General features: G+C 27.6%; 27 protein-coding genes, 1 tRNA gene and 2 pseudogenes. 18 read left to right on the top strand and 12 right to left on the bottom strand.

Going from position 1 to position 43,545, the window contains the following annotated elements; translation table 11 throughout:
- Window positions 1-47: 47 nt before the first annotated feature.
- Window positions 48-284, bottom strand: a complete 237-nt coding sequence (locus tag L8U98_RS05550) for an RloB domain-containing protein (RefSeq protein ID WP_263725422.1) — start codon at window positions 282-284, stop codon at window positions 48-50.
- Entirely contained in the window at window positions 277-1,419 is a 1,143-nt protein-coding gene (locus tag L8U98_RS05545; RefSeq protein ID WP_263676538.1) for an AAA family ATPase, read from the bottom strand. Before L8U98_RS05545 ends, L8U98_RS05550 begins: the two co-directional genes overlap by 8 nt.
- A 558-nt stretch (window positions 1,420-1,977) precedes the next feature.
- Here L8U98_RS05545 and L8U98_RS05540 point away from each other — a divergent pair.
- The 4 genes from L8U98_RS05540 to L8U98_RS05525 are packed head-to-tail and all read left to right on the top strand — an operon-like array spanning window position 1,978 to window position 13,424.
- The gene (locus L8U98_RS05540) at window positions 1,978-6,735 is read left to right on the top strand and encodes a type ISP restriction/modification enzyme (RefSeq protein WP_263725421.1); all 4,758 of its coding nucleotides are present in this window, start codon (window positions 1,978-1,980) and stop codon (window positions 6,733-6,735) included.
- Window positions 6,735-9,449 carry an SIR2 family protein gene (locus tag L8U98_RS05535; protein ID WP_263725420.1) on the top strand — a complete coding sequence of 905 codons (2,715 nt, stop codon included), beginning with the start codon at window positions 6,735-6,737 and terminating at the stop codon, window positions 9,447-9,449. Before L8U98_RS05540 ends, L8U98_RS05535 begins: the two co-directional genes overlap by 1 nt.
- Entirely contained in the window at window positions 9,442-11,181 is a 1,740-nt protein-coding gene (locus L8U98_RS05530) for a DUF262 domain-containing protein (RefSeq protein ID WP_263658003.1), read from the top strand. Before L8U98_RS05535 ends, L8U98_RS05530 begins: the two co-directional genes overlap by 8 nt.
- A gap of 2 nt (window positions 11,182-11,183) precedes the next feature.
- Window positions 11,184-13,424, top strand: a complete 2,241-nt coding sequence (locus L8U98_RS05525; protein WP_263725419.1) for a DUF262 domain-containing protein — start codon at window positions 11,184-11,186, stop codon at window positions 13,422-13,424.
- A 10-nt stretch (window positions 13,425-13,434) separates the two neighbouring features.
- Here L8U98_RS05525 and L8U98_RS05520 read toward each other — a convergent pair.
- The 3 genes and pseudogenes from L8U98_RS05520 to L8U98_RS05510 all read right to left on the bottom strand — a co-directional run bounded on the left by L8U98_RS05520 (window position 13,435) and on the right by L8U98_RS05510 (window position 16,595).
- A pseudogene (locus tag L8U98_RS05520) lies at window positions 13,435-14,228 on the bottom strand (protein kinase family protein).
- A gap of 523 nt (window positions 14,229-14,751) precedes the next feature.
- Entirely contained in the window at window positions 14,752-15,243 is a 492-nt protein-coding gene (locus L8U98_RS05515) for a hypothetical protein (RefSeq protein ID WP_263725418.1), read from the bottom strand.
- A gap of 1,265 nt (window positions 15,244-16,508) precedes the next feature.
- Window positions 16,509-16,595, bottom strand: a tRNA-Leu gene (locus L8U98_RS05510).
- 157 nt (window positions 16,596-16,752) lie between these two features.
- Between L8U98_RS05510 and flgL the strand changes: the two genes are divergently transcribed.
- A complete protein-coding gene (flgL, locus tag L8U98_RS05505; protein ID WP_263725087.1) occupies window positions 16,753-18,975 on the top strand; it encodes a flagellar hook-associated protein FlgL in 2,223 nt (740 codons plus the stop codon).
- A 952-nt stretch (window positions 18,976-19,927) separates the two neighbouring features.
- Window positions 19,928-21,856 (top strand): annotated as a pseudogene (locus tag L8U98_RS05500) (DNA translocase FtsK); the annotation flags it as partial.
- Here L8U98_RS05500 and mltG read toward each other — a convergent pair.
- Window positions 21,857-22,810 carry an endolytic transglycosylase MltG gene (gene mltG, locus L8U98_RS05495; protein ID WP_263725088.1) on the bottom strand — a complete coding sequence of 318 codons (954 nt, stop codon included), beginning with the start codon at window positions 22,808-22,810 and terminating at the stop codon, window positions 21,857-21,859.
- Here mltG and L8U98_RS05490 point away from each other — a divergent pair.
- From L8U98_RS05490 to L8U98_RS05445, 10 genes are all read left to right on the top strand, one after another.
- Window positions 22,797-25,298 carry an AsmA-like C-terminal domain-containing protein gene (locus L8U98_RS05490; RefSeq protein WP_263725089.1) on the top strand — a complete coding sequence of 834 codons (2,502 nt, stop codon included), beginning with the start codon at window positions 22,797-22,799 and terminating at the stop codon, window positions 25,296-25,298. The genes mltG and L8U98_RS05490 overlap by 14 nt on opposite strands.
- A gap of 18 nt (window positions 25,299-25,316) precedes the next feature.
- On the top strand, window positions 25,317-26,213 hold the full coding sequence (locus L8U98_RS05485; protein ID WP_263725090.1) for a malate dehydrogenase: 897 nt from the start codon (window positions 25,317-25,319) through the stop codon (window positions 26,211-26,213).
- Between the two features lie 171 nt (window positions 26,214-26,384).
- Window positions 26,385-26,699, top strand: a complete 315-nt coding sequence (locus L8U98_RS05480; protein ID WP_039668439.1) for a 2-oxoglutarate:acceptor oxidoreductase, delta subunit — start codon at window positions 26,385-26,387, stop codon at window positions 26,697-26,699.
- A gap of 8 nt (window positions 26,700-26,707) precedes the next feature.
- The gene (locus L8U98_RS05475) at window positions 26,708-27,832 is read left to right on the top strand and encodes a 2-oxoglutarate synthase subunit alpha (RefSeq protein ID WP_263725091.1); all 1,125 of its coding nucleotides are present in this window, start codon (window positions 26,708-26,710) and stop codon (window positions 27,830-27,832) included.
- Window position 27,833: 1 nt separating this feature from the next.
- Window positions 27,834-28,679, top strand: coding sequence for a 2-oxoglutarate ferredoxin oxidoreductase subunit beta (locus L8U98_RS05470; protein WP_087700040.1), 846 nt, complete (start codon window positions 27,834-27,836; stop codon window positions 28,677-28,679).
- Window positions 28,676-29,233, top strand: coding sequence for a 2-oxoglutarate:acceptor oxidoreductase, gamma subunit (locus L8U98_RS05465; RefSeq protein WP_039626146.1), 558 nt, complete (start codon window positions 28,676-28,678; stop codon window positions 29,231-29,233). Before L8U98_RS05470 ends, L8U98_RS05465 begins: the two co-directional genes overlap by 4 nt.
- A gap of 83 nt (window positions 29,234-29,316) precedes the next feature.
- Complete coding sequence (locus L8U98_RS05460) at window positions 29,317-31,026, top strand: acetolactate synthase large subunit (protein ID WP_263725092.1); 1,710 nt, start codon at window positions 29,317-29,319, stop codon at window positions 31,024-31,026.
- Window positions 31,023-31,490 (top strand): acetolactate synthase small subunit, encoded by a 468-nt coding sequence (gene ilvN / locus L8U98_RS05455; protein WP_263662467.1) that lies wholly within the window; start codon window positions 31,023-31,025, stop codon window positions 31,488-31,490. The genes L8U98_RS05460 and ilvN overlap by 4 nt, the downstream gene beginning before the upstream one ends.
- Complete coding sequence (lpxD, locus tag L8U98_RS05450) at window positions 31,487-32,446, top strand: UDP-3-O-(3-hydroxymyristoyl)glucosamine N-acyltransferase (protein WP_263725093.1); 960 nt, start codon at window positions 31,487-31,489, stop codon at window positions 32,444-32,446. The genes ilvN and lpxD overlap by 4 nt, the downstream gene beginning before the upstream one ends.
- Complete coding sequence (locus L8U98_RS05445) at window positions 32,439-32,663, top strand: hypothetical protein (RefSeq protein ID WP_263702662.1); 225 nt, start codon at window positions 32,439-32,441, stop codon at window positions 32,661-32,663. The genes lpxD and L8U98_RS05445 overlap by 8 nt, the downstream gene beginning before the upstream one ends.
- Before the next feature lies 1 nt (window position 32,664).
- Here the strand turns inward: L8U98_RS05445 and ccsA are convergent, their stop codons facing one another.
- The 6 genes from ccsA to ftnA form a co-directional block, all read right to left on the bottom strand.
- Window positions 32,665-35,364, bottom strand: coding sequence for a cytochrome c biogenesis protein (gene ccsA / locus L8U98_RS05440; protein WP_263725094.1), 2,700 nt, complete (start codon window positions 35,362-35,364; stop codon window positions 32,665-32,667).
- An 8-nt stretch (window positions 35,365-35,372) separates the two neighbouring features.
- Window positions 35,373-35,972 carry a SoxW family protein gene (locus tag L8U98_RS05435; RefSeq protein ID WP_263725095.1) on the bottom strand — a complete coding sequence of 200 codons (600 nt, stop codon included), beginning with the start codon at window positions 35,970-35,972 and terminating at the stop codon, window positions 35,373-35,375.
- Window positions 35,973-36,028: 56 nt separating this feature from the next.
- A complete protein-coding gene (locus L8U98_RS05430; RefSeq protein WP_412175045.1) occupies window positions 36,029-38,047 on the bottom strand; it encodes a rhodanese-like domain-containing protein in 2,019 nt (672 codons plus the stop codon).
- Window positions 38,048-38,142: 95 nt separating this feature from the next.
- Window positions 38,143-40,080, bottom strand: coding sequence for a cytochrome c family protein (locus L8U98_RS05425; RefSeq protein ID WP_263725097.1), 1,938 nt, complete (start codon window positions 40,078-40,080; stop codon window positions 38,143-38,145).
- 181 nt (window positions 40,081-40,261) lie between these two features.
- Window positions 40,262-40,897 carry a helix-turn-helix transcriptional regulator gene (locus L8U98_RS05420; protein ID WP_263725098.1) on the bottom strand — a complete coding sequence of 212 codons (636 nt, stop codon included), beginning with the start codon at window positions 40,895-40,897 and terminating at the stop codon, window positions 40,262-40,264.
- A 105-nt stretch (window positions 40,898-41,002) separates the two neighbouring features.
- Entirely contained in the window at window positions 41,003-41,497 is a 495-nt protein-coding gene (gene ftnA / locus L8U98_RS05415; protein WP_012661514.1) for a non-heme ferritin, read from the bottom strand.
- A gap of 106 nt (window positions 41,498-41,603) precedes the next feature.
- Between ftnA and L8U98_RS05410 the strand changes: the two genes are divergently transcribed.
- Window positions 41,604-41,981, top strand: coding sequence for a KAP family NTPase (locus L8U98_RS05410; protein ID WP_263725099.1), 378 nt, complete (start codon window positions 41,604-41,606; stop codon window positions 41,979-41,981).
- Window positions 41,956-43,506: a P-loop NTPase fold protein gene (locus tag L8U98_RS05405; protein ID WP_263725100.1), complete on the top strand. Its 1,551-nt coding sequence runs from the start codon at window positions 41,956-41,958 to the stop codon at window positions 43,504-43,506. Before L8U98_RS05410 ends, L8U98_RS05405 begins: the two co-directional genes overlap by 26 nt.
- Window positions 43,507-43,545: the final 39 nt, after the last annotated feature.

Raw genomic sequence — 43,545 nt, 5'->3', positions numbered from 1 at the left:
TATATCTTTTGACTTTTTTATATGTTTTATAAGTTTTTCTAAAATTTTTAACTCATTAGTATCCTTTTTGCTCTATCTAGATCCATTACAATAATAAGTTTATCAATATAAGGTGCTTTTTCTATTTTATAAAGAATGTTTTTATATGAATTATTATTTTTTAAATTTTTTACATCTATTTTAACATTATCATAATTTAGATATTTAAAAAGGGAATTAAAATAATCTTCTTCTGTTTTACCTTCACACCAAATCTGTATACTGGGTTTTGTTTTTTTATTCATCATAAAGCCCTTTTAAATAATCAATATATGCTTTTTTCTTTTCGCTTCTAATATCATAATCGTAGTAAGTTATTATCTTACTCTCTAGGTGTTGATCTTTTTGAATTAAAAATATTTGTTGTGAATTTAAAAAACTAACATCAAATAATAAAACATTATGAGATGAAACAATTAATTGTCCATTATGATTTTCCTCTGTATTAATAAGATTGTTAAATATAAGTATTAGCGCCAAAGTGCTTATTGAAGAATCTAATTCATCAATAAAAACAATTTTTCCTTCCTTGATAATTTGGGTTATTTTATCTGCAAAATATACTATTTTTTTAATACCTTCTGATTCTATTTGATAATTAAATTTCTTTCCATTGCGAACAAAAAAGATTTCGTATATATTCTTTCCATCTTTTTCATACTTTTTAAACTCAAAATCTTTTATAGTTTTATCTAGCAATTGAAAAATTTCCAAAATACTTTCTTTGTGTTCTAAAAAATATTTCTTTTTATTTTCTTCAAATTCAAAATTATATTTTTTTGAATAATTACTATTCATATAAACTTCGATATTGTTTATAAGATTTATAAATATTTCTTTTTGTTTTATGTCAAAATCTTTTAAGAAATAAAATATATTTTCACTAAGATTTCTTGAAAAGAATAACTCTAGCTGTTTATTTTTTTCTTTGCTATCAATATTAAAAATAGCCTTATCATTCTCAAATTTATATATAATTTTATTATTTTTCAAAAAAGATTCTTTTAGGATATATTTTTTATCAAACTCTATCGAATATGTAAAAATATCTTTATCGTTATTAGATAACTCAATACTTAATTTTATAGAATTTGAATTTTCATTAAAGGCATTGTTTGTTAAATGCTCTCTTAGGGTATGAGAAAAGCCATATTTAATTATATTTAGTAAAATTTTTACGCCTATAAAAAAGTTAGTTTTTCCGCTAGTATTCTTTCCAAAAAAAACTGCTGATTTCATAGGTTTCCCAGCTTGTGATAAATTAAAATTATACTCGTATTTTGTATTTTTCAACTTACTTTTTGGCTTTGCTGTAAAATCAACAATTTGTGTTTCTATTCCAAAAGAATATAGACCAGATATTTCTATTTTTCTTAACATAATATTTTCCTTTTGTGTTATTATAAAGCATTGATAGTTAATATAAACATAAAATATGTTTATATTTACAAATATATAGTTTTAAAGTCTGTTTTGATATTTTTTATAATATTCACTAAAGAATTAAAGCTATAAAAATGAATTAATAAAAATACATTCTTAATCAAGGTAAAAAATAAACAACTTAGCAAATTTCAATATTGCACTTCATAGATATATAAAATATTCGTATAAAACTAAATTCACAAAAATATATTTGCTCTTAATGATTTAAATGAAACATTCAATAAATATATTTTGAAATATTGTTAAGAATAAAATAAGTTATTATGAAGCCCTTTGAAATTAATATAATAATTATGGCTTCAAGGAAAACTAAAGCATAAAAACTGTATAATAAGATATCTCTATAAAGAAAACACTACTAATCTCATAAGCTTTCTAGTGGGTATAATATCCATTTATAATTACACAAAATAAAAATACAAAACTTTTATATTTATAAGTTACAAAGTTAATTTTTGATATATTCTTTATATTATTAGCTTAGGAGTTTTAATGAGTGCAAACGAAACTACTTTTGAAATCATCTTAGAAAAATTAAAAAAAGCAAATTTAAACACTAGATCAAAGGGATCTATGTTTGAAAAACTTTCAAAACATCTTTTAAAAGAAAAAGATACAGCAAATATTTATAAAAATATTTATCTTTGGGATGAATGGGATAAAAAAGATGGGCAAGATCGTGGTATAGATCTAATCATTCAAACAAAAGATGATGATTATATTGCAGTTCAATGTAAATTTTATGAAAATTCAAAAGTAGATTTTAAAGATTTAAGTACTTATTTTAGCAAGTTGCAAAGTGGAATAGGGGAGATTAAATTTAGTAAAGGCATTATTATAAGTGCTAGCGATCTCACTCAAAACGCTAAAAAAGAGATGAAACAAATTTTAACACCTATAGAATTGATCACTTTAGAAGATTTTTTAAGCTCAAACATAAGTTGGGATAAATTTGATCCAAATAATTCTTTAGAGCTACCAATTACTGCAAAGAAAAAACCAAGAGAACATCAAATACAAGCCATAAATAACACAAAAGAATATTTTGCAAACAAAAATAACACAAGAGGCAAGCTTATCATGGCTTGTGGTACTGGGAAAACTTTTACATCTTTAAAGATTATAGAAGAAATTACTCCTAAAAATTCCATTGTTTTATTTTTAGCTCCTAGTATAGCTTTAGTAGGGCAAACATTTAGAGAATATTGTAAAGAGAAAACTGATGATTTTGTTGCTTCTATTGTATGCTCAGATAGTAAATCAGGTAAAAGCATTGAAGATGATATAGATATTTTAGAATTGCCCATTCCTGCTTCTACTGATACACAAAGCATTAAAAAAGCTTACGATATAGCTAAAAAAGACAACAAAAGATTTATCATCTTTTCTACTTATCAAAGTGTTGAAAAAATCATGCAAGCTCAAAAACAAAACGATCTTGATGAGATTAATCTAATCATTTGCGATGAAGCTCACAGAAGTGTAGGAAATTTATATTCAGGTAAGGAAAAAGATAAACTAAATACTTTTACTCTATGCCATAGTGATGAAAACATCAAAGCCAAAAAAAGAATTTACATGAGTGCTACTCCAAAGATTTATTCTAGTTCTCAAAAAAGCAAAGCTTTGGAAAGTGATAATGAAGTATTTTCTATGGATGATGAAGAAATTTTTGGAGATGAAATTTATAGTATTAATTTTAGAGAAGCAGTTGAAAAAGGCTTACTTACCGATTATAAAGTTATTATTTTAGCTATCAAACAAGAAGGTATTGCAAACATAGCAAATACAGCCATAGCAAAATTAAAAGATGAAAAAAATGTAGATGAAAAATATGTAGATATAGACTTTGTATCTAAAATCATAGGTACGCATAAAGGTTTAGCAAGAAATGATTTAGTTGCTCTTGATGAAAACAACCAAATAGATAATGACTTTTTAGAAGAAATGGATAGTAATATTTCAAGAAGAGTTATAAATTTTTGCAAAAGCATAAGAGATTCTAAAAATATAACCAATTCTTTTAAAATTATTATGCAATGCTATGATGAAGCATTAAAAAAAGATTCTTTTAAAAATCTTGATATAAACATAGATCATGTTGATGGAACTATGAACTCCAATATAAGATTAAATAAACTAAATAATCTCAACTCCCCAAAAGAAAATACTTGTAATATACTAAGCAATGCAAGATGTTTAAGTGAAGGTGTGGATGTACCTGCTTTAGATAGTGTAGTATTTTTTGATGGAAGAAATTCTATGGTAGATATAATCCAATCAGTAGGTAGAGTAATGAGAAAAGCTCCAAATAAAAAAACAGGTTATATCATACTGCCTTTAGCATTAAGTGAGAATGAGCTTTCAAATTTAGATGAGGCTATAAAAAATACCAATTTTTTAAATATATGGAATATCTTAAAAGCTCTAAGAAGTCACGATGATACCTTAGTAGATGAGGCTGTATTTAAAGAAAAGATCAAAATAGCTGTGGCTGATTATGTGGCAGATGAAAGCTTAAATAATACAGATAAAAACTATGAGCCAAGCTTGTTTGATAGCTTTACCTTAAGCGAACTTGCAAACACGATGTATAATGCCATACCAACTAAACTTGGTGATAAAGGTTACTGGCAAAGCTTTAGTGCAAAAACAGCTAAAATAGTAGAAAAATTAAACATTAGATTAAATGCTATCTTTAAAGATTATCCTGAAATTTTAGAAGAATTTTTAACTTCCTTAAAAGAAAATATTCACCCAAACATCAAAGAAGATGAAGCCATAGATATGATATGTTCTCACATTATAACTAAACCTATATTTGATGTTTTATTTGATAAAAATATGGATGATAATCCTATAGGAAAAGCTCTTGATGAAGTAAATCAAAAGTTAAATACCTTTGGTTTAGATGATGAAGAAACAAGATCTTTAAAAGCCTTTTATAAAAACGTAGAAGAAAATGTAAAATTAGCAAAAAGTCAAAAAAGTAAACAAGAACTCATTAAAAACTTATACGATACTTTCTTTAGATCAGCTTTTAAAAAACAAGCTGAAAAATTAGGTATAGTTTATACTCCTATACAAGTGGTTGATTTTATACTTCATTCTGTTAATGAGCTTTTAAAAAGACATTTTAATACAGATTTTAACGATGAAAATGTAAAAATCTTTGATCCATTCACTGGAACTGGAAGTTTTATCACAAGATTATTAAGTAAAGAAAATGACTTAATTAGTGATGAAAATTTCAAAAACAAATACGAAAAAGCAATTTTTGCTCAAGATATAATCCTGCTTGCTTATTATATAGCACTTATTAACATTACTCAAACAGGTAATGAAAGGATAAATACTTTAGATAAATTTAAAAATATAGCCTTAGCTGATAGTCTTGATTATCTAGATAAAAAAACACAAGATAATGGCTTATTTGCTTTGGAATTTAAAGATTTAGAAGAAAATAAAAAGATTAAAGACTTAATAGCCAATGAAAAAATAAAAGTTATCATAGGCAATCCTCCTTATTCAGGTGGAGCAAGTAGCGAAAATGATAATAATGCAAACATTTCTCACCCAAATTTAGAAAAACGCGTCAAAGATGCTTATGGCAAAGAATCTGTAGAAAAAATTGGAAAAACAAGTAGGGACACGCTAATCCAAGCTATACGCATGGCAAGTGATAAAATAAAAGATAATGGCATCATAGGCTTTGTAGTAAATGGAGGCTTTATAGATGCAACAAGTGCTGATGGCTTTAGAAAATGCGTAGCTAAAGAATTTAGTGATATTTATATTTTAAATTTAAGAGGAAATGCAAGAACTTCTGGTGAGCAAAGAAAAAAAGAAGGCGATGGTGTATTTGATAGTGGCTCAAGAGCAAGTGTAGCTATAGTATTTTTTATAAAAGATACAAATGCTAAAACAAATAAAATTCACTATTATGATATAGGAGATTATCTAGATAGACAAACTAAGCTTGATAAATTAGAGAATTTTAAAAGTGTATTAAATGTGCCTTTTATAAATATAATCCCAAATGAAAAAGGCGATTGGATCAATCAAAGAGGAGATGATTTTGATAATTTAATGCCTTTAAAAAGCGATAAAAACAATTTAGGTATTTTTATAATAGAATCTTATGGAGTTGTTTCAGGAAGAGATGCTTGGGTTTATAATTTCTCTAAAGAAAAGCTTTCAAATTCTATGCAAAAATGCATAGCTACTTATAATGAAGACTTAGCTAAATTTGACCACCAAGCATTTTTAGATAAAAATAAAAATGTTAAAAAATCAGAACTTTATAAAGAGTTAAGCGATAAAGATATAACTATAGATGAAACTAAAATTGCTTGGGTTCAAAATTTGAAGAACAAATTCCTTAATAATGAAAAATTAGAAGAATTTTCCATAGACAATATTGTACTTTTTTCATACAGACCATTTCTTAAAAAATATTGTTATTACTTCAGAGATCTTTTATGGAGTATTTATAAATTGCCAAAATTATTCCCTAAAAATACAGATGAAAATTTGCTAATAAATACTACTAAAGGAAATTTTTCAGCTTTAATATCTGAGAATATGCCCGATTATCACTTTATAGGTGATACTCAAGCTTTTCCACTTTATTTTTACCAAGAAAATGGAAGTAAAGAATACGCTATAAGTGATTTTGCTTTAGATGAATTTAAAAAACAATTAAAAGATGAAACTATAAACAAAGAAGATATATTTTATTATATCTATGCGATATTTCATCATAAAAGTTATTTGGAAAAATACAAATTCGAACTTTCAAAAGAAGCCCCAAGAATTTCTATAAGTAAAGATTTTAAAAGCTTAAGCATCTTAGGTAAAAAGCTAGCCACTTTACATTTAAACTATGAAAATAATGAAATTTTTAAAGAAGTAGAATTTAAAGATGGTATCTTAGCTGATATAAACAATGATGAATTTTATAAAGTAACTAAGATGAAAAAACTAGGAAATGACATTTTTTATAATCAAAATATCACTATAAAAAATATACCAAATATTGCTTATGAATATAAAATCAATGGCAAAAGTGCGATTGATTGGATTATCGATCGCTATCAAATAAGTGTTGATAAAAAAAGTTTGATAGAAAATAATCCAAATGATTATCAAGGTGGTAAATATATCTATGAACTTCTTTTAAAAATCATTAATTTATCTATAAAAAGTGTTGATTTGATAAATGAGATTAGTAAAATGGAGTGTGAGTGATGAAGAAAGAACAATATAAAGCATTTTTAAATACTAGTATTGAAAATATTAAAAAAGCACTTGATGAAAATTATTTAAGCATATTTGCAGGAGCTGGAATCAGTGTTAATTCCGGCTTACCTACTTGGAGCGAACTTATAAATAATATTTCAAAAGAACTTTATGGTAACGAAAAATATTCTGAAGATAATTTAGTTTTAGCAGAAAAATTTTATAATCAGTTTGGAGAAAATTATTATTATCAAAAGCTAAGCGAATTTATTCCAGATAATAAACAACCAAACGACTTGCATAAAAAAATAGTAAAATTAAATCTAAAAAATCTTATCACTACTAATTGGGATAATCTATTTGAAAAAGGAATAGATGAGGAAGGTTGTTTTTATAATATTATAAAAAAAGATGAAGATATAGGATTTGCAACTGGATTTTCAAAGCTTATTAAAATGCATGGGAGTTTAGAAGATCAAAATATAGTTTTTAAAGAAGATGATTATCTAAAATATTCTGATAATTTCCCCTTAATAGAAAATTATATCAAAGGTATTTTTTCTACTGATTTGGTAGTTTTAATGGGATATTCGCTTAGTGATAGCAATGTAAAACAAATCATTTCATGGGTAAATTCCAAAGCTAGCAACATAAAACCTGTATATCTTGTCAAAATAAATAAAAAATTTGATAAATTAGAGTTTGATTTTTATAAAAATAAAAATATTTATATTTTATATTTAGATGAAATATATAAAAAAAATGATTATGAACAATTTTTATATGATTTCTTTTTTAAAAATGAAATTAATAATTCTATTGACAATGTATTAGATTTGTTTTTAGGTGATTTAGATAAAAAATATTTTGATTTAGATATGTTAAGCAATCAAGAGATAAATGATAAAGTGGAGGATTTTTTGCAAAGATACAAAAATTGCAAATTTATAATACCAAAGCTACTAGTACAGGATTTAAAGAATTATTTTCAAATAAGCTATCAAGAAATTAACTTAGATTCGCTAGCAATTAGAATAAATAATAATAAATTAGCTGAAAATATAAAAGAAGAAACTTTTAATAAAATTGCAAATTTAACAAATACCATGGTGTATACTTGTAATAAAGAATATGGGAAATTGAAAAATAAATTTATATTAGATAAGGATTTATTATATTTTAATTATGATTATATAGAAGATAAAATAAAAAAACTTACACTAAAAAACTTGAGTGATGAAGAAGAACTAAGTTTAGCTTTTTGGCTTTATCAAAATGAACATTATATACAATCTTATAATGCTTTAAAAAGAGTATCTAAAAATGCTTTTAAAAATAAAAATTACACTACTTGGTTTATAAGTGAAACCAATAGAAAAAACTTTGTATTTAGAAGTATAATTGAAGAAAACGAAATTGAAGAAATAAAAACTTATTTAAAAGAAATGGATAAAATCAACATAAGTGAAATGTATTTAAAACTTCCAGAAAAAAATAGGAACGAGATAGCCCATATAAAAGATTTTGATTTTTTTATAGGAGAAAATATAATTAAGACTTATGTTCTTAAGGAAGAAATTATAGAAGAATATAATAGACATATCAAAGGAGGGCTAACTTTTGATAATAAATTTTATTTACTTTGTAATATTTTTTCCAGGATTGTCAATCTAGAAGTAAGACTGAAGATTATATATGAGTTGAAATCTATATATAGTAACATTATAGAAGGATTGTTGATTTACTATTCTATCAATGGACTAAAAACAGAAAATTCTTATAAATACACCAAAGAAAATATTTCTATTGAAGTTGAATTGAATGTATTTAGTTTTGCTATAAAATATTTTAAAAGCCAGGAATTAAAAAAGATCTTTGATAAATATTTTAAGCAAAATTACATATTGAAATTAAATAACAATAAAGATATAGATAAAATTAATAAAAATATTTGTAAAAATTTTACTACTTCAGGATTTATTGCAACTAAGTATAGTCAATTATTCGATAGTTTTTTAGTAATTAGTTCTTGGGTAGATTTAGCTCAAGAAAATTTTGAATTAATCATAGATAGTTTTAATGAAAAATTGGAAAACAATTTATTAGGAATTAACCAATATGATAGCATGAACTATTTTTTATCTAATCAATACCAAAAAAATAAAAATTTAGATTTTTCTAATATAGCTAATATTATTAAAAAATATATAAATGCGTTTTTAAGTGGCAAATTAGGTAATAACGATACATTAGTTTTGCGGTATTCAAATATGTTTTATGATGTTTTTAAAATACTGATTAATAAAAAAATAAAATTAGAAGATGATTTTAATCCGAAAATATCAGAATTTATAGCTAATTTAAAAAATAAAAACATAAATGATAAGTATTATTGTACAAGGTATTTTTTGGGATTATTAGGTCATATTGTTTCTAAAACTATACGAAAAGAAATAGATAATTTTAATCTAGAATGTTATAATCAGGTCAGAAATGAAAATAAAGATTTATATACACTAGAATTAGGATTTTGTTTATATAGTGATAAAAAAATACCTAAAGAAGAATATGAAAAAGTGTTCTTTGAGATCAAAAAAAGAGTAAAAGAAGAATATGATAAAAAAATATCTAAAATGGAACTTAATAATTTAGGTGAAATTATGCACATTTTAGATTTTATAGAACAAAATGAAAAAAAGATATTTGGAGAAGATAATGAGTGATATTAAATCAATAAATGATTTATTTGGGTTGAATTTTGTAATTCCATCTTATCAAAGGGGTTATAGATGGGATAAAACACAAGTTAGAGATTTATTAGAAGATATATGGAATTTTTGTGAAAAAGAGGATGATAAGAAAGATAGTTTTTATTGCTTACAGCCGATTATTGTAAAAAAATACGAACAAGATGAGAAAAAATATAAATTAGTTGATGGACAACAAAGACTTACTACTATATATATGATTCTTTCTCATTTTAAATTATATATGGATGATAGTAGATATGAATCATTTGAAATAGAATATGAAACTAGAAAAGATAGTAAAGATTTTTTAAAAAATATACAAGAAAAATACAAAACAAATGAAAAAGAATCAAATATTGATTTTTATTATATGAGCAAGGCTTATGAATATATTGAAAAATGGTTTAGTGAAAATAACAACAGAAGGCAAGAATTTTTTAGAATTTTAACATCACAAAATAATATAGCAAAAAATGTGAGAATTATATGGCATGAAATAGAAGATAATGAAGATGAAAGGGAAGTATTCTCAAGAATAAATAGCGGAAAAATTCCATTAACTAATGCCGAATTAATCAAAGCCTTATTTTTAAATAGTAATAACTTTAAAAAAGAAGAAGTTGATTTAAGACAAATTGAAATTTCTAAAGAATGGGATGAAATGGAATATGCCTTACAAAACAATGAATTTTGGAGATTTTTAACTAGCGATGAAGATTATCCAGCAAGAATAGAGCTTTTGTTTAAAACTTACTACAAAATAAAAAAAGATGAAAAATATGAAGACTCTTATGTGATTTATAGATTTTTTGCTGATAAACTTAAAGGCGATAATAAGCTTAAAGTTTTAGATGAAATTTGGTTAGAAGTTAAAAAAATATTTTTAACATTTAAATATTGGTATGAAAATCATAAGTTATATCATTTAATAGGCTATTTAAATGTTTTAGAAAACAAAGAAAGCGAAAAATCACTAGTTAGTCTTTATAAAGAATCTTCAAAAAAGAGCAAAGAGGATTTTGTGCTATTTATAGAGGAGCAAATTAGTAAGCGTGTAAATGTAAAAAATATAAGTGAAATAAAGGAAATGAGCTATGAAGATAATAAAAATGAGATAAAGAAGATATTATTGCTATTTAACATAGCTACATATTTAGAGAGTGATATAAGATTTTCATTTGATAAATTTATATCAGAAAAATGGAGCTTAGAACACATAAATCCTCAAAGCAGATTTACCATAAAAAGCAAAGATGAAAAAAAACAATGGATGAAAGAAATTATTGATATTTTAAAATTACTTCAAGATGATAATTCGAATGAGCAAACAACTTCATTATTAAAAAAACTTATTGATAATATAAATGAAAACATTGATGATAAAAAATTTGCTGATATAACTAACGATGTTTTTGAATATTTTAGTCCTGAAGATAAACATAGTATAGCTAATTTGACTTTGCTTTCGCTTGATACAAATAGTAAGCTTAGCAATCATATATTTGCTATTAAAAGAAATAAATTAAAAGAAGATGAAAAAAATGGAAAATTCATCCCTTTATGCACTAAAAATGTGTTTATGAAGTATTATAGTGAAAAATTTGATGATATAAAAAATATTTATTTTTGGACTAGTAGTGATCAAGATTCGTATTTAAAAGCTATTGAAGAAAAAATCAATGTTTTTATAAAAAATGGAGAATAACAATGCTTAAAAATATTACCAATTTTAAAAAATTAATTGAAGAATATAAAATTGAAATTCCTATTATACAGAGAGATTATGCGCAAGGAAGAATTGAGGCTAGTGTTATCAGGGATAAATTTTTAGACAATATTCTTGCACACTTGAACAACAATAAAGAAATGCGTTTAGATTTTATTTATGGAAGTGTTAAAAATGATGTTTTTTTGCCGCTTGATGGGCAACAAAGACTGACTACTATTTTTTTACTTTATTGGTACTTCGGAAAAAAGGAAGATAAAGAAATAGATTTTTTAAAAAAATTTACTTATGAAACTAGAGCTAGTTCAAGAGAGTTTTGTCAAAAATTAATACAAGAAGAATTTAATACTTTTGAAGATGGTGATAAATTATCTGAAAAAATTAAAAACAGCAGTTGGTTTTTATATTTTTGGGATAATGATCCTACTATTAAATCTATGCTAGCAATGATAGATGATATACATAAAAAATTTAACAACGAAGAATTCTTTGATAAATTAGAATTACTTAAATTTCATTTTATTAAACTAGAGAATTTTAATTTAGATGATGATTTGTATATAAAAATGAATGCTAGAGGTAAAAAATTAACAGATTTTGAAATTTTTAAAGCAGAATTTGAAAAATTTCTAATTAGCAATAAGAAAAATCTCTTCAAAGAATATTTTATAAAAAATATTGATGGCGAGTGGACAGATTTGTTTTGGAGATTAGGCTTTAAAAATAAGCACCATTTGATAGATGATGCTTTTATGAATTTTTTTTATTTTATCAGTGAAATGCTTCATGTAAAAAATAAAGAAAAAACAACAGTTATTGATTTTGAAAATATGAAAAAAAACATTAGTAAGTTGATTGAAAATGTGTATTTTGATGATGAAAATATTGATTTCTTCTTTAAAGCTATTAAATACTTAGAAAATATAGCTAATTTTAACAAGGAAAACCTTTCGGTTAATTTTGAAAAAAATAAATTAGCTTTATTTGATAAATATCCAGATTTATTAATAAAAGTAATTAATAATGATAAGGGTAATCTGATTAATTTACAGCAAAAAATATTATTATTCATCATTATTAGTAATTTTGTAGAAAATGAAAGTAATATTAATGTTGTAAATTTATTAGATAAACTTAGAATTGTAAGAAATTTAATTCAGAGAATTAGAGCTTTAAAGCAAGGTAAAATAGATTATACTGCTACTTTATCTTATGAAAAATTACATTATATATTAAATATGTCTTTAGTTAATGCAAAAGAAAATATATATACCTATCTAATCAATAATGAAGTAAAATTAACAAATACAGATATAAGTAAAGATTCATTAGATCAAGAAGTATATAAAGCAAAATATATACAAAATGACAATAATTTAAAATACACCATTCAACAATTAGAAGATTATAAATATATTTGTGGAGATCTATCTTTCTTTTTGTTTGAAGATAAAGAATTGTTAAAATTTACAAGTGATAATATTGATGAAATTTTTAATAGTCAAACTCATTTAATTATTAGGTCTTTGCTAACTATAGATGACTATGTAAAATATATTGGTTTTGCTGGCTCTGGTTTAAAATATTACTTTGGTGTTGATGATAAATGGGAAATTTTATTAACCAAGAATAATCAAAATGATATGGAAGATTGCATAGACTACCTTAACTTATTTTATCAGTTCTTTAAAAAATATAAATCTATTAAGGATGAGTTTTTAGATTATGATTCAAATGAAATATTAGAGCAGTTAGTTTCGGATTATCTCAATAACAAAAGTAATATAAACTATACCAGTTGGGTTTATTATTTCATTAAATATGGAGATAAAATATTTAACAATACAGAAAAAAGGGAAAAAAATTATTTTGTTTGGTATGATGAAGAAAATTTTAATATAGATAAGATGTATGGTGAAACAATGGGTAGTAAATATGTAAATACTTATGTAAAAATATTATCTGAAATAAGTAATATCCATTTGATAGAAGATGAACAAAGATCTGAATATATTAAAATTGCTGATAAAATAGAAATAATATCATGTAATAAAAATGGGTGGCTTTTAAAATTGAATGATAAATTTATTATAGAAAATATAAATAGTGATTTTGTTTTAGAAAAAGAAGATGAAGATGGAGTTTATATTTTAAAACACAATAAATCACAAGATGTTATTAAAATGACACAAGAATTAATTAATACTATCCAAGATAACTAGTTTAACCTAGTTATCTTGCTTTTAAAAGAGAAATAAAATCCACTTTTAAGTCCTCTAGCTTTTTGTATCTATTTTCCTTGTCTTCACTAATTCCTTTTTTTAAAAAAACACAATTTGCTTTTTTTACATTCTCTTTACCTGTAGCTATAAAATACAAGACTTGAGTTAACGCATAAAGCTCATCTTCAATGTTATACTCATTAAAACCTTTAATTTTCAAAGTAGAAAAATCATTTAAACTCCCTTTTATTTCCGTATCAATACTTATTGAATCGCTATTAATTTCTTTTGCTAATCCAAAATCAGAAATTTTTATCACAGGATAAATATTATCATATAACTTCAGCAAGATATTATTAAAACTAATGTCTCTATGTAATATATTATTATTCCATAGAATTTCAATTCCTCTGAGCACTTGACAACCTAAGGAAATTCTTTCATTGTTTGAAAGCTTTTGGTTATAATTTTTTATATAATTTTCTAAAGTGAAATCAGCATACTCCATAATATATTCCTTCTTTTTTCACCCATAGAATATACTTTTAGAATATAAGGATTGTTAACACTTCTCATTATTTCATACTCTTTAATAAATCTAATAAATTCTTTATTGTTGGTAGCCTTATTTAGTCTCTTTAGTGCAAAATGACATTGATAAAAATCATCGTAATATTTATACACATTAGCATAATATCCGCTACCAATAGGAGTTAAAGTGCAACTTCTGAGTATGTTTGGAATATTTATTTTATTTGACAAAATAAAAATAGATATTTTTTCATAAATAGTTATTTTTTTCATTCCTAAAGGAATCTCACTACCTCCACTATTTTCTAGAAAATCTAAGCGCTGTTTAAAATATTGTAATAATATTTATCTATCTCAAAAGATAACTCACTGTTTTTAAATTCTTTCTGCAAGTGTAAAGCTAACTCTATATTGGTTTTTAACTTTTTACTATAGTCGGCCAAATAATGTTTATTGCTTTTTTCGGTAGATGGAAGACGTTCGTTCATTTTTTTAAAACACTCTATGATGTTATTATGTAAAGATGAAAAAACCAATTGAAGGTGTTTGTTTGTAGTGCAAGAATACAATTCTAAATAAGAATTAGATAATGTTTGTTGAAGTTCGTTAAGTGCATTAGTTAAATTATTTTCTAATATTCTATCTATATTTAAAACTCTTTTACCTATAAAAAATAAAACTATTGATTAATAAAATCTATGCAAAATAAATTATAACACAAAACAAGCTCATAAATCGATTTTAATTATTCAATGCTAGGTTGATATTGCTTTATAGTATATTTTTGATTTTAAGCTTATTTTTGTTTGTTTTTAGTGGTATTTAATTGCAATAAAATCTTTATAATATTTTCAAAGTCTTTAACATCTTCATTTAATAAAGCACATTTATTACTTAATATGGCATATTTATAAGCATTGATAATATCTAAATCAGGATATTTTTCTTGTAAGCTTTTTATTTTACTTGATTGCTTTACTCTAGCAAGTTTTGATTTATAGAGATTTTTATATTTATCATAAAGTGAAGAGCTAATACCAATTAAAGCACCTTCATTTTTAGCTTCTTTAAAGACTCTTAAGACAAATTTGATACAGCCATTTTTTCTGTTAATGCGTCTTGTATCATAAGGATTTTTTAAAGAATATTTAGTGCAATTTACTACCCAAGTGTGAATTATTTTTTCTAATCTATCACTTTTGTTTTGCGAAGGAGTTTCATCTAGTTTTATCTCATCTTTAGGATTATCAGCAGATACAGTTTTTTTGAAAAATATATTTTTAAACACAGAATAACTTGCCTTTTTTAACAAAAATTTATAATATTTTATCATACAAAAATTACAAAATCAAAACCAGTTGCGTTTTTAAAAAAAACACAGCAAATCTCAAAAAAATCTCAAAAAACACTAAAGGTAACGAAAACATATAATCTAATACTTACGAAGTAACGTATTGCAAAAACGATTATTTTTTACAAAAATGACAAATTTTATAAAATCCATAAAAAATACACCAAAAATTTATCAAAATATACGAAATATATACTTTTTAGGCTAAAGGTAACGAAAACGACATATCTGCTTAGCATGGTGTAGTGATTATTTTTATATTGCGGAAAAATATACGAAATATATACTTTTTTACATTAAAGGTAACGAAAACGGCATATTTGCTTAGCACAGAGTAGTGATTGTTTTAAAATGGGCTATTTTTTGATAAATTTTAACCTATAAAACTCCAAAAAGAAAGCTTTAAAATACAGCTTAAAATTTCCATTTTACTAAACTTTTTATCAAAACAAAAAAGGTAAGATTTTTTGAAAAAATTAACTTGTATTTTTTGGATATTTTTTTATAACTTTAATAAAATGAAGATATATTTTAAGAAAAAAATGAGAGTATTTTTAAGCTAGTGATCCAACTAATAAAATTTTAGTTTTTATGAAAAATAAAAAAGATAAAATCAGATTAATTTTTATTTTAATATCAATCATGATCACCTCCTTATAAATTAATAAAATATAAAAAGGATCACAGCTCCAGCTAATCGCTAGCTTAAAAATACTAAGCGATATAATTTTATAATAATTTTAAATTAAAATAATTTTTTTATATTTTTGATAAAAAGATTAAGATGTATATAAAATAATATTTGCTTAATCCTAAAAGCAAAAAACCGAAAAAGCCGAGAAACCATTATTTTACCAATGCTAATAATTATAAAATTTCATATGTTTTAATGGTTTAACTAATTTTAAAGCCTTATGAATAAAATAAATAAATTATAATGTATTTAGTTTATACTGTCTTCTTTATAATAAAAAAAGAAATAGAGAATGAATTAGCAAATTGAATATAAAAAAAGTAAAATGTATTTTTTATTTTATTCTTTTTTTAAATATTTTTATAAAAGTCAATTTCTTTTTTAGATTATAATGATAAATTATATTATTTTAATATGGAGTATTAAAAATTAATTTTTGAGAAAAAAACCGCTACCAAAACCGCTCCCTGAGTTTTTTAAAAAAATTAAAAAACACTTTGAAAAGTAATGGTGCCCGAGGTCGGACTCGAACCGACACAAGGTTGCCCTTACCAGATTTTGAGTCTGGCGCGTCTACCAGTTTCACCACTCGGGCTTTTTTAAGATTTTAGATTAAAAATATAGAATGTAAAATTATACTAAAAAAAAATTAAAGCAATATAAAAATATTTATATAGTAAATTAAAATATCTTTAAAATTGGAACTTTTTTTGCTTGTAAATAATTAAAAAATTTATTTGCGGAGCAAGATAATGAGAATTAGTAACCAGTATACTTACTACACTTCTATACAAAACTACACGGATGGCCAGTCTTTACTTAATAAATATAATTTGCAATTACAAACAGGTCAACTTATACAGCACTCTTGGGAAAATGCCAATACTTATATTAATGGTTCAAGACTAGAATATGAACTAGCTAATATAGGTCAGGTAATTGAAGGAACTCAATCAGCTATGGAATTAGCAAAAAACACAGATACGGCTTTAAAAAATATCACCGAACTTTTGGAAAAATTTAAAACACTCTTAACAAAAGCTGCAAGTGATGGTAACTCTCAAGAATCAAGAGAAGCTATAGCAAAAGAACTTAAACTTGTGAGAGATTCTATTGTAAATATTGCCAATACTAGCATTAATGGGCAGTATTTGTTTGCAGGATCAAATAGTGCTAATATGCCTTTTGATAAATATGGAAACTATACTGGCAATAAAGATAACATTTTTGTAGTTAGTGGTGCTGGCACGCAAATTCCTTATAATATACCTGGTTGGGATTTATTTTTTAAACCTGATTCAAATATAAATAAAATCATTTCAACAAATGTTTCTTTCACTGATGCTCGTTATCCGGATAAAAAAGAATATTTAACAGGAGAGTCTAAATTTTCGCATTTAATAGGCCAAAATTATGTTCAAAATGGCAAACTTGATCCTGATAAAAATTTCGAAGATAGTTATGATGAGAAACTTCCTTTTCCACACTCATCAATGTATATTCAAGGCGTTAGACCCGATGGAACAAGTTTTAAAGCCACTTTGGATATAGATCCTGATGCTAAAATTGAAGATGTTTTAGAAAATATTGGAAAGCTATATGGCAACACAGAGGGAAATGAGGTTGTTAAAGTCGCATTGAATGATAGTGGCCAAATAGAAATAAAGAGTTTAAAAGAAGGAAGTAGTTCTTTAGATTTTCATGCAGTTGCCATGACACCACAACTTCAAGACGCAGAGCAAATTAAAGATTTAAGTGATGCTGCTAAAGCTGAAGGTATCAGCATGGATGAAGTTACCAACCGTATTATGCAAGCAGCACATGGTGGAGATTTAAATAATACTAAAAGTCCAGTAACTATTACAGTAGATGGAAAGCAATTTACTGTTGATATTTACAAAACAGACTTTATAAAAAGCAATATCAATGGCAATAAAACCAATGGAGCTGATTTTGATGTGCCTTTTGAAAAAGATGGCAATACTGTTTTTGGAAATGTTTCTCAAGTGATTAAAGGCACTAGTGAGTATGCTACTGATAGTACAAAATTAAGTGAAGTCGTTGCAAATGCTAATGGTAGCATGGATGGCCAACAACTTCAAATGGAAATCACTTCTAGAAGTGGTCAAAAATATAATGTAACTATTGATTTAGAAAATTCTACTGTAAGTTATCCTGATCCAAATAATCCGGGTCAAACCATAAGTTTTCCTATTACTCATTCTCAATATAATGAAGCAACTGGAACCTCAGTGGGCATGCAAACAAGACCTGAAGATATTACTTATGGTCAGTTAAATGATATTATAGGTATGTTTGCAAGCGATAATGTTCCTACAGCAACTATTAATGCAAATCCAAACGGAACTATTAATAATAATGATTTTCAAACTATCCAACAAGACATAGCTGATTCTAAGGGTTTTGTTGAAGTTAGTATGGACTATAAAGGTCGTATAAGTATTACTGATAAATTTTCAACTAATACAAATATAGGTCTTACCATCAAAGATTCAAATTCAAATAGCGGCTTTCCCCCAGCAGGAGAAGTAAGCAATGGTTCAGGTTTTGTATTTAGTGCAAATAATTCTTTAACTATCGATGATCCAAATATTGATTTGATTAAAGATTTAGATGAGATGATAGATGCGGTTTTAAACGGTAGTATGAGGGCTGATTCAGAAGGAAGTGATCCTAGAAATACAGGTTTACAAGGCGCATTAGAAAGGATTGATCATTTACAAGATCATGTTAGAAAAATGCAAACAACCATAGGAGCTTATACTAACAATATAGAAGAAACAAACAAAAGAATGACTTTTTTAAATGTTAATGTTGCTTCTATAAAAAGTGGTGTGACTGATGCTGATTATGGGCAAACATATATGATGTTTATGCAAACTATGGTTTCTTATCAAGCTATGCTTTCAGCTACTTCTAAAATTTCTCAAATGAGTTTATTAAACTACTTATAATTTTTGATATAATAGCTTTTTTCTTTATAAAGGATGTATTATAAAAAAAGAAGCTATTTTTATCATTTCTAATGTTTTTATTTTTTATTTTTGTTTAAGTGCTTTGATACCTGATCAAGCTTTAGTAAGTATTATAGGATACTCTTTAGCAAAACTTAGCTATTTTTTATTTGGCTCATTGACTAAATTTTATCCTTTTGTCTTTTTTTGGTTTAATTATCTTTTATATAAAAATGATTATAACTTTGAACTTATTGAGCGTAGATTTAGTGTAGCTATCTTTACTTGCATTTTTGCTTCGCTTATTTTTGCTTCAGCATTTTTGCAAGATAAAGGTTATATAGCTTCTGCTATGTTTGTGATTTTAGATGGACTTTTTGGAAAAATAGGTAGCTTAATCTTGGTGATTTTGCTTTTAACTTTTGCTTTTAGTATTTCTTTTCCGCAAATTATCAAAGAAGTGTTTAAAATAGATCTTGATTTTGATTTTTATTTAAAACTCGAAACTTTAATTAAAAATAAAATTTTTGGCTTTTTTGGTGGCGATAAGTATGAAAATGAAACCAAAGAAGAGCAAGAAAAGCTTAAGCAAGAGCTTTTAATCAAAGAGAAAAAAGAAGAGTCCATTAAAAAGGAAGATCTATCAAAACAAGAGACTCAAGAAAATAAAAAATTCAATCTTGAAGATTTGAAAAATCAAGAATTAGAAGAAGTGATAATTAGTGAAGAGGATAAAAAATTAAGCTCAAGTTATATTCATGAGCTTTCAGAGCCTATTGCAAGTTTTGCTCAAAAAGCTAGTCAAATAAATATAAAGGAAGATGAAATGACCCCTGAAGAGTATTTATCAAAATATAAAAATAATAGTGAAGATATTTATACTCAAACTTTAAAAAGTAAAAATTTAGATGAGCCAAGTTATAAAAGACGTAATATGGACTTAAATGAAAACAAAGAAGAAGTGATAGAAGAAAATTCTTTATTTGCCAAAGAGCTTAAAGAGCGTGAGCAAATGCTGCAAAAAGCTAAATTGCTAGAAGAGTATAAAGCTTTACAAAAAGAAAAAATTTTAGAAGAACTTAATGAGGATTTTAAAAAAATTGAAGAATTAAATGCTATAGAAGCACAAAAAGAAGCTGAGTTTAAAAAAATTCAAAATAAAACTAGCTTTTTAGGGGTAAAAGATTTTAAAGATGAAGATTTTATTCCGCAAAATGAAGTAAAAGAACTTGATTTTAGTGAAGATGATTTTGCTAAGCCTGTTAGTATAGAAGAACTAAGAGGTAAAAGAAACTATGAAAGTCCTTTTGTGGTAGAAGAAGTACAAATTGAAGTTAAAGAAGAAAAAGTTCCATTTGAAATTACTCAAGAGCCTATAGTGGAAGTAGTAGAAAACAAAACACACCATTCTATCACTAATGAAGTGAGTGAAAATAAAGCTTTATTGAAAGATCTTGATTTTGGAAATTTTGAAAAACCAAAAGATTTTTCTTTACCACCTTTAGATTTTTTAACCATGCCAAAAGAAGGCAAAAGTGAAATCAATGAAGAAGAAATCGATAGAAAAATTTATGATTTATTGGAAAAATTAAGACGCTTTAAAATAGGTGGCGATGTAGTTAGAACTTACACAGGTCCTGTTGTAACTACTTTTGAATTTCGTCCAGCAGCAGATGTTAAAGTAAGTAAAATTTTATCATTACAAGATGATTTAGCTATGGCTTTAAAAGCTCAAACTATAAGAATTCAAGCTCCAATCCCAGGTAAAGATGTAGTGGGAATTGAAGTCCCAAATGAAAAAATCGATACGATTTACTTAAGAGAAATTTTAGAAAGTGAGGTATTTAAAAATTCTAGCTCACCTTTAACTATAGCTTTAGGTAAAGATATAGTAGGCGATCCTTTCATCACAGATCTTAAAAAGCTTCCTCATCTTTTAATAGCAGGAACTACAGGAAGTGGTAAAAGTGTGGGTATAAATTCTATGCTTTTATCTTTGCTTTATAGAAATTCGCCAAAAACCTTAAGGCTTATGATGATAGATCCTAAAATGCTTGAATTTAGTATTTATAATGATATTCCACATTTACTTACACCGGTAATTACTGATCCTAAAAAGGCGGTAAATGCTTTATCAAATATGGTAGCTGAAATGGAGCGCAGGTATCGTTTGATGGCTGAAGCAAAAACTAAAAATATAGAAAATTACAATGAAAAAATCAAAGAACAAGGTGGAGAAATTTTACCATTTATTGTAGTGATTATCGATGAGTTGGCTGATTTAATGATGACAGCAGGTAAGGATGTAGAGTTTTATATAGGTCGTTTAGCGCAAATGGCAAGAGCAAGTGGAATCCACTTAATCGTAGCTACACAACGCCCTTCAGTAGATGTTGTTACTGGGGTTGTAAAAGCAAATTTGCCAAGTAGAATTTCTTATAAAGTAGGGCAAAAGATAGACTCTAAGGTTATTTTAGATTCTATGGGTGCTGAAAGCTTACTAGGGCGCGGGGATTGTTTATTTACCCCTCCTGGTATGAGTGGTTTAGTGCGTTTGCATGCACCTTTTGCAAGCGAAAATGAAATTGAAAATATAGTAGAGTTTTTAAAAGCTCAACAAGTAGTAGAATATGATGAGAGTTTTTTAAAAGATGACAGTCAAGATGGAGCTTATAAAAGAAGTGAATTTGATGATGGGGATTTAGATGAGCTTTATGAAGAGGCAAAGGCTGTGATTTTAGAAGATAGAAAAACTAGTATTTCTTATTTGCAAAGACGCTTAAAAATAGGCTATAACCGCGCAGCAAATATCATAGAACAACTTTCGCAAACAGGTGTTTTAAGCGAACCTGATGCAAAAGGCCAAAGAGAAATTTTATAATCAATTTCTTATTGCCTTGTTATGATCTTTTAAAGTAGAGGTAAAAATATGCTTATTAGTTTTTTTATCCCTTACAAAGTATAAATATTCTGTTTTAGCAGGAAAAATAGCTGCCTTGATAGCTTCAAATGAAACATTACATACAGCTTCTTTTGGTATGCCATTAAATTTATAAGTATTGTAAGAACTATTATCTGATCTTATTCTTTGTGGAGTGATTTTTTCATGAGAGTATTTTCCATAATTTAATGTCCCATCCATTTGAAGCTTCATGCCTTTTCTTAAACGATTTCTAATCACAGATGAAACTATAGGCATTTCTTCATTACTCGCTGCTTCTTTTTGTATAATGGAAGCTATGATGATATACTCATGCCATTTTTTTTCATTATATTCTCTAAAAATTTTATAAGAAAGTTTTTTAAATTCACTTATAGAGTAAGCCAAAAGATATTTTACCAAAAGCTCTTCTGTGATACCTTTTGGAATTTTATAAGTTTCAGGAAAAAGCATACCTTCTTTAAAAGGGCTTTGTTTATAAAATTCCTGCATTAAGATTTTAGCATTTAAATTTAACTTTGGTGCTAATTCTTCAAAGAAAATTTCAGTCGTTTCTCCAGGAATTAAAGTAATAGTTTCAAGCGCTGCCTTAGCGACGGTAAGCTTATGTAAAAATTCAGCTCTATTTAGTTCTTTTATGCCTATATTTATCCAGCCAGATTGTGGATGGCCCAAAAAATATAAAGTATATTTATCAATACTGCTCATTTTATAGTTATTTTTATCTAATTGCGTTATAATCTTGCTAACAGAACCTTGTGGTATAAAAACCACAGAGTTTGTTTTTATAGGTAAAAGTAGATAATAAAAAATGGATAAAAGAAAAATTAAAATCAAGTCACAACATATTAAAAAAATTCTTAAATTTTTAGCATTACCTATGATACTTTTCATTGCTTTGTTTATTTACCTCAAAAATGGAATTTACATAGAAAAATTAGAATTTTCTTCTATTAATTTAGAGAAATTATATATTAAATTAGATAAAAAACTCATTTTAAATGCTAAAAAAGTCGTAGTAAATTCTCAAAGTCAAAGTGCTCAAAATGAAACTAGCGCAAGTAAAGCTGTGCAGCTTATTAAAGATGTAAAATATATTTATTGGTTTTTTCAAGAAATCAATATTGATGAAATGTTTGTCAATAACTATCCTGTGGAGTTAATTTATAAAAATAATTTATTTTTTGTAAACAGTAAAAATCTTTTAGTAAAAGTGAATTTAAAAATTAGTGATAAAAATATACAAGCTAATATTGATAATTTTCTTTTAAAAGATCATAATCTTAGCATAATTGGCTCCTTGCTTATTAATCCTAAGACAAAATTTTATACTTTTAAAGGTAAAATCGATAGTGATTTTTTAAAAAGTGATGTTAAATTTTCACTCAAAAGAGAAGAGATTGCTTATGAATTAGAAAATATCAGTTCAAATAATATTTCGCAAATTTTTGATATTTTAGTAGAAAATGGAGTGCATTTGCCTTCTAATCTTGCTCTTTGGGTGGGTGGTAAGGTAAAGGCTGATTTTTATTTTATAGAAAAATTAAGCGGTTTTGCAGACTTTGGAAAGCATAGATATTATTTAAACGATATCAATGCCAAAGGTTATGTAAATAATTTAAAAGTAGTTTTAGATAAAGGCATAGATCCTATCGTAAGTCCTTTTGTAAGACTTGAATTTGCTAAACAAAGACTTGATTTTATTTATGATGATTTGCGTTTTAATAATTATGATTTAACTCAAAGTCAAATTTATATAGATAATATGCTAAATGAAAAAGCTGGAATTTATATACGCATTAAAAGTGATAATGCTAGAGCTGATTATAGGGTTAATAAAATTTTGCTTCTATATGATATAAAATTACCATTTTTACAAAATAATGGTGTCGTAAAGACTGATTTAACACTGAAAATTCCTTTTGATCATCCTGAGAAAATTACTTATAATGGTAGTTTTAATATTATTAATTCAAATATAAATATAAGTGATTTTAAGATAACTCAAGCAAATCTTACTTTAAAAAAAGATAAGCTAGATATACAAAATGCAAGCGTGCAAAGTAGTATGATTAATGGTGATTTTAATGCAAGTGTTGATTTGAAGCAAAAAAAAGGTGATTTTAAAACCTTTATAACAAACTTAGAACTACCACAAGAGAGCTTAAAAATGGAAAATAAATTTCTTGATTTAAGCCTTGATTTTGATAAAAATATTAGTTTATATAATAAAGAATTTACCACAACTTTAAATTTTGATCAAGGTATGTCTGTTTATGTTGAAAAACTTGCAAAATATAAAAATTATTCTAAATTAATGCAAAAAAATAAAGTGCATGATGGGGAATTATCTTTAAATACTTTAAATTTCCAAGATTTTAATGTAGATATTAATAATACTACTTTTGAATCATTTTTGCTCTATAAAGATAATAATCCTTATGAATATGATAGTTTTAATATAAAAATAAAAGGTAATGATTTTAATTTAACTAGTGTAAGTGGTAGTATTTTTGCACAAAAAGACAATGATGATGTAAATATTACTTTAAATAATATTAATTTATTGATTTCTCAGCAAGATACAGAAAATACTTTAGATACTCTTGAAAATTCAACTTATAATATTAGTGGTAAAAATATAGATTTGATTTTAAAAGATTTTAATAAAACCTTAGATTTTGATCAATTTGACGCTAAAATTAAAAAAGATTCCGTAAAAGCTTGGGCAAATAGAAATGAATCTAGATTTGATTTTTTGTTTAAAGAAAATCAAATGCAAATTAGAGCTTTAAAAATGGATGATGATTTTCTAAACACCTTTATGCGCCAAAATGTTTTTGAAAAAGGTGAGTTTAATCTTTATGTAGATGGCAATAGTACTGATTTTTTCAAAGGTAAGTTCTTATTTAAAGATACTTATTTAAAAGATTTGAAATTTCATCAACAGCTTTTAAGTTTTATTGATACCATACCTAGTTTAATTTTATTTAAGGCGCCTACCTTTAATGAAAAAGGCTTTAGTGTTGAAAATGCTGGTATAAGTTTTAATCGTAAAAAAGATCTTTTTGAAATAGACGCACTTAATTTTAATGGTGATAGTGCAGATGTGTTAGGTCAAGTTAAAATCAATTTAAGAAGCAATCAAGTGGATGGTTTATTAGAACTTAGAACGCTAAAATCAGCCAGTTCGGTTATTTCCAAAGTTCCAATTATCAATCAAATTATATTAGGTAAAGATAGGCAAATTAGTACACAAATTAAATTAAGCGGAACAGTGGATGAACCTGAATTTAAGACCCAGCTTATTGCACAAAGCTTGCAACTTCCTTATCATTTAATTAAAAATATTTTTGAATTACCAGCTAATTTAGTGAAATAAACGCAAAAAGGAGAAAAAATGAAAATCACTATCATAGGCGCAGGAAATGTTGGTGTAAGTACTGCTTATGCTTTGATTTTAAGAGAGTTGGTTGATGAGCTTGTTTTGATTGATATTAATAAAGATTTGCTTTTTGCTAGAGAATTGGAATTAAGTCAGAGCATAGCTGCTTTTAATTTTGATATTAAAATAACTTGCACGGATGATTATGCGCACTCAAAAGATTCTCAAGTGGTTGTTTTTAGTGCGGGAGTAGCTAGAAAAGAAGGTCAAAGTAGGGATGAGCTTTTTGCTATTAATGCTAAAATTATGCTTGAGTGTGCCAATAATATTAAAAAATTTAACAACGATCCTTTGTTTATTATAGTAAGCAATCCTGTAGATTTTTTACTGGATGCTCTTTATGAAAGTAAATTATTTTCATCAAAGAAAATCATTGCTATGGCAGGCGTTTTGGATAATGCTAGATTTAAATATGAAGTGGGTAAAAAACTAAATATAAAAACTTCTTATATAGATACTAAGCTTATAGGTTTTCACAATGATAGCATGGTTTTAGTAAAATCTCAAAGTAAAGTTCAAAACAAAGCATTAAATGAGGTTTTAAATGAATATGATCTTGCTCAAATAGAACAAGAAGTTAAAACAGGTGGTGCTAAAATTATTAAACACTTAAAAACTTCAGCATATTTAGCCCCTGCAAGTGCTTGTGTGGGGATGATAGAGGCTTTAAAAAGTGGAGAATTTTTACCAATATGTGTGATTTTAGATGGAGAATACGGCATAAAAGAAAAAGCTTTTGGTGCTATGGCAAGGATAAGTCTTGATGGGGTGCTTGAAATTTTGGAGTTAAAATTAGACGATCAAGAACAAATTGCATTAGAAAATTCTCTCATTCAATATAATTATAAATAATTTTTAGGAGTTTTTTACTCCTAATGTTACTTTGCGTTATAAATACCTATTTGTTTTACTTTATATCTTAAATAATATTTACTCATGCTATAAATTCGCTATAATAAAAAGTTTGTTTTAAAAATAACTTTTGATAAAAAATCATTAAAAATAACAAAAAATTAGAAAGGAATTTTAATGGTAGCCCCAGAAAATACACCGGTTTGGGTTGATGAAGCAAGATGTAAAGCTTGTAATATCTGTGTTAGCTATTGTCCAGCTGGAGTTTTAGCAATGAGAGATGAAATCAGTGCAGTTTTAGGACAGATGATAGAAGTGGTTCATCCTGATTCTTGTATAGGCTGTAGTGAATGTGAAAGTCACTGCCCTGATTTTGCAATTTTTGTTGCAAAAAGAGATGAGTTTAAATTTGCAAAGCTTACGCCAGAAGCCAAAGAAAGAGCACAAGCTGTTAAAGAAAATAAATATAAAAAATTAAACGCATAGGAAAAACAATGAGAGAAGTGATATCAACAGGTAATGTTTTAGTAGCAAAAGCTGCGATTGATTGTGGCTGTAAATTTTTTGGTGGTTATCCAATTACCCCAAGTTCTGAAATAGCACATGAATTAAGCCATATGCTACCAAAAAATGATGGTATTTTTATACAAATGGAAGATGAAATTTCAGGTATTAGTGTGGCTTTGGGTGCTTCTATGAGTGGTGTTAAGTCTATGACAGCAAGTAGTGGACCTGGAATTTCTTTAAAAGCTGAGCAAATTGGTTTGGGTTTTATAGCTGAAATTCCACTAGTAATTGTAAATGTTATGAGAGGTGGTCCATCCACTGGTCTTCCAACAAGAGTTGCACAAGGAGATTTGTTTCAAGCAAAAGCTCCAACACATGGAGATTATGCAAGTATAGCTTTAGCTCCTGCTTCATTAGAGGAAGCTTACACTGAAACTATTAGAGCTTTTAATTTAGCTGAAAAATACATGACTCCGGTATTTTTGCTTTTAGATGAAACCATAGGACATATGAATGGTAAGGCTAAATTACCTGATTTAGAAGAATTAGAAATTATTAACCGTAAAAAATTTACAGGAGATAAAAAAGATTATAAACCTTATGCGGCAGGGGAAAATGAAGCTGCTACACTAAATCCTTTCTTTGAAGGTTATCGTTATCATATCACAGGACTTCATCATGGAGATATAGGTTTTCCAACCGAAGATGGAGCGATAGTAGATAAAAATATGAAAAGATTGTTTGGTAAGATTAAAAATAATACCGATGAAATTTGTACTTATGAAGAGTTTATGTGTGATGATGCGCAGTTTTTAATCATTGCTTATGGAAGCGTTGCAAGATCTGCTAAAGAAGCTATTTTAAGACTTAGAGAAGAGGGTGTAAAAGTAGGGCTTTTTAGACCTATCACGCTTTATCCAGTAGCTGAGAAAAAAATAGCTCAAGTGGTATCTAAATTTGAAAAAGTTATGGTTAGCGAGCTTAATATGGGGCAATATTTAGAAGAAATTCAAAGAGTAAGCAAAAGAGATGATTTTATTAGCTTACACCGTGCAAATGGTCGCCCTATAACCCCAAGTGAAATTATTGCTAAAGTAAAGGAGAATATGTAAAATGGCTTTTAATTACGATGAATATTTAAGAGTGGATAAACTTCCAACACAATGGTGCTGGGGTTGTGGGGATGGAGTTGTTTTAAAAGCTATTATTAGGGCTATTCAAAAACTTGGTTGGAATATGGATGATGTTTGCTTAGTTTCTGGTATAGGTTGTAGTGGTAGAATGAGTTCTTATGTAAATTGTAATACAGTGCATACTACCCATGGTAGAGCTATTGCTTATGCAACAGGGATTAAACTGGCAAATCCTAAAAAACATGTAATCGTAGTAAGTGGGGATGGTGATACTTTAGCAATTGGTGGAAATCACACTATCCATGGATGTAGAAGAAATATAGATTTAACTCATATTTTAATCAATAATTTTATTTATGGTCTTACAAACTCACAAACTTCACCAACTACCCCACAAGGCTTTTACACTGTTACTGCTCAAGCAGGTAATATAGATCCAAATTTTGACGCTTGTGAACTTACTAAAGCTGCTGGGGCTTCTTTTGTAGCAAGAACAAATGTTATTGAAGCAAATAAACTTGAAAATATCATTTTTAAAGCCTTATCACACAAAGGTTATAGTTTTGTAGATGTATTTTCAAACTGCCATATTAATCTTGGTAGAAAAAATAAAATGGGCGAAGCTGTAAGTATGCTTGATTGGATTAAAAATCGTTGTGTTGAAAAGTCTAAATTTGAACAATTAGACTATGAACAAAGAGCAGATAAATTTCCTACAGGAATTTTGCACCAAGACGAAAGCAAGGCAGAATATTGTGAGGCTTATGAAGAAGTTAGAAGAGCTTTAAAAGAAAAAAGAATGGTTGATTTAGGAGCATTAAAATGAAATATCAATTAAGATTTTGCGGCGAAGGTGGACAAGGGGTTATCACTGCAGGTGAAATTTTAGCTAAAGCTGCCATTAAAGAAGGACGCAATGCTTTTAAAGCTTCTACTTATACTTCTCAAGTTAGAGGTGGACCAACTAAGGTTGATATTATCATTGATGAAAGTGAAATCTTTTTTCCTTATGCAGTAGAAGGTGAAGTTAGTTTTATGCTTTCAACTGCTGATAAGGGTTATCATAGTTTCAAAGATGGTGTTTGTGATGGCGGTGTTATAGTTGTAGAGCCAAATTTAGTTCATCCAAGCAAAGAAGATTATGCTAGATGGAAAATTTTTGAAATTCCTATTATTACTATAGCTAAAGAAGAAGTAGGGAATGTAGCCACTCAATCAGTTGTTGCTTTGGCTATAGCTGCTTATATGAGCAAATGTATTGATATTGATGCATTAAAACAAACTATGCTTGATATGGTGCCTGCAAAAACTAAAGAAGCAAATGCAAAAGCTTTTGATTTAGGTATAGAATACGCTAAAAAAGCACAAGTAGTTTCTTGATTTTTCAAGAAACTCTCCTTATAAAATAATATTTATTAAATTATCGTTATAATATTTTCCATTTTAAGCAAAAAGGTAAAATAATGAAAGAGCTAAATGGCTCGCAAATGATTTGTGAAGCATTAAAAGAAGAAAATGTTAAAGTAGTTTTTGGTTATCCTGGTGGTGCGGCTTTAAATATTTATGATGAAATTTATAAGCAAACTCATTTTAAACACATTTTAGTTAGACACGAGCAAGCGGCCTTACATAGTGCTGATGCTTATGCTAGAATGAGTGGTGAGGTTGGTGTGGCAGTAGTTACAAGTGGACCTGGTTTTACTAATACAGTTACAGGTTTAGCTACTGCTTATAGTGATTCTATACCTTTGGTTTTAATTTCAGCTCAAGTTGCAAATTCTTTAATAGGAACAGATGCCTTTCAAGAAATCGATGCTATAGGTATTTCAAGACCTTGTGTAAAGCATAATTATTTAGTAAAAAATATTGAAGAATTACCTAAAATTTTAAAAGAAGCTTTTTATATTGCAACAACAGGTAGAAAAGGGCCTGTGCATATTGATATACCTAAAGATGTTACTGCTGCTATAGGTAAATGGCATTACCCTAAAGAAATTTCTATGAAAACTTACAAGCCAACTTATAAAGGAAATATCAAGCAAATTAAAAAATTAGTAAGTTTGATTAAAAATGCTCAAAAACCTTTATTTTACCTAGGCGGTGGTTGTATGGCTTCTAATGCTAGTGATGAGTTGAGGGAATTAATTCATTTTTGTCAAATTCCTGCAGTTGAAACTTTAATGGCTTTAGGGACTTTAAGAAGTGATGATAAGCTTAATTTAAAAATGGCAGGTATGCATGGGAGTTATTGTGCAAATATTGCTTTAAGTGAGTGTGATTTGCTCATTGCTGTGGGTGCTAGGTTTGATGATAGGATTACTGGTAAAACAAGTGAGTTTGCTAAGGGTGCAAAAATCGTTCATATTGATATAGATCCAAGCTCTATTTCTAAAATCATCGAAGCACATTTTCCTATAGTTGGGGATATTAAAAGTGTTATTTTAGATACCTTAGAAGAATTAAAAAAAGAAAGTTTTGATAATACAAAATACCAAGAATGGTTTAAAACTTTACAAAGATACCAGCAATTATATCCTTTAATCTATGAAGATAGTGATGAAGTTTTAAAACCTCAATGGGTTATAGAAGAATGTGCTAGATTGGCTCCTGATGCAAGGATAATTACTGATGTGGGACAACATCAAATGTGGGTAGCGCAATTTTATCCTTTTAATTATGCTAGACAACTTGCAACAAGCGGTGGGCAAGGAACTATGGGTTATTCTCTACCAGCTGCGCTTGGAGCTAAATTAGCTGTGGGTGAAGAAGTGGTGGTAAATTTTGTAGGCGATGGTTCTTTTTTAATGAATATACAAGAGCTAATGACAGCAAGTGCTTATGGAATTAAAGTGATTAATATCATTTTAAATAATTCTTTTTTAGGCATGGTAAGACAATGGCAAAGTATGTTTTATAAAGAAAGATTTTCTAATACAGATTTAACAAGCCAGCCTGATTTTGTTACTATTGCTAAAGGTTTTCATTGTGAGGGTTATAATGTCTTTAATAAAGAAGAATTTCAAAAAGCTTTCAAAACAGCCTTAGAATCTAAAAAAACTTGTGTTTTAAATGTGGCTATAGATCGTTATGAAGATGTATTACCTATGGTGCCTGCAGGTGGAGCTATTTATAATATGATTTTACCTAGCTATAAAAACAAGGATAAAAAATGAAAAGAAGAGTAATTTCTGTCATTGTATTAAATGAGCATGGGGTATTATCACGCGTTGTTGGGCTTTTTTCAGGACGTGGTTATAATATAGAATCTCTTACTGTTGCTCCACTTGATGATAAAGAATTCTCAAGGATAAATATCGTTACTTTAGGCGATGAAAAAGTTTTTGAACAAATCATAAAACAACTTCATAAACTCATACCTACTTATAAGGTAATTGATTCTAGTGATTTTATAGAAAAAGAAACAGCCTTGGTAAAGATTGCTTTAAGTGAAAATTTTGCAGGCTTAGATGCTATATTAAAAGCTTATAATGGCAGTGTAACTTATAGTGATGATGAGTTTATTATAGTAATGGCAAGTGATAATGCAAAAAATATCGATAACTTTTTAAAAACCATGAAAAAGTATAATCCTATTAGTGTAGTTAGAAGTGGTTCTATTTTAATGGAGGTAAAATGAAAATTAGTGAAATTGCTAAATTTTTAGGCATAGAATATTGCGGAGAAGATATAGAAATTACAGCTTTGAATTCTTTGAATAATGCAAGTTTTACTGAACTTAGTTATTGTGATGGAGAAAAAAACTCTAAAAAAATTGCAAGTAGTGGAGCTGGGGCTATATTAGTCTCCAAAGAATTTGAAAATTTAGTTTCAAAAGATTGTATTAAGCTAGTTGTTGATAATCCACATTTATCTTTTGCGCTTTTAAGTAAGCTTTTTGCTAAACCTTTAATCTCTAGTGAAAAAAAACAATCTAATATTGCCAAAAGTGCTAAGATTATGCCAAATGTTTATATAGGCGAAAATGTCCAAATAGCTGATCATGTAGTGATAATGGCAGGTGCTTATATAGGCGATAATGTAAGTATAGGTGAATATACTATAATCCATCCAAATGCTGTGATTTATAATGACACTAAAATAGGTAAAAAATGCCATTTGCTGGCAAATTGTGTTATAGGTAGTGATGGCTTTGGTTATGCGCATACAAAAAATGGCGAGCATTATAAGATTTATCATAATGGAAATGTTATTTTAGAAGATTTTGTAGAAGTTGGAGCTTGTACGACTATTGATAGAGCAGTTTTTGAAAGTACTATCATAAAGCAAGGTACAAAGATTGACAATCTCGTTCAAGTAGGACATAATTGTGAAATAGGGGAGAATTGTCTTATAGTAGCTCAAAGTGGAATTTCGGGTTCAAGTATTTTAGGTAAAAATGTCACTATGGGTGGACAAAGTGCTACAAGCGGGCATTTAGAAATAGGAGATTTTGCCACCATAGCCGCAAGAGGCGGGGTCACTAAAAATTTAGAAGGTGCTAGGGTTTATGGTGGTTTTCCTATTATGCTTCAAAAAGATTGGTTGAAATTTCAAGCAAAAATTATCACAGCTTTTAGGGATAAACATGAGTAAAAAAATATTTAAAACTATAGAATTACATGGTAGTAAAAGTGGAGAAATAAGTCTTTGTAATCTTTCTAATCCTTATGGTGTAGGAAGTAATGATGTCTTAAGCATAGGTGTGGCTTTAAAAAAGGAAAATGGAATAGATTGGAAAGTTCATATTCCTTATGAAAATTTAAAAGATCTTATCCTAGCACTTCAAGAAATAGAAAAAAGCAAAGCCTAGTTTAAAAACTAGGCGTATTTAAATCCCGTTTTCTTCCTGCGCTAATAATTAAAACAAAATTAAGCACAATCAAAACATATATAAAAGTTGGTATAGGGAAGGCGTCGCCATTTGCATAAGAATGAAGTCCAGAGAGATAAAAATTCACTCCAAAATAAGTCATTAATATACTATAAAAGGCTAAAACACTAGCACTTGCAAAAACAAAAATAAAATAAGTTTTGAAAATAAATCTTAAATGTAATACCATGGTATAAACTACAATAGAAATCAAAGCCCAAGTTTCTTTTGGATCCCAACCCCAATATCTTCCCCAGCTTTCATTAGCCCAAACTCCGCCTAAAAAATTTCCTATTGTAAGCATTGCAAGCCCTATTATCATAGACATTTCATTAACGCAGTGTAGTTTGGTGATGTTTAAATCTATATTTTTATTTTTACCTCTTAAGGCAAAAAGAAATAAACTTAAAATTCCTATAATAAAACAAAGTGCTAAAAATCCATAGCTTGCTGTTATAATCGATACATGAATATTAAGCCAATATGATTTTAAAACAGGTATTAGATTTCCAATTTGAGGATCCATAAAGCCAAGATGAGCTACAAAAAGTGAAATACCTGCTAAAAAGCTCGCACTACATAAAGCCAAAAGTGATTTTTTAAAAAATATCACAGCGCTTATCGCACAAGCAAAAGCTATGTAAATCATACTTTCATAAGCATTACTCCAAGGAGTATGCCCACCTACATACCAACGAATGATTAAAGCTAGCGCATGTATGATTACACACATACTTAAAATGATATAAAAAAATTTATACACAAAGGCAGATAAAGAAATATTTTTTAATATAGTATAAAAACTTAAAAAGAAAAAAACTAACGCAAAGCTAATATAAACAAAAGTTAGATTATCAAAGATATTATAATGATTAAGCAGTATTTCAAGATCTAATCTTTCTTTTGGTGGTAAAACACTGCTTCCATAATGATTTTGAAAGTCTTTTAAGGATTGTAAAATTTCATTTGCATCTTGCCATTGATTATTTTTAACACCATTACGAACTTGTAAAAAATAGCTAACTAAAAGCATTTGTAAACGCTCTACATCTTCTTTTGCAAAAGGTAAAATTTGCACCGGAGAATACCACTTTAAACTTTGCTCATTAATATCAGGAAAAATAGTTAAAGCTTGACCACTATAAATATAATATGCATGATTTATTTTTTCATCTAAGGCTAGCAAATCTTTATCAAAGCTAGTTCTTAGCGAGGGCTTTTTGCGGTTAGCTTCCTCTACATAATTACTAAGCTTATATACTCCATTATCAAACACATCATCAAATGCTATGTATTTTTTATTTATATCTGTGCCTATTAATTCTCTTAGCTTGCTTGTTTTTGTAGCTATCATTTTGATTTTTCTAAATTCTTTAGGATAAATCATCATTGCAAGAAAAATTTGATCATAGTGAAGATTTAAAAATTTTTCTTTTTGAGTGATTTTATAAACAAATTCCATTGCCAAAGTATCTAAAGGTTTGATTCTGCCATTATGATCTTGTACAAGTAATTTTGCAAAATTTAAAGAATGTTCATAGGAATTTTTTTGCAAATTTGAGATTAAATTTAAAATTTCATTTTTATTTTCTTGTGCAAAAAGTGGAGTTTGTAAATTTGCAAAAAGCAAAATAAACAATACAAAACTTTGACCTTTTTTTAAATAAATGCTTAAACGATGAAATCTTGAGTTTTTGTCAAATAAAACCCATAAAAATCCCAAAATCAATAAAGTATAACCTATATAAGTAGGAATTTTACCAGGATCTTTATTGACTGAAAGTATAGTGCCTTGCTCATCTTGATCATAAGAGCTTTGAAAAAATCTATATCCACCATAATCAAGAACATTATTCATAAAAATATCATAATCTAAGTTAATATTATTTTGCTCATCTATAATTTGAATTTTTGAAGTATAAGAAGATGGACTCATAGAGCCTAAATAACGCTCAAGTATAAAATCTTTTAAGTGTAACGCAAAAGGAAGTTTGATTTCTTTGGGCCCCCAATTGATAGTAAAATTTTTTCCCTGCAAGTTAAAATGCACTGCTTGTTTATTTGTAAAATTTGGATTTAAGATTATTTGTGTATTTGCTTTTTGATAATTAATGTTTAATTTTAAGCTAGCAGGTGTGATAGAGTCTTTTTGCGGAGTGTATTTGATGGAGCTTATGATTAATTTTTCGCCATTTAAGTCAATAGTTTTTTCAAAATGCTTTTGGGTTAGCGGGGTAAAGCTAATAGGAAATTCAAAACTAGCATTAGCATCAAAATCAGTAATTTTTATAAATTCTTCCCTAGTGACTATGGTGTTAGAGCTTTGATTTTCTCTTATATGCATTCCACCTTCTAAGCCAAAATATCTAGTAAGTCCAGCACCGATTAAAATCACTATAAAAGATAAATGCAAAAGCAAGATAGAGTATTTTTTCTTTTGAAAAAGCTTGTTATAAAATATCACTCCGATTAAATTTAAACCTAGTAATAAATGCAACATATCAAACCAAGCATTATTATAAATCAAAGCTTTAGCTGCACTAATACCAAAATCATTTTCTATAAAGGTCGCCACAGCACAAGATATGGCATATATACTCATTAGTAAAAAACTCATCGCAAAAGAAAAAAAATACTGCATTTTAACCCTTAAATATTATTTTCTTTATAAAAATGTATAAGTTTTTGCGCTATGGCTGCTTCGTCTAAATTTTGATTTTCTTTTTGGTTTAAAAACTCCATTGTAGCGCTTAATCTTTTTGCGCTAATAAAACCAGGATAATTTAGCAAGGTTTGGCTGTTTTTGTTTAAAATTACAATAGTAGGGGTGGCTACTATATCATAAATACTAGAAAGTTCAGCTGTGCTTAAGTCACTTTTATGGTTTTTATAAAATGTATGAATTTTTTTATAGCTTATATTTATATAATAAGAGCTGTATTTTTCTTTTATAAGTTCTTGTATTTTTTTATCATTTTTAATTTCTTCTTTTAATTTATCACAATAAAGACAATGATTTGCGCTGAAAATGATTAAAATATTTTTATCATCACTTTTTATATTTGTATTATCTTTAAATAAATGAGCTATTTCTTCATAAGATTTTTTATCTAAATCATTTGCTTTTTGCAAATTTTCTTTAGAAAATTGTGTACCGCTTGAGATTAAATTAGAATCAAGTTTTTCTTCATTAGAACAAGCTGTAAAAAAAATACTTAAAAAACTAAGTGTGAGTATTGTTTTAAACATTTAAAATCCTTGAAAAAGTTAGGAAAAGTCCTTATTCGCTATTATAGCGAATAAGGTTATAAGATAGTGTTAAAGAAAGTATAAAGCATTAAAAATAAAAATACCAAACCAGTGATTAGCATTGCAAATCCTGCAAGTTTAGCTAGCCATTGATATGCTTTGAAGTTACTTTTATTTTCATATAAAGTGCTTAATTTTCCACTTTCTTTTAAGCGTTTATACCATACGCTTCTTTCTTGTTTAATCTCTTCTTCACTAACATTTCCTGAGAAAATCACCATATCCATAGGGAAGCGATCTGCTCTAAAATGTGTATTAAAGAAGTGAATTGCAAAAATAAATCCTGTAGCAAGTAAAGCTTCATCAGAGTGAAGTAGGGTTGCTAAGTTGATTGCTTCACCTGGTAAAAATTTACCAAAGAAAGCAGGAAACCATAAAATAAGCCCTGAAATACCAATGATAAACATACCCCAAAATACTGCTAGATAGTCAAATTTTTCCCAATAAGTCCAGCGGTCAAATTGCGGTCTTGGTCCAAAACCAAAGAACCATTTAAAATGATCTTTCATATCTTTAAAATCTTGCCAATTTGGCATTAAAGAATCAGGCCCAAAAGTAGCTTTTAAAACTTTCATAAAGCTTATTTTACCAGTTATTGGATCCCTTGCTACATCACGGCGTTTCCAATTTACGATGATGATTTCTCCAATGTGAGAGAAAAATACTGCAAACATTACTATGGCTGAAATATGATGTATGGTTGCTGCGTTAATGATATCTCCACCCATTAAATCAATCATAGGTTTAGCCCACGCTGAATCATAGAATTTTTGCGGTAAGCCTGAGAACGCAAGACCCAAAAAGCTAGCTGCCATAAAGAAATGCTGAATTCTATGGAAAGTGCTAAATCTTCTTACTCTTACTTTATCTTCATGTGCTGCTTTTCTTGCTTCTTTCCATTCTTTAGGATATTTTATACGCATAGCAATTAAACGCAAACACCAAAGTATAGTATGGGCTCCAAAGAAAACAAACACAGAAATTACTAAAATAGTCATGAATATATAAGCACCATGCAATCCAGGATATTTTTCGCCATCGCTATGATCAGCATGTGCCATCCAATTTACGAAATTTTCATTTGCATTTGGATGGCATGATTTACAAGTTTGAACACGATTAATTGGCGAGAGAGTTGAGCTTCTTTCACTTGATTTTAAAATATTGTGTTTGCCATGACAATCAGAACAAGTAGCAACACTTGGAGTTTCACCTGGAGTGCTTAAAAACATGCCTTTACCATGGAAAGTCATATGAAAAGTTGCACTTTTTTGTTTATGGCATTGTGCGCATTTTTGATCGACTAATTGTTTTTGTGAATAAATTCCTGAATGTTTTGGGGTAATATGAATAGAGTGACAAGTCGCACAAGATGGTTTTTCTTTTTTCTTTTGCATATCTTGAGCGGGTAAAAACTTTTCTACTCCATGAGCGCTTTTTGCTAAAGCATTGCTTGCTTTTTCATGACAAGTTGCACATTTTTGATTGATTAAGTTTTTACTTGCTGCAATATCAGCTCTAATGCCTTTACCTTTTTGAGCATGACAATCACGACAAGATGGGGTGTTGCTAAATTTAAATCTTGAGTGGATAGTATCTTTAAACTCGATAATTTCTTTAGCTTTTTCCCATTTAACTGTGTCTATTTTTTCAACTTTTCTACCTGAAGTTATCCATGATTCAATGCCATCAAGCATTACAACAGAGTTCTTATAGCCAAGTTCTATAGCAACTGCAGCAGCTTGAGAAGCTTCAAATCTAAAACGATTTAAACCATAAAATACTAAATTTGCATTTTTATCATTAGGTAGTAAATTTTGCCAATTTTCCACATAGGTTGATATGGAATTAGGTATATAGCCATTAGCTTGTCTATCTTGCTCTGAATTGACATCAAAAAAATAAGTATTGTTTTGATCTAGCATTTCTTGAGCTTGCGCTAAGCTAATACTTTTTACACCTTCTATTGAGCCTATTTCTCCATTAGCCTCAGCAAAAATAAATCCTGATGGCATAAAAAGAGTGAAAAGGACAATAAAAAGTCGAGTGATTAAATTTTTCAAGACTAGCTCCTTATTTTAAGGAAGAATTTTTCATTCTTCCTTTGTTTTTATTTACCATTTAGGATATTTTGTGCTTCTTGGATATAAATTAAAGCTTCTTCTATGATTTTCTTAGAATAAGCAGGCCCATGAACACCCCAAGAACCATCTTTTTCTAGTCTATCAGCTATGGCTTGAGCTTGATTTGTTAGGCTTAGTACTTTTGATTTTTGCTCTACTGAAAGTTTGGTTTTTTCAGCAAAAGTTTTATCAATATTTGCTATGCCTTTTCTAATTTTCTCATAGCCTTCTTTAACAGGGTTTTGCCACTCCATTACTTTATCATAAATCATTTCTTGATTGCTAAAGTGAAGTTTTTCAGGTAAGGTTGATTGCACAGGACTATGACAACCACTTGCACCAGGGCCCATTAGATTAATATCACTAAAACTAGTTCTGCCACAACTCCACATTAAATCAAGGAAAAATCTACCTTCATCATCTCTAGCTATAGTCCAACCACCAACTTTAGGTGATCTTTCTTTGCCTTCTGGTGGGTTAAGTGTTTTTGCTGTTTTATCTACTTTAATATTCCAAATATGTGAAGCTCTAACATTATCAAACCCGCCTTTATCGGGGTTTTGAACCGCTCCAAAGTTTTCACAACTCATCATATTTGGCATGTGACAAGCTGTACAATTATCTTTTGCATGAATTCCACCTTTTTTGAAAAAGCTTGCTTGTGTTTCATGGCAATCTTTACAAGTTTTTTTAAGTTTTGTTTTAGTATAACCGCTTTTCCAATCATTAAAAGTTACTTCATGTGGATCATGACAAGTATTACATCTCATACCCTTATCATAGTGTGCTGAAGAATACATTTGAGCACCTTCTGTTCCACACGCAGGACAACTTGATTTAAAATACGCATTGAAAGGTTTTCTAGGATTGATTTTAGCATCGGTTTCATTATATGAAAATCTTTGATGACATCTTTCACAATTTGATGGCATACCCGCACCTCTTGCTCCATAAAGATGTGCTCCAGCCCCATGGCATTCCTCGCAAGTAATACCTTTTGAGATGGTATGTTTTTGAAGTTCTTTTGGATTACCTAGTGCTTTGTAAAATTCTTCCTTGTTCTTAAAATCAAATTTAAAAGTATGACAGGTTTCACAATATGCAGTAGCAGGCTGGAAAACTGCTTTTTCTTTATAAGTTGCAGCATAAGAGTTTGTTCCCCATACTTGAGAACCATTTCCTCCAAAATCTTCCATTTTAGTAGGAAAACCAGGTGCAAAAGCAGCTATTTTTTGTGCCATTTCAGGAGTTAAAAACTCACTCCAAAGTCTTGAGAATTGATTACCTCCGGCGGTTAATTTACCACTTAAATCACTCAAATTTCCATCTTCAACATGGTAAGTTCCGCGCACAAGCCATCTATCTATAAAACCATATTTTGTTCTTGGTGTTCCAATGAGAGCATAAACATCATTTGGATAAATTCCATCAGGTAAAATAGTAGCTTGAGAGTTATACATAGGTTTTTTTAAACCTTCAGCCCCACCAACTTCTTCCATTTCATGCGGAAAACGCACGGTTTTTGCATGGCGAGAGCGCTCCCAAGAGGCATATTGAGCAGGGTGACACTCACCGCATTTTTTTGGGCCTACAAATTTGTTTGGAAAATCCAAAAAAGATTCATAAGGCAAGCGATAAGTAATAGAAGCTTGTTTTAAATCATGCTCAGCAGCAAATTTAGCTCCATTTTGATTTAAAACCCAGTTTTCTGTTCTATCACTATGGGTAAATTTACCCACCAAACGCCCTTCTTTTTCATATTTAAAAATAGGGTGATGTTTGTAAAGATAGTCAAAAAATGCATCCTCTTGAGCTACATAACCATCAAGAGTTCTAGGCTCTGAAGAAGCAAAAGCTTGCGAACTTAAACTTATACCTAAGGCTAAACAGGCATAGGTAGCAACCTTAGCTAATTTGTGTTTCATAACTTCCCTTTCGCGTGTTTTGTTAAAAGATAAAAATACTCTTATTTATTATCTATTAACTATTAAAGTATAATTGTGACTATTTTTTAATAAAAATTAACTTAAAATATATTTATATTTATTTTTTATTAATTTAAATAATAAAAATTATCATATAGAAAAAGAAGTTATTTGCTAAATACTAAATTCTACTTATAATCCCCACTACCTTACCCACGATTAAAAAATCGCCATTTTGATAATGTACATCTGCATAACTTAGATTAAAAGAGTGTAAATAAACTCCGCCTTTATTGCTTTTAAAAATTTGTTTGATGAATAAACCATCTCTAGTATTTACTGCAAAAACCCCACCTTCTTTAAAGCTTTTGCTTTTATCTACTAAACACAAAGAATCATCTTTGATTTCAGGCTCCATACTATCGCCTATACAAGGGATGATATCACAATCTTTTGAGCCAAAAAAATCACTGAGTTTTTCATCTATAATCACTTCTGAAAAACTCACATTATCATTTAAAACCCCACCTCCCATAGAAGCATTAACATCATAATATTTTAAGACATTATAGTTTAGATCAAGCGCTGGAGTATTGCTCTCAAGGGAATCTTCATAAAAAAATGCATTGATATTGATATTTCTTTCATTTAAAAAATGAAGTATTTGCTTATAAGGTATGGAATTTCTAAATTTCATACTATAAAAGGTATCAGGATTGATATTTAGCATTTTAGCCACATCAGAATCTTTGGCATTTTTTATGCCTTCTTTTTGGAGTATAAATTTAAGTTTATCAGTAATTTCATTCATTTGCATAAAAATCCTTTTAAATAAAAAGTATTTTAGCAAATTTACTTTTATTTTGCAAGAATTCTTTTAAATTAAAAGATATTTAGCTTCCAAATTTACGGAAGCTAAATATTATTTATTAATTAAGCTTTTGATGTATTGATCTACCATGTATAAGCCATTGCCATTATCGCTTATGAGTTTGATTTTATCTACTATACCTCTAAAAAGCGCTTCTTCTTCGTGCTGTTCGCTTACGTACCATTGCAAGAAATTAAAAGTTGAATAATCTTTACTTGAAAGCATAAAATCTACAAGATTATTAATAGAAGCAGTGATACTTTGCTCATGCTCAAAAGTTTTTTCAAACACATCAAGCAATGATTTAAAATCACTATCAGGTTTTTTAACTTCTTTTAATTCTACTTTAGAATCAGTTTCATTTAAATAAGTGATGAGTTTTCTTGCATGATCACTTTCTTCTCTTGCATGTTCAAACAAAAACGCTCCAGCGCCATCAAAACTATGCTCATAGCACCATGAACTCATACTCAAATACAAATTTGCTGCATACATTTCTTTATTGATTTGCTCGTTTAATAAAGCCACTACTTCTTTAGATAGCATTTTTTCTCCTTTTTTAATAATGATTTTATAATGATATATTTTAAAGTTTAATTTATACTAAATTTATATTTTATGTATAATTGCACTAAAAAATAAAGAGTAAAAAATGCAAACAAATACTTTTGAAGTTGATAAAGCTATAACAAGCAAAAATGAAGATTTATTTAGTAGAAGAGAAAATGCTACTACACTAGCGAAAAATATAAAAAGTTATCAAGATGAAGATAGTATTTCTATAGGTATTATAGGGGATTGGGGTAGCGGAAAAACTTCTTTTATAAATATGGTTTTAGAAGATTTTAATGATAATAAAAAATTCATTATAATAAATTTTAACCCTTGGAATATTTCCACTAGAAAACAGCTCATTAGTGATTTTTTTACAAAACTCGCTAAAGAAATTCGTAAAGCACCATTTCCAAAAATTAAAATTAAAAATTTAAAAAAAATATGCTCTCATGCAAAAAACAAATTTTTTTTCTAAAGTACCTCAAAAATTAGAAGACTTAGCATTATTGTTTAAAATGTCATCTTATGTGATTGCAGATCCGGTTACTTCAGTGGCAATGTCTAAAACTTCAAATGCTATCAGTGATTTTAATAAATTATTAAGTGCGGAGAAAAAAGGTTTAGATGAAATTAAAAATAAAATCAACACTGCTTTATCAAATATAGACACAAAGATCATTATAGTTATAGATGATCTTGATAGATTAGCCGATACAGATATACGAGAAATTTTTCAACTTGTTAGATCTATAGCAGATTTTAAAAACACTATGTATATTCTTGCTTATGATAATGAAATAGTCACCAAAGCCTTAGATAAAATCCAAAAAGATAAAGGCGAAAGATATATAGAAAAAATAGTGCAAGTTCCTATAGTGCTGCCTAAATTAAATAAAGCTAATTTAACAGCGATTTTTATGCAAAAAATCGAACAATTTAGCTTTATTTATGAAAAAATAGATAAAAATGAATTTGTCAATAAAATTAAAAAAAATAATTTTACAGGTGCTTTTGAGAGTATAAGAGATATCAATAGATACTTGAATGTTTTAAAATTTGAAATGAGTGTGATAAAACAAGAGTTATATTTGTATGATTTTGCTGTGATTACTTTGTTTAAAGTTTTTGAACCAAAATTTTATGGGTTTATTTATAATCACTTTGAGATTTTTGCTGGAACTGCTTTAGCTAGTTATGAGATTAATAGAGAAGAGCAAGAATCCATATATACTAATATGATTGACAAACAAATAGAAAGTTTAAATAAACTAAATAAAAAAGTGATCAAAAAATTGTTGATTTCTATTTTTCCTAAAATATATGATTTATATAATAGAAATTTTTTTGATTTAAAAGATAGAAAAAAATATAAACATAAACACAGGATAGCTTCTTTGGATTATTTTCAATATTATTTTGTGTTAAATTTCGCAGAAAATATTATCAGAAAAGAAACAATAGATAAAATTATAAAGGCAAAATCACACCAAGAGTATGATGATATTTTTAATGAGTATGATTTAAAAGAAATTGAAAGATTTGAACAATTAGCTTTTAAAATGAGTGTTTATGCTAAAGACTTTAAAAACAGTGAATTTATTTATTATCTTTGGAGTATTTTTGATGAAATTTATGAAGAAAAAGATTTTTATTACTTTGATAAATGCAGAGCTTATTTGGAAATATTTTCTATTCTTAAAGAAAAGGAAAGTGTAGTTAGCGATAAATTGCTTTATGATACTTACTCATTAGATGCAAGAATACTATTTATATATAGTTGTAACTTCTCAGATGAAGCTCAAGAATGTATGTATAAAAAAGAATTAAAAATACTATTAGAAAAACTATTCCAAGAAGATAATGAAGAAGCAATGGAAAAAATATCAATGCACATTAACATTGCATGGGAAAAAAATAAAAAAATTTCAAATAAACTTAATGAGATCTCAAAGATGATTGATTTCTATAAAGACAAGTTAAGTCGTTATAAAAATCATTAGTTCAAAAATAATTGAAAAATAATGTTCTTTTGCTTAAAA

The sequence above is a fragment of the Campylobacter sp. RKI_CA19_01128 genome, from assembly GCF_025771175.1.
GTDB lineage: Bacteria > Campylobacterota > Campylobacteria > Campylobacterales > Campylobacteraceae > Campylobacter_D.
The sequence above is the reverse complement of the archived record's forward strand: the minus strand, read 5'-3'. Positions and strand labels throughout refer to the sequence as shown.

Bases quoted from the DNA above. Each gene is read 5' to 3' on its own strand.
- ftnA (WP_012661514.1), bottom strand. From the start codon at position 41,497: ATGCTATCTAAAGAAGTAGTGGCTTTATTAAACGAGCAAATCAATAAA.
- L8U98_RS05490 (WP_263725089.1), top strand. From the start codon at position 22,797: ATGATACTTTTCATTGCTTTGTTTATTTACCTCAAAAATGGAATTTAC.
- ccsA (WP_263725094.1), bottom strand. From the start codon at position 35,364: ATGCAGTATTTTTTTTCTTTTGCGATGAGTTTTTTACTAATGAGTATA.
- L8U98_RS05405 (WP_263725100.1), top strand. From the start codon at position 41,956: ATGCAAAAAACAAATTTTTTTTCTAAAGTACCTCAAAAATTAGAAGAC.
- L8U98_RS05540 (WP_263725421.1), top strand. From the start codon at position 1,978: ATGAGTGCAAACGAAACTACTTTTGAAATCATCTTAGAAAAATTAAAA.
- L8U98_RS05530 (WP_263658003.1), top strand. From the start codon at position 9,442: ATGAGTGATATTAAATCAATAAATGATTTATTTGGGTTGAATTTTGTA.
- L8U98_RS05435 (WP_263725095.1), bottom strand. From the start codon at position 35,972: ATGTTTAAAACAATACTCACACTTAGTTTTTTAAGTATTTTTTTTACA.
- flgL (WP_263725087.1), top strand. From the start codon at position 16,753: ATGAGAATTAGTAACCAGTATACTTACTACACTTCTATACAAAACTAC.
- L8U98_RS05475 (WP_263725091.1), top strand. From the start codon at position 26,708: ATGAGAGAAGTGATATCAACAGGTAATGTTTTAGTAGCAAAAGCTGCG.
- L8U98_RS05470 (WP_087700040.1), top strand. From the start codon at position 27,834: ATGGCTTTTAATTACGATGAATATTTAAGAGTGGATAAACTTCCAACA.
- L8U98_RS05535 (WP_263725420.1), top strand. From the start codon at position 6,735: ATGAAGAAAGAACAATATAAAGCATTTTTAAATACTAGTATTGAAAAT.
- L8U98_RS05420 (WP_263725098.1), bottom strand. From the start codon at position 40,897: ATGCAAATGAATGAAATTACTGATAAACTTAAATTTATACTCCAAAAA.
- L8U98_RS05525 (WP_263725419.1), top strand. From the start codon at position 11,184: ATGCTTAAAAATATTACCAATTTTAAAAAATTAATTGAAGAATATAAA.
- L8U98_RS05550 (WP_263725422.1), bottom strand. From the start codon at position 284: ATGAATAAAAAAACAAAACCCAGTATACAGATTTGGTGTGAAGGTAAA.
- L8U98_RS05445 (WP_263702662.1), top strand. From the start codon at position 32,439: ATGAGTAAAAAAATATTTAAAACTATAGAATTACATGGTAGTAAAAGT.
- L8U98_RS05545 (WP_263676538.1), bottom strand. From the start codon at position 1,419: ATGTTAAGAAAAATAGAAATATCTGGTCTATATTCTTTTGGAATAGAA.
- lpxD (WP_263725093.1), top strand. From the start codon at position 31,487: ATGAAAATTAGTGAAATTGCTAAATTTTTAGGCATAGAATATTGCGGA.
- L8U98_RS05465 (WP_039626146.1), top strand. From the start codon at position 28,676: ATGAAATATCAATTAAGATTTTGCGGCGAAGGTGGACAAGGGGTTATC.
- L8U98_RS05430 (WP_412175045.1), bottom strand. From the start codon at position 38,047: ATGCCATCAGGATTTATTTTTGCTGAGGCTAATGGAGAAATAGGCTCA.
- ilvN (WP_263662467.1), top strand. From the start codon at position 31,023: ATGAAAAGAAGAGTAATTTCTGTCATTGTATTAAATGAGCATGGGGTA.
- mltG (WP_263725088.1), bottom strand. From the start codon at position 22,810: ATGAAAAGTATCATAGGTAATGCTAAAAATTTAAGAATTTTTTTAATA.
- L8U98_RS05410 (WP_263725099.1), top strand. From the start codon at position 41,604: ATGCAAACAAATACTTTTGAAGTTGATAAAGCTATAACAAGCAAAAAT.
- L8U98_RS05460 (WP_263725092.1), top strand. From the start codon at position 29,317: ATGAAAGAGCTAAATGGCTCGCAAATGATTTGTGAAGCATTAAAAGAA.
- L8U98_RS05425 (WP_263725097.1), bottom strand. From the start codon at position 40,080: ATGAAACACAAATTAGCTAAGGTTGCTACCTATGCCTGTTTAGCCTTA.
- L8U98_RS05485 (WP_263725090.1), top strand. From the start codon at position 25,317: ATGAAAATCACTATCATAGGCGCAGGAAATGTTGGTGTAAGTACTGCT.